We start from the raw sequence: 57671 nt of genomic DNA on the forward strand, positions 1-57671 counted from the left end.
GACGGCATACGAGATAGGAGTCCGTCTCGTGGGCTCGGAGATGTGTATAAGAGACAGATGTAGGTCCATTCCGCAGAATCTTCAGCGTAATATTCTACTGAGTCGCTCCTGTATTCTTTAGAGAGGGCTGTCCAGAGGGCATTAAGTTCTGCTCCGCTGACAGTTCCGTTTTCATAGCTTTTTTCAGCGCATAACTTGTGGGCTTTATATTCAAATTCCGTTATCATGGGCTGGCGGGTAAAGTAGTTCTGGTATTCCCCTATATGCTGGGCAAGCACGGCAACTGCGGTTTTCTTATCAGAGTTTTCGACCACATAATCAACAAAGAGTTCTTCGTTGAACGTGGACGGGACCTCCATTTCATAGATCTGGCCTGTGCAGTAGAGATAATCCACGGAATTGCCCATCAGATAAAAATTAATTCCGTGCCCGAGCTCATGAGTAAGAGTCTTCTGGTCACTGATAATGCCGTTGTAGTTCATAAAAATCAGGGCCGGAGCCTTCAGAGCAAAGAGGCCGTAACAGTAACCTCCGGGCTGTTTTCCATTTTCGGGGGCAGGATATACGTCTATGAAATTTTCGGTTACTGTTTTTAAGAAAATTTCGTTGAAACGGGAATCCATTCCGGAATAGGATTTCTGGATCTCCTGTAAAGCAGCTGTATAGGTGTAATTTTTACCAGATTGACCCGTCAACTGCAAAATAAGGTCATACGGCCTGAGCATTTCAAGCCCGAGCTTTTTTCTCCTGAACTCATTATAAGCTTCAAATACGGGTTTTCTCTCCTTAAAAACCGTATTCATATCATCAACCTGATTCTTTGTGAGATAAAGGCCGTACAGGCTGGCTTCGTAAGAGTCCGGGTAGTTTAGCTGTCCTGCAGCAAGGTCATCAAGGCGGGCTTTTTCCGCATAGAGAGAAGCCATTGAATCGGATTCGATTATAAGGTGATAAAACCTCTTATCATAACATCTCATCCTGTTTTCCCGGCTCTGGTCTGTTGAAAGCAGAGTATTATAAGACTGGGAATTTACTGAGAACTCTTCCCCGTTCTCAAGAGTTATGCTTCCTGCCATGGTGACTGTATTGGTGATTTTAGAAAGGGCCTCAGTCTCCAGTTTCATGCGCTGATTTTCAATCTCTGCCAGATATACAGCCTGAGCTTCATCCACCGGCCTGTGCTCTGCAAACCTGATATAGGTCGCTTCAAGATAAGCCCTGTATACCTCAAGCCCGGATTCTTCGGAAAAGAGCCTGACCCATTCCTCCTTATTGAGTGAGGTCAGTTTCACGGTTGCAAAGGCATTAACCTTTTTATATTCTGTAAGCAGGTCCTGAGTATCCGCAAGAAGAGACATGAAGAACTGCTCATTCACGTTTTTGCTGAGTTGAGTGTATGCATAAGTGTAGAGAACATCAATGGATCTTGAAAACTCTTTTTCGGCTTCCAGATACCTGAGTAAAGCAGTCCCGGATAGCTTCTCAAATTCCGGACGATAAGTCTCGTTTATTTCTTCTAGGCTCTTTTTTAATGCCCCAAGCTTTTCTAAGGCAGCTTCCCTGCTGCTGAAAAGATAGGAATTGTTCCATTCCGTGGTAACTTCATCAGGATTAAGCTCTTTATTTGTTTCCATAAATTCTACCCCTGATAACTATCAATCTATAACTTTGAACGTAATACGTAGGAATGAGAATATATATGGACTGATTCATATTAACCTGATGTCCAGAAAGTGTTCAAAGAAAGTGTTCAAAAATGCAATCAAAAACCTCATATTTATAATCCAACCAGGCTGAGTGCAGGTTAAGAAGTCAACTTAAAGCAGAAAGACCCGTCCAGGTCAAATTATTTATATCCGCCCTCCCATTAGTGTTTTAAAAAAGGTAAGTTCTTAAAAAAGGTAAGTTCTTAAAAAAGGTAAGTTCTATGAACTGTTGCAAAAGAACACACGGAATTCCCGCCCTATTTTCTTTTTTCGTACCCGGTCTGGGCCAGCTTGTAAAGGGACATCTTTTCAAAGCACTTGGCATCTGGATAGCCTTCATGGTTACCGGACCAGCACATTTCATAGGATTTGGAATTTCATTATGGCTTATTATATGGGTCTGGCAGATTTATGATGCTTACAATGCCTGAATAAAAAACAGGTGGCAAAAGCAGGAAAGGATAGAAAATAGGTGTATCGTAAAGTAAGTTACTTAACTATATATTCAATTATTGCTGAAATTTAGGGAGTTCAGTTATTTTTTCGTTATTTTCTCTGAATCATTCTTATTGGTTGATGTCGAGCCGGCTATCCTCAATTTTACTATCAATATCTATCACAATCTATCAAATTGATTAAAGGAAAAATTAAACTTTCCATGACCACAAGATATATAATTAGGGAAAACCTAACTAACTGCACTGATCGAGATATGACTGAGAAAAAAGAGCATTTGTTCATAGTCTTTGAAAACCTGGTCAAAATCAAAAGCGAGTGCTCTTGTGAGATCTTCTCTGAATGCGGGTTATCGGATATCACTGTAAAACAGATCGGATATCTGAGGGTCATAGATGAACATGGGGAAGTGACATTTAGCAGGCTTGCTAAGATTACCAGAAACTCAAAGCCAACCATCACAGAGATGGTCAACAAATTCTTAAAAATGGAGTGCGTGTACAAAGAAAAGTCCTCGGATGACGGGAGAATCTTTTACATTCGCCTGACTGAGAAGGGACGGAGAATAGCTCGTGCCGAAGAAAACGCTTTGTTGAAGGTTATTGAAAAAATGGCAGATTCTCTGGACGAGAAAGAGATCGACACGCTTATCAACATCCTGGAAAAGGTATGGTAATTTTTTTGTAGAGTATATAGTTAGGTTAATCCAAACTAAATAATTTGAATTACTGAGACAGCTGCGATAACAACTTCATAATTCTTGAGACGATTGTGATAACAGCTTCATAATTCTTGAGACGACTGAAAATAACTGAGACGACTGAGATAACAACTTCATAATAATTGAGACGATTGACAATGAATTCAGAAAAAACCGATGATAACAGAGAGAGCATCGTAATGCCGCTCTTTGAAGTAGTTGTTTACCCGAAAAGCCGGGCAAAATTCCTGGCTGACAAAGTTACCGGGGAAATACTATCAACTGATATAAAAAATGCCGAGCCTGTGTATGCTGTCGGGCTGACAGTAAAGAGCGGCACAAAACCTTCAGACCTGTCAGAAGACGATCTGTATAAAACAGGAAATCTGCTTAAGATTGTATTTGTGCAGCCTGCTGATGAAGGATATCTTGTTGTTGCAAAGGCCGTCAAGAGGGTAGAGGCCGTCTCTCTCTGCCGGAAGGACGGACTGTTCTATGCAACATATGAACCTATTTCTGATCTTCCGGATCTTGATGAAGATATTCATGCGGAAATGATAGAGAATGTAAAAACGATGATTAATGAGATAAGCAGTCGTTTTCAGGGTTCTGAGAAATTTACCAGGCCAATCGAGAAGATGGGTTCCATTGACCAGATAATGGGACATGTCATGCCATTCATACCGATAAAACTTGAAGAAAAGCAGGCCCTTCTGGAGATTGTTTCTGTCAGGGAACGATATCTTACGTTTTTTAATATTCTAATGAAGCACAAAGAGAATATCAATTTCCAGATTGAAATTGCAAAAAAAGTTACCGATAATATAAACAAGTCGCATAGAGAGGCGATGCTTAGAGAGCAGCTGAAGGTAATCCAGGAAGAACTCAATGAAGGCGCAGATTCCGTTTCAGGTGAAGGGGGATACCGGGAAAGAATTGAGAATTCCAGGATGCCTGATGAGGCAAGAAAGAAAGCACTCTCAGAGCTAAAGAAACTTGAAACCGGAGGCATCCACAATCCTGAAAGCCCTGTTCTCCGAAACTATCTTGACCTCATGCTCGACCTTCCCTGGGTAACGGAAGAGAAAAAGAGCATCGATATTGCCGAAGCCCGCCGTGTGCTTGAGAGCAACCATAACGGGCTTGAAAAAGTCAAGGAAAGAATAATCCAGCACCTGGCGGTAATGAAATTAAAAAAGGAAAAACAGGGTTCGATTCTGGTCTTTACGGGACCTCCGGGCACTGGCAAAACAAGTCTGGGTAAAAGTATTGCAGATGCCCTTGACCGGAAATATGTCAGGATCAGCCTTGGAGGCGTCAAGGATGAAGCCGAGATCAGGGGACACCGCCGGACATACGTTGGGGCTCTGCCCGGAAGAATTATTCAGGGCATGAAAAAAGCAGGCACGAAAAATCCTGTATTCGTTCTCGATGAAATCGATAAGCTTTCATCTTCCTACTCAGGAGATCCGGCAAGTGCCCTTCTGGAAGTCCTTGACCCCGAACAGAACAGCACCTTCTCAGACCACTACCTGGAAGTTCCGTATGACCTATCCGAGGTATTGTTCATTGCCACTGCCAACTCCCTGGCAAATATCCCGTCTCCTCTTCTTGACAGGATGGAGCTGATCGAGATCTCGGGCTACACGAAGAACGAGAAGTTTGCAATTGCAAGAGACCACCTGCTCCCCAGTACCCTGGAAGAACACGGTCTTGATGCGGATAAACTCAAAATTGAAGATGAGGCCTTAAAGGTAATCATCGAAAAATACACCCGTGAAGCAGGAGTCAGGCAGCTTCAAAAACAGCTTGCAAAGGCTTCGAGATTTGTTTCCGAAAAGATCGTCTCAGGCAAGGCTGACCTGCCTTATGTGATAAAGGTGGATATGCTCAAAGAGACCCTCGGAAAAGAGATGATCCGGCAGGAAGAAGCCCGAAAAGAGAATGTTCCCGGCGTGGTCACCGGACTTGCCTGGACTCCTGTCGGAGGAGAAATTCTCTTCATAGAAGGCACATTCATGCCCGGAAAAGGAAAGCTTACGCTTACCGGCCAGCTCGGGGATGTTATGAAAGAGTCTGCGCAGATATCTATGAGCCTTGTCAGGTCCAGGCTTGCAAACACTGCAAACAGCTTTAACTTTACTGCAAGCGACGTTCATATCCACGTGCCCTCGGGTGCAACCCCAAAGGACGGCCCGTCAGCAGGTGTGACTCTATTTACTGCCCTCACATCCCTGATTACCGGCAAAGCAGTTGACCCAAAAATTGCCATGACAGGGGAAATCACGTTGAGCGGGGCAGTAATGCCTGTGGGCGGCATAAAAGAGAAAATCCTGGCAGCCCACAGGGCAGGCATAAAGAAGGTAATCCTGCCAAAAGAGAATGAAAGGGATCTTGAAGATGTGCCCGAAGATGTCAGAAACGAACTTAAATTCGTACCGGTGGAGACCATTGAAGAGGTCTTGAAAGAGGCACTTGATATGGACCTTCCCGGACAGATGCTGTCGTCTTCTTTTGCAGGAAACAGCTTCGCAACTACCCAGAACGTTTGAATTTGAAGTGCAGGATGGGGTTACGGTTTGTCGGAACCGTGATACACCCTTCCTGAGAATTTTTCTTAAATATTTTTGAAATCTGGGTCTAAGTTTAGTTCAGTTTTTCAGTACTTTTCTTTTATGATCCTTTTTTTCCGATGTCATAAATCATTATTCAAATCCTCATTCGGTTTTTACAGGATACGTACTTTAAAAAACTGTCATTATTGATTAGTTGGTACAAATTGATCGGCTAATCAAGTTTAAACATTCCTGCAAATAATATAATGGAGAAAATTGTAGTAAATGGAGAAAATTGTAATATTACGTTATTTGAAGGTCCTGAGAATCCGAAAGTCCTGAGAAATCGAAACTAAGAGGCAAGATCATGAAAGTAATAGCCATAAACGGAAGCCCCAGAAAGAAATGGAATACAGCAACCCTGCTTGAAAAAGCTCTTGAAGGAGCAGCTTCAGAGGGTGTGGAAACAGAAATAGTCCATCTCTATGACCTCAACTTTAAAGGCTGCACAAGTTGTTTTGCCTGCAAATTGAAGGATGGAAAAAGCTATGGAAAATGTGCAATGCAGGACGAGCTGACCCCTGTGCTGGAGAGGCTGAAAGAGGCGGATGCGGTGATCCTGGGATCACCCATTTACCTTGGGAACTCTACAGGCGAGATGAGATCGTTCATGGAACGTTATGTATTTCCATATCTCGTTTACTCCAATGATATACCCTCGCTCTATCCGAAAAATATCCCTGTCGGTTTCATCTACACTATGGGGGTAAAGGAAGAATACATGGATATGTTTGGGCTCAGGAAAACTATTGAATTGAATGAATATATTGCTAAGAGAATCTTCGGAGATTCCGAATCACTGTACAGCACCGATACCTACCAGTTCGAAGATCATTCAAAGTATGTGGCAGACAGTTTTGATCCCGAGGAAAAGGCAAAAAGGCGAAAAGAAGTGTTTCCAAAAGACTGTGAGAAAGCCTTTGAGATGGGAGCCAGGTTCGTAAAGCGACAAAAAGCTATGGAAGTAAAGAAGTAAAAGCAATAAAAATTGAGTCACTTTACTCCCTGAAACCGATTTTTAACTCCTATAATATCGAAAACCTCCGCCAGCTTGTCTGGCGGCTCTGCCCAAAAAAAGAAGTAGAGAAAAAAGAGAATTAAAAGAGAAAAAGCTCGAAAAAGTAGTAAAAACAAAATAGATGGGAAAAAACATTTTTCAGGCCAGAACTCATTCTATTTTTATTGCGTGCCCGCAGACTTATCAAATCTCTTTTACTTATCAGCTTTTATTTACTGGTTTTTTGCTTATTTTTTGTCTTTTTTGAGAAGGCCGCTCTCCTTCGTCGAGCGTGACAAGAAAGGTTCGGTATAGTGAATACGGTTGTACGGGTCAGAAATATTTTTAGTAGATTTTTTGAGCTTTCCGATCGAAGTCCAGTTCCTCAGTTTAGGAGAAGAACCTTCTGAAGAACTATTCTTCTTTCAGGGCTTTTCACCACACCCGTGAAGAGCTGTGGAAAAATTCAAAGCTGCCCACCGCTGCAGGAGAAAGCCCCATTTCTTCAAACATTCCCCTGAAAACCACCCGGTATTCCTCTTCAGGTATCGTTTCCCCACTGCTTCCAGGAGGCATTATGATTTCGAGCCTTACCTTTCCGGAGGCATCGAGTTCAACTATGTACCTGTTCCCCTTATCATAAGTCACTACCTTTGCCTCCGGGACAAAATAACTTACAGAACCCAGCCGCCTGCCGTCCTTTAAAAAGACTTCATCCGGACCCAGGCCTGCCATGGGATACGTATAAACACTCACAGTGGACCCGTAAGTGGAATCATCACTGTTTTCCTTGAGATAGGCATATACAGCCGGGAAATCCGGAGATTCGTTCACCGATATTTCAGCGTCCCAGGTCCGGTTTTGTGAGGCTTTTTTCAGGGCTTCAAGATACTTTTCCGAGGCTTTTTCATCTATTCCGAAGAGGAGCCTTATTTTTTCAAGCATCCAGAAGTCATCCGGAAATTCCGATAGCTGTAAGGGGGACTCGGGGTCGGAGTGGCTGAAGTTCGAGAGGGCTACACAGGTTCCGGTCCTGGCTTCAGTTTCGGATTTTTGTCCTTTTTCCGCCTTTTCTTCACAGATGAAGACCATAAGCTCGGAGTCCTCATTATAGTTAAGCCTGATATTCTCCACAAGAGCAGCACTTCCTAACCTTTCCCTTACCTCCGGAACATCCCCGGGCTCAAAACCCGAAAAGTTTCCAGGCCAGGGCCAGGAACCTTCCACTTCATAGCCTGCTTTCTCCGCTTTCGTAAGTGCTGAATTGTAATCAAGAGGCCCGATATCAACGTCCTCGGAATAGTACCAGGAACTGTCAACAAAACCCATTAATAAGAAAGGGCCGAAGAAAAACAGCACAAGAAGGAGGGGAATGAGCAATAATAATATCAGTATGGCTTTTTGCTTATTCATGAAACTTTCAACTCCGGGGAAACATCAGTAAACTGGAGAGGTTGTTAGTATTACGAATTATATGCCGAATCTTAATACTGTCGGAGTTGATAACTCGGAGCTTTTCATAACATTAAATTAGAAATGCTAAAATAATAAATAAGTTTGGCTTATTTTGTAAACTTTTAGATCAAAAAATCGAAAATCAATAAATTTGTCATAGATCCGGAACCTTCCAAAAGTCCCTACCCTTATTCCTTTAGAGTGGTAATGGGCTGAGCTTTACAGGTAGCCATTTTTCTGTTGCTTGATCGAACTTTCCAGAAGCAACCGGAATGGTATCTTCCGTCGTTTTTTAGGGCCAATGTTAGAATAAAGATATTTTTGTACATGCAAGGATATGTTAACGCTGAGTAACAACCTGAGCGGCATGTACTAATATAATATTAAATTTTATGTGAAGTGGTACGGATGGAAAAGCTTGCAATTAAACCTGGTATATTGGGAAGTGGACTCGGAATCTTAGCCGGACTCATCGAAATGTCTATTGGAGCACAAATCCTGCCATGGATTGGAAATAAGGAAAGCCCAGTTGTATTGGGATTAATCACATTTTTCTTGAGCGGTATTGCCCTCCTATCTGTCCTTTCAGCTCGTAACCATGTTAAACTAACGAATGATCGTAAGTTGGCGATTTTTTTTGGTGTACTATTTACCAGCGGCAATTTGCTTTACCACCGTAGGGCGGCTCTGGTATCTGCCAGGATCACTCCTCATTATGACATGTTTACTTCTCGCTTATGAATTTTGGTTTGGTCAATCGAAGCTTAGCTCTCCAAAAATAATTTGTAGGAAATTTTGGGTAAACCAGATACTTGGAGGGATTGGTAGCCTAATTATCCTTGTCTCCGTAGCCCTGGCATTTTTAAATCGTAATTTTGCATTATTCCAATCCGAAATTCTTATAAAGGCAGATCGTTTCCGTTTCGAGATTTTGCCAATGGATATTGTCCGCTTTACAAATTTATCAGGCGGGGTAACGACGGTCGAGGATATCGAGGTTAGTCTTGTGATGGTTGTATATATCTTTTTGATATTAGGCGCTGTCATCGCTTTGATATCGAGCCTGGCCAAATCCCGCATTTTTAAAGGAATCGGTGGCATCCTTGTGTTCACAGGTTTGGCTCTCTCCCTCTTTTGGCTGCCCGGAATTCTAGCACAAACAGAATTTCTCTCTGGGGGGTTTCAGAATATTGTCGGATTATTAGGAATGGGTTGGTATATCTCAACTGTTGGAATGGGTCTGATTATGATAACCAGTTTGTTTCAACTTCAACCAGGTAATACTAAGAGCTGAACTACCGGGACGCGCTGAATATCAAAACATTTACTTGCCTTGTCAAGATTGTATAAACGAAAATGCACTCACAATGCTACCTGTTATCTGGTGGTTTGTGTCAAAATGAATTTATGAGATGAATCCTCTCTATTAAAAAATTCGTATCCTCTTCAAATTTGAAAGCCCATTTGCTTTTAAATCAAAAAAGCTTAAACCTGATACATACATGAAAAACCTGAGAAAATACGGTAAATCTCCTTTCAGTGTAGCAGTCATTCATGGTGGCCCCGGAGCCCCCGGAGAAATGGCTCCCGTTGCCAGAGAACTCTCTGCCATTCGGGGAATCCTTGAACCCCTCCAGACAAAAGCAACCCTTGAAGGTCAGGTCCGGGAACTGAAAGCCGTGCTGGAAGATCATGGAGACTTACCGATCACGTTAATCGGGTTTTCCTGGGGTGCAATGCTCAGCTTCATCTTCACAGCCCGTTATCCTCAGTTCATAAAAAAACTAATTCTAATCGGAAGCGGCCCCTACGAAGAAAAGTATGCCGCAAACATAATGAATACACGGATAAGCCGGCTCGGAAAAGAAGATTGGGAAAACTTCCTCTTCCTTACAGAAACCCTTAATGATCCCTCAGCTAAAAACAGGGATGAAGCCCTGTGCAGCTTTGGAACGTTGATGTCAAAAACGGACGCTTATGACCCGCTTCCTCATGAAAAAGAACTGCTCGAATGCAGCTACGAGGCCTTCAAAGGCGTATGGGGAGAAGCCAGCGAATTGAGGATCAGTGGTAAACTCCTGCAAATGGGAAATAAAATAAAGTGTTCTGTAGTTGCAATTCATGGCGACTACGATCCTCACCCTTTTGAAGGAGTAAAAGAACCCCTTTCCAGAGTTTTAAAGGATTTCAGGTTTATTTTGCTGGAAAAATGCGGACATAAACCCTGGGTGGAAAGGCAGGCAAAAGCGAGGTTTTATGACCTGCTTAAAGATGAAATTTGAAAGTAAACTAAGAAATAAACTAAAAAATAAACTTTTTTGTTAAGTATAGCTGATCACAAGAGATAAAATTCTCCATTCGAACACAGTTAAAAGGGCAAGCAATGGCAGAGTCCCTTTCAAATTTCTTTTTAATTTTTCATTGGATTTATTTGTTTTTTGATGAGAATGATAGCAGGGTCCTTTTTAGCTTTTAATTGTTAAACGGTCGTAATAAATTGACTATCAATCGCAGGATTGTTACATATATAACTAATCAAGATGGTTATCGAAAGAGTTAAGTTGTATATAATGTTGCGAAGCACAGGTAAGAACCAATAAAATTCCAAAACCAATTGCTTTTTAAGCTAAACAGGTCTAACCTGAGAGACGTATGACGTATCTGCGAAAATACGGAAATCCTCCCTTTACCGTAGTCGTTATTCACGGCGGACCCGGTGCTCCTGGAGAAATGGCCTCTGTCGCTAGAGAACTTTCCTCCTTTACCGGAATCCTTGAACCACTCCAGACTAAAGCAACTATTGAGGGCCAGGTAAAGGAACTAAGAAATATTTTGAAAGAGCATGGGGCTCTGCCGGTAACCCTTATAGGGTTTTCCTGGGGTGCAATTCTCAGTTATATCTTTACAGCTCTTCACCCTCGTTTCGTGAAAAAATTGATTCTGGTCGGAAGTGGACCATATGAACAGAGATATGCTATAAACATAACGAGCACCCGGATAAGCAGGTTAGGAAGGGAAGATTGGGAAGACTTCCGTTCTCTGGACGCAGTTCTTAACAATTCTACGGCTATAAACAAGAATGAAGCTTTTTGCAGCCTGGGAAAGCTGCTATCGAAAGCTGATACCTATGACCCTCTGCCCCATGAAGTAGAACTGATCAAATGTAGCTATGATGTATTCAAAGGTGTATGGAGAGAAGCACACGAGTTAAGGAGCAGCGGTGAGCTTCTGAAATTGGGAACAAAAGTCAGATGCCCGGTAGTTGCAATTCACGGAGACTATGATCCCCACCCATTTGATGGAGTTAAAGAACCCTTATCCGGGGTTTTGAAGGATTTCAGATTTATCTTGCTGGAAAAATGCGGGCACAGACCCTGGATTGAGCGAGAGGCTAAGGAAAGATTTTACAACTTATTAAATAATGAAATTTGATAATGTTTGAAGCAAACAAAGCAAGAGTCTCTTCGCGTTTCACAAATGAAAAAAGAAATAATTTTATACCCAATTTTTCCTCGAAAAGAGGAAAAATTGGGTAGCCTTCATAGGGCTACCTGAATAGCTACAATGTTTTATTCAATTTACATTCGGACTTATTGTTTAGGAGGCCAGTTCTTCTCTATCCAGCCAGGGATACGGCCGGAGTCCATTGGACCAACCTTTACATTTGCACCGAGTGTATCTTCGAGGTCACCCTGCAGACGAGCTGAGAGACCTGGAATGATAAGGGTGTTGTGGTTTGTGTCCGTCTTGAGGTCGAATCCTGCCTTTTCGAATGCGTCCTTTACCTTTGCGGAAGTCAGCTGACCACCGGCAACTGCAGCTTCCACACCAATCCCATCGGTGTCAACTGCAAGCAGCCAGCATACTATGCCATTTGCTGAGATATCGCTTTCTACCGTGTAGTAGGTAAGGGCGAAGTTTGTGGTGAAGAATACCGGAGAGTCTTTGTCCGGGGCTCCAACCTTATACATACCTCCATCCACGGAGACCGGAGTCCTCGGGTCGGTGTAGATGGTTTCGGCCAGGTGCACTTCAGGCAGTGTGGAATAAGGCTCCATGCTGTGGAGGATCATTATGTCTCCGTACCTGATAGTGAATACTGAAGCCATAACGGTTTCCCAGTAGGAGGCACTTACAGGGTCTGCAATTCCTGCCATCCAGGCTGTGATGGGGAGAGCCATGATCGGATATGCGATCTCGGTGTCGCCCATAATGCCCGCTCTCCTGATTTTCAGGAAGTTGGTGAAGGTGTCCTTCAGGCCTTTGCCGCTTGGGTAGGTTCCCGGGTCGAGCACAATGTCCTTGATACCTGCTTCTGCGAAAGTCTTTGCAAGGCTCTTGAGGGCGTCAAGGTCATTAAATGCCGAAACAACAACAGGGACCTTGTACTCAAGGGCGAGTTCTCCTACTTCTTTCCAGTTGTCCTTGTTTGCAGCGTAGAGCAGCGGGTTCTTGTCCTTTGCAACCTCAAGTCCTGCCTTCAGGACTGCGGGGTTAAAGGAACAGAAGATCATAGGCAGGCCTATTTCTGCTACCTTCTTGACAGCAGCAGCGAACTTTGCCGGGTCGTTTGAAGCGGCTTTTATTGCCACACCGTCGAGAAGCAGGTTGCGACCTACATAGAACTTCTTGAAGTCCGCGATCTTATTTACCCTCTCAATAAGGGCAGCTTCTTCCATGTTGTCTGAAACATCGAAGAACATCTTTGTCTTATTGAAGAATGTGAGCTTGTGGCGGTACAGGACATCGTCCCCACCAATGTTTGCTGCCTTTTCGCCTACTCCTATGGTAACCTGACGGATCTCAGGTGCAAGGAGCCTGTCGAGTTCTGCCAGCTTCTTTGCGTACTTCTTTTCCTTTACCAGCGGGGGACAATTTTCAGTCTTTCCGGACCTGTCGATCAGCTTGGAAGCAAATGCCATACATGTAGGCTCACCACATTCTCCACAGTTGGTCTGGGGCAGGTACTTGTAGGCTTCTAATGGGCTGTTTATTTTCATTTTTTACACCTCCGCTCCGATCCAGTTGGCAATGTCCACAGGCTCTGCCTCAATTGAGCCAAAGAGGGTCTGGGTTATCTGCTTCAGAACAGCTACCGAGGTTGGGTGCATCATCATGAACAGGTCGTTTCCTGCAAGTGCAAGGGACAGCCCTGTGACGATTTCCCATATAGGTCCTCTGTACTCTCTTGGGCCCCAGTCCGAGTCCTGTCCCAATGGCGAGCTAACCATCCAGGACTCACGGGCACCCCATGCGTTGGTGGTACCTGAGGACATCGGGAAGGTCAGTTCGTCATCACCCATAAGTGCTGCAAGTCTGATACGCTCCATGTTGGTGTAAGCATAGTCGAGACCATACCCCAGGGCTGCAGTGGTTGGGTCCATTATGATCCTGTCTCTGGGCACATTGCACTGCTTCATGAGTTTCCTGTTCAGTTCCTTCTGGGCATTCATGTCCAGCTGTGTCCAGGAAAGCACATCGTGGTCGTATTTTAATGCGGCTTCTGCAATTGCAGCGTAGTCCAGGTTCAGGCTTGCAGATGCAAGGAGACAGCGCTCGCCTTCTGCAACTTCTGCTGCTTTTGCCAGGACTTCTGGGTCTTTCTGTGGGTTCCCTGATCCACCAATGGCTATTGGCACATCAACGGCCTGCAGGACTTCTTCAACGGTCTTGGCTGCATCCTTGGGGGAAGTGTCTTTAATGAGCGGGTCAGTTGAAATCAGGTGGATGGTGATCATGTCGGCGTTGAACTTTTCAACGTTCTTCTTTGCCCATTCTCCAGGGCTGTCCATGACCTCATCGTAGTTCTCCTTGACAGCTTTTGCAAGCCCTATCCTCATGTCGAACACATCGATTGTGACCTGGTTCCTGTTCGGCATTGGAGCATCAAAGAAGAACGGAAGAGCTTTTTCGCCACCCAGCATTACCTGCTTTCCACGGCTTCCGCCGTCTGCAGATGTGTTGCCTATGGGTACTTCCTGAATCTGAGTTGTCCATTCTGCGATATTAGCAACATCAAACTTTGCAGAGATGATATCCTTGAGTTTCGGAGCTGCCAGAGCAGGGGAAACTGCGGGAGCTGCTGCCTGTGCACCAAAGCCTACTGGATATCCAAACATACCGGCGATTCTTGCGAAGTGCTGGGCAAGTACTGCACTCTCCTGCCCGAGAGCTGCTGCAAGCATCGGGTCAAAGCCGCCTCCGAGTCCACCGAGATCAATCTCAATGTCCCCTTCGATAGTCACACCTTCGAGGGCTTCTACATCCATTCCCGCGAACATGTTTGTTATATCTGATAACTTCATTTTCTTTGCCATGTAAACCTCACCGTTTCCGTAATTTTTTCCGTTTTTGTGAGTGACTTTATAATAAAGAATATAATACAGGACGTGTTTCCAGATGTTTTTCCCTTTTATAGGAACAGGGACCGGAACAGGAATGAATCCTGTTCCGTTATTCTGATTATTCTAAATGCCGTTTCAAGCTCTTAAACCGGACATTGTTTCCTGTTCTCTTTTTCCGGTACGGTTATCTGCATAATCCACAGGTTCAAAAGGAAGCTGGGGTCAGAACCCCAGTCTTTGTACTATTTTTTCTACTTCTACTGCAGCAACCGAATCATCCGGGATTTCAAAGAGAGGTATACCTTTTATGTCCATTTCCTCTATTTTCGGGTCGAGAGGTATCACACCTATCAGGTTAAGTTTCAGGTCCCCTGCCAGTTTCACGAGCTCTTCGCGGTTTGCATCTGTAACTTTGTTTGCAATAACGTGAATTTTGCCAACATTTGAATCCAGTTCACTCACAAGTTCACGAATCCTTTCTGCAGTCCTGAATCCCCTGCGTGAGGCGTCAGTTACAACAATAAGATCATCAATGTCCCGGATAATTTTCCTGCTGAAATGCTCAAGCCCGGCTTCCGCATCAATTACAACTACATCATAATTCACGATCAGTTTGTCCATGATGCCACGGAGGAGGTTGTTTACATAGCAGTAGCAGCCTGAACCTTCGGGCCTGCCCATTACCAGCAGGTCGTATCCCGGCATTTCTTCAATGATCTCATATACTTTACTTTTGAGTACCGATTCCTTGTTCATATCGGGGTTATCAGGCCTCGGTTTTGTGATTTCAGCCTGCAGGAACTCCTTTGCATCCCCGATTGTTTTTACGTTTTCACAGCCAAGGGTCTCAGGCAGGTTAGTATCTGCGTCTGCATCAACTGCCAGTGTAAACTTCCCGTTTTTGGAAAGGTAGCGGATCAGAAGAGCCGCTACCGCTGTTTTACCTGTTCCACCTTTTCCCGTTATTGCAATTACTTTAGTCACAGCATACCCCTTTTGGATTGTTTTTCTGTTTTAGGCAATAGCCTGTCGTCACTCAGTTATTTCTTTTCCTTCTTCTCGCTGATGATCATCCTGTCAATGGTGATCTTTGCGTTCTTGAAGGTCAGCTTTATTCCGCTACCTGAACCGCCGGACATCATTGGCATTGCAGGCATCTGGAAGCCGGCTGCAGGCATCATCATTGGAGCGGCTGCAACTGCTACTTCCTCTTCTTCTTCCTCTTCTTCTTCCTCTTCTTCAGCTGCTGCCCAGTTGGCAACGACCGGGTGGCTCTTATCCTGGAGGAAGGCTTTCAGGGACTGAATGTCACTTGCATCGTTCTCGGTTGCGATCTTTTCCTTTATGTCAGCAGGGATTGCATCGGTGATTTTGTCTTTGAATTTGGCAGGTAGCCACACTACTCTGTTCCAGCCACCATCGGCCTGGATGAACTTGGGGGAGTAGAAGTAGTTGATGCCTACACCGAGGAAACCTACAATCTGCTTTCCGCCGCCGGTCTGACCGGCCATTGTGGAGAATCCGATACCGTTCGGGGCCATTCCCTGGTATTCTCTGTCTACCCAGCCAATACCGTCTACTTCAGGGATATAGAACCCGACTACTTCGAAGCAGCCACAGGATGTGTGCGGGGAGTCAAAGAAGGAGTGGAGTTTTATCTTGTCGAATTCGCCGCTGGACAGTTTCTTGGCAATTTCGTTTACACCGGAGTATTCTCCTGTCTTGGAGTCAAGGACCTCGCCCTTGTCAATTGAGAACTGTGGGCCTTCGGGGTCTACCTTTGCTGCTGCACGGCCGTCGAACCAGTTGATTGCACCGCAGAGGGAAACTCTGTCCGGGGAAACCACACAGACGTTGGTCGGAGCAAAGGACTGGCAGAGTGTGCATCCGTAGAAGACATCCACATCTTCATCGTGCAGGTCTTTTGTCCTTGCGTCTCTTGCCTTGAAGATATCCTTTGCTTCTGCGAGTTTCTTCTCGACTTCGGCCTGGTCGGTGTAGAAGGTCACCTGCATCTTCTCAATAAAGGGCAGTTCGCTCTTGAAGAGCATCATTACAGCTTTTCCGAAGGGCTCAAAGGAGTCCATCTTCCCGGCTGTGTCCTTGGAAATCCTCATCCAGACATCATATCTCTGGTTCAGGTGCATAATGCCCTGGCAGTAGTTGATGAAGTCGTGGACACGCCTTTCTACGACAGATTCGAGGTCAGGCTCGACAAGTTCTCCGCCAATGTTAAAGATCATTGCCCAGGGATAGGTCTTGCCTTCTTCCAGCTGCTTGAGGTCGGGACCGATAATTGTTACTTTGTCGTCCTCAATTTCATCCATGGGCGCTGCTCGGACAAGTTCCAGACCGACGGACTTCGGGCCTCCGAGTTCAACAAACATGCCTTCTTTTCTTACTCTTTCTCCTTCGAACATTGGGGAGATCTCAAATGGGAATTCTTCTGCCATTATATGTTGCCTCCTAATTCAAATTTATAAAAGGTCAATTACCTCGTCCAGTGCGGCAATGTGGTCTTCCCTGCTCAGGTTCCCAAAGGACATTGTTGCGTTCTGGATGTAGTTTTTGTCGATTGAAATTGATTTTACGTTGGTAAAATTCTTGGTTGCAGTCAGTACCTGGTTGATGTAGTACTTGTAGTGGCCCAGAGTAATGATTGTGTCATAGTTCCCTTTGCCGTCGAGTCCGGGCCAGTTGGGGTCCGTTAAGTAGAAACCAAGCTGGTGCACGTTGATGTACTTGGCATCCACGTCCTTGCCCACAAATCCAAGCATTGAGCTGCCGGTTGCGGCTATGGGCAGGTTGGCTGCCTTTGCGATCTTAACTGCGCGGTCCAGGACTTCGGGGGTGAGGCCTGCGGTCCCGATTACGAATAGTGGCCTCTTTGCCTTTGAAATCAACTTGGCTGCAATTTCAGTGGTGATAGCTTTTGAGGTCTTTACACCGTAGGTGGTAAACAGCTTTGTGTTCTTTGTAGTGTCTACCATTTTCAGGCCTCCTTGCAAAGTCTCTTGAGGTTAGTTGGCTGTGCGGAGACATCGAACTTGATTGCCGGGCCGGAAATGATTTTCTTCTTCTTCCAGTCGATCTCCCATCCGTGCTCGGCTTCGAGCTTCTTGAGGAGCTCTTCACGCTTGGAGAGCGGGAGGTCGGCTTCGTGCCTGACATACTTCCACCAGTCTTCGGGCATGATACCGAGGTACTTCTCGCTGAGTTCCATCCAGTGGGTCAACTTGATGGACCTGCCCATGTTGTTGTCGGACGGGCGGATGCAGTTCTTTGCCAGTATTACGCAGGTTTCCTGCCAGGTCTCTGCGGTGGTTATAAGGAATTCGGGTGCTGGCGGGATTGCCATTTCCTGTCCGTTCCTACCGTCGTAGACTTTCCACCTGGACTCGTCGTAGTTCTTGGCAATCAGGGCTCTCCTGTACTTGGAGCTGTGCGGGCCGAGCACTGCCGGGATACCGTACATGTTGCACCCGGTACCGATAGCGGCTGCTTTCTGGGAGTATGCACCCCATGCAAGCCCGACTGCACCTACACGGGTCAGGGAGTAGTCAGCAATTTCTGCCAGGTTGCCTGAAAGGTTCCTGCCTGCGAATATTGCAGCGACCTTGTGGACTGTACCTGAGATGTGAGAGTTCGAAACACAGGATCCGGTGTTAAGGATGTTTCCTTTTTCGAACCTGCCGGGGTACCTCTCATAGAGAGTCTTTCCGTCCTCATCCTTGTACATACCAATATCCATTGCTGAACATCCGGACACTACAAGGAGGTAGTTCCTCTTGAGGAATTCTTCTGCGATGTTGTAGACGTCTTTGGAACCTGCCGGATAGTTGGCACAGCCGATGATTGCGATGACACCAGGGGTGGTACCCATAACCAGGTTCAGACCTTCTGCCCTGATTTCTGCGTCACTTACCTGACCTCTTCCGGCTCTTACCAGACCTTTCTCTTCGGAGATGGCCTTCATGGCGGCTTTCTCGATCACATCAAGTATCGGGATGTCCTTATTGCAGACCTGTTCACACCTGCGGCATCCGACACAGATGTCGTGCAGGGCTTCAAGTGCATTGAGGTCCCCTTCCTTGGCTGCTGCCATTGCTTCCGGAATGTCCAGTTCCTCAGGACATGCGATCTTACATTCGCCACACTCCGCACACTTGCCGACAAGTGCTTTCATTTCTTCGTCGGAGGGGATAGCGGTTAAGCCTGCGGCATCGCGGATCGGAGCCATTTCCATGGCAATCCTGGGTACGAGCTCTCCGAGCTTCTCATAGTCCAGCATCACACAACCCGGGATTGCTCCTGACTTGATGTCCTCGATGATCGCATCAACATCATCATTAGTCCTGTCAGGCAGGCCGTACATGATCTTGTCGTTGGATGCAATGACGGGGATCTTGAGTTTCTGGCCTTCCTGGACGAGGTCAGCTCTTACACACTGTTCGTCAAGGACGATTACATCAGGAATTCCGGAACGGACGATCTTGAGTTCCTTTGCAAGGGAACCGACAATCTTTGCATAGGGGGCCTGGCGGTCTTCTCTCTTGTACCTGGTCATGTCGAATGCGGTACAGCAGAGACCTCCGATTTCCATCTTGTCGGTCAGGTCGTTGTCTTCCATGTAGTCCATGATGTAGGTAACCCCGGCAACGTTGTGCCCGATTGCAATGATAACGGGCTTCTTGGGGTCAATTGTTCCCATACCGACTTCCACAAGGGGTACATCAGGGTCGGACTTCGGGAATCCAAGGGCTGTGACCTGAGCGATATCGGAAACTTCCATTCCCACGTGGTCCAGAATACCTGCAAGCATTGACTTGTTGTCGTAGTCGATTGCTGCTCCTTCCTGGCCTGCGTGGATGGTTGCAAGCAGCTGGCCCAGTTCTTCTTCAACATATTCCATTATGGGTTTGAGGTCTCCAAGGGTCTTGGGCTGCCTTCCTGTAACAAGCTGGATGTTGGGGGCAATGACGTTTGATGCACCCATGTTGATGGGCATTTCTTCCCCAAAGAGTTCGATGATGTGGTTGAGTAGGTGACGGCCGTGGGCGCTGTGACAGGCACACCCGGTGATGCAGCGGAGGAAAAATTCCCTTGCAGCCTGTCCTTTCATGTCGATACCACAGGCACCTCTCTTGTTCCCTTCCAGGTTGCACGGTCCGAAGGTACAGTAGCAACACTGGTCACACATAGGGGTGTACACTGGTTCGTAACGGTCGAATAGCGTAAAACTCCAGTCCCTTAAAGTTGCGATCCCAGGAAACGGAGTCGGACCCATCGGACCGAGTTCTTTTGCTTCTTCAGCAGCCTCCTTTGCTGCCCCTACAATGTTGTTAATAGTGATCTGAACGGATTCCAGATCTTCTATAGAAAAACTCCCGGTAGTTAGTTTGCTCATCTGAGCTTTACCTCCTAAATTTGTTTAAAGTCGACTTCGCCAAGACGATTGTAATTCTTATATACGGCACATTCTTAATGATTATACATTATATATCTTGCCGTATGCTTTAAAGTTACAACCATTTAAATGACGTTCTCTGGTAAAACGTTCTTAGCTCTATATTCGAACATTTATTGCTTTACCAACGTTTTTTCAAATAAAAACGTTTTTATAGGGAATATTTTCTTGTAAAAGTCGTTTTTAGGGCCTAATCTCTCTTCCAAATCCCTTTTTACGCCCTATGTCTCAAAAAAACCGTTTTTACCAACGATTTAGACCTAAATCTTGAGCAGAGGTCGCTACCGATGGATAATGAACACTAATTAAAAGTCTAAATGTACCAAATCTATATAACATTTTCTAATTTGTAACACCCTATTTCGAGTAGGGTAAAATGGAATGAAGAGACGCACACTTTCAAATAAAACGCCAGAAGATCTGTAATGTAGGAAATGTATTCAATGCCTTCTGATATTGGTTTTTTGATTTAATATTCTTGAGCCTCAATATTTTTTTCCATTGATTTTAATATTTGTTATTATTTATTTCTTTTATTCATACTAGCAACAAATAATTTTAAAGATTCTTCTTACTTGAATATCTAATTTCGCAAAAATAAAATTCAAATTATTCCATACCATCTTTAATCTAATATTCATAATAATAATTATATTTATTATACTTTTTTTTCTTATGAAAATATCAAAACTTATTTATATCGGTACGTTCCCTAAACCAATTTACACAGTAAACGCTGTAAACCGTTTTCATGATTTTTTTCAGGAAAGGAATAAATATGATTCTCACATTTGAATATTTCTCAATAAATTTTTTGATTTAAATAATATTCATCCTTATTTAAAAATAGTTCTGGACTTGCTTCTGGAAGCCTGATACTATTAATATCATGGAATCATACCATTACATTATTACATTAAAAAAGTTCGAGATTCAAGATTGCTTGTTTCCAAAGTTGGGGGTCAAAACCAATCAATTTGATTTTCTGAAATTTGCAGTTAATCACTTTGCTTATCGGGTTTTTCAATATTTGAGATTTAAAGTACAGGATTCAAAATGTAAGAACTTCTAAATTTATAACATGAATTTTTGGAATCGGCTTAAAGTATGAGATTCTCTTACGGCAGCTTTTTCAGGCTATGAACCTTGCTATGGATCAATTTACGTACCTGTTATTTGTTCCTGAGCTTATGTTTGGATAATATTCTTGTGTTTGGACAACATCTTGTATCTGAATAACATTTCCTGATCCACTTTGAGACATTCTAAGTTGCCTTTTAAAACTTGCCTTATTATTCAGATGATTTTATTCAATAATTTTATACTGGATTAAAATAAAGAGTAACTGGAACATGTTTAACCGTGATACACCATATGAGTCTAGAGGCGGAACAACCGACAGAATCAAAAGTTCTGTTTCTACAAGCCCATCGATGGCAATTATTTTCCTGTGCGTAATTTCTTTCTTTCTGGAAGTAGTTCTTCTGAAAATGGTTCCGAGCATAGGGGAGCTCTATCTACGTGCTTTTCAGTTTGACCCCGGTTCTATACTGACAAGGCCATGGACACTTGTCACATACATTTTCCTGCACAACGGATTATGGCATCTTTTTTTTAATATGCTCGTCCTGTATTTCTTCGGGACTGCACTCGAGAGAAGAGTAGGGAATAAACAACTCCTGGGGATCTTTTTCACTGCAGGGGTTCTATCTGCAATAGGGTACACTTTCTTAAGCCAGCCTATTTTCAACATTTCCCCCGGTTCTATGATTGGGGCTAGCGGAGCGATTTATGGGGTTTTTGCAGCCCTTACCGTACTTGAGCCAAATATAAGGGTGTATGTGTATTTTGTCCCTATGCGTTTAAAGCATGCCTTATTGCTGTTTGCTGCTTTTGATTTTCTAATGGTCAATTCGTCGGACATGATAGCCCACACAGCTCACCTGAGCGGACTCTTCGTAGGGCTTTACATGGGTTTTCGTATGAAGAAAATCCATGAAAAATATCTGAAATCGAGGTATACCGGCAGGTGGTGAGTCTGGAAGGAGAGATTTTTTCTCAGGACAGGTATTATTATACTAGGCCCGACCCCGGGGAAAAAGTTCCAATACAGGTTTTAAATTTCAGGCGGGTTTTTGCAGCCTGGTCTCCGAAGCTGAAAAACACTCTCTACTTTGAAAAAGCACCTGAAGAGCCTGAAGAAGAAGGTCTAAAAAGAGTAAGAGAAATTGTCCTTCTGCAGGTCTATGACTGGTTAGCGGGGAGAGAAGGGTTAATAGAGCTTACGGAGTCGGAGTTCGAGCAGTTTATGAGGATCTATGAAGTTTTCCTCCAGCAGTCAGGAGAAATCCGGTATAGCAGGCAGAAGAAGGGAAGAAAAACTGAAAATCTCTTTGAACTTCTGGAGTCCCCTTACATCATTCGGGAAGTTAAAAAAGGCCCCTTTTCCGATAAATTATAATTATATAAAATATATATCGTGTTTTATAGTTAGATCGTTTAATTTTGAGAGGTTTAATTATATCTCATACAATTATATCTCATACCTTACCTTTTCCAGGGCAGATCAGGTTTTTAGTCCAATCTCTCAGATCAGGCAAAATTAAGACCTTTAATTGTCAAAGTATGCAAATGTTTTACTACAGAAAAGCAAATATTTAGATATAACAGATTATTACCCGAACTGCCGGGTATCAAGCTTTAAACCTGATAAACCATAGTTGTAAACTCATGGCTATGAACACTAAAACTGCGGTCTTTCGAAGGTTAAAGCAAAATCTCAGTACCGATTGACATGAGAGGGCTGCTGGAATCTCTACTGCCCTCAGATCAATTCTCCCCGATGATCGGGAGCATTAAAAGTAAAAAGATGCAGGTCGAGTAAAACTGTAAGGATCACAGAGGACATTAATAATGAAGCCTGTAAAAAGCGGACTTGATTCCATTTCTAGATACCTCCGTACTAAGAAAGAAGTCGGCAGGAGGAAAATAGGACTTCTGGTGGATGGGCCGAATATCCTCAGAAAAGAGTTTGATGTAAATCTTGAGGAAATAAGGGACGTTCTGAAAGATTACGGGAATATTAAGATTGGACGTGTTTTCCTGAACCAGTACGCCTCTGACAAGCTTGTCGAGGCTATTGAAAACCATGGCCTTGAGCCCATCATCTGTTCCAGTGATGTGGATGTGCGCCTCGCAGTGGAGGGCATGGAACTGGTCTACAACCCCAACATAGATACCCTTGCAATCGTGACCCGAGATGCGGATTTCAAACCGCTCCTGAACAAAGCAAACGAGCATGGGAAAGAGACCATTATCTTTGGGGTTGAGCCCGGATTTTCCACCGCGCTCAAGAACTCTGCGGATTATGTCATTCTCATGGGCAAAAATCGCATGAGTGGTTATGATGATGAAGTCAAAGAGGGAAAACTTGAAGCCTCGGAGTTCGAAGAATATAATGAAGAAGAGTATGAAGAATCTGTGGAAAAGACCTGATTCTTCTCTTTAAGGATAGCCTTTCTCCACTCTTTAAGGATAATCGACATCTACCCCGAGGATCTGTTTTTTTCCGGCAGAAACGTCCCTTGCTATCTCGGCACAGCCGATTGCAGCGTGCCACTTCCCGAGGCTCCGGCACTCCTGGTCCAGGTGTGTGCAGATCTTTTTCTGTACGTACTCTACTTCCCCGACCGAGCCTGCCAGAAAGACTGCTCCAGTAACCCCATAGTCTTTCATGAGAAGCTGCATCGAAGCGATTTCCATGGCTGCAAAAAGGGCTATCGTATCAAGGGCAAGCAGGGCAGGGTTTTCTCCTTTTTCGGCTGCATTGAGCAGTTCTTCCCTGTCTTTATATGGAGTCATCTTCAGGGTCCCTGCTTCTATAAAAGCCTGGTTTGCTGTCTGGCGCCCGTCGTCAACGTTCCTGATTGCCTGCAGGTCCAGAGGTCCGTGGTGAACTCCCGGAGCAAAAATACAGGCGTCAATTGCACCAATTACTTTTCCTGAAGCAACTGCAAGGGTCACAGTGTTAGAACTTATATCGGAAACTACAAAGTCTTCATAGCCAAGACACCGGATATGATATGCAATCCCAAGCTTTTCCGGGCTTGTGAGATGGGAAAAGACCTTCATTCTCGGATCTACTTTACTTCCCACGTGAAGGCCAGGAATTGCTATTGCCGGAATTCCGGAGTTTCTGACGGCATCAAATACTCGTGTGCCTCCTCCTGTCTTTTTTCCTGCACCTTCGGTACTCTGAAGCCCTCTCCCTTCAAGTTTCCTTACGTCCTTGATTGCAGAAAAGCCGTCTCCCATAGAGTAGGTCAGAGCGATCAGGTCGATGTCTCCAATCTTGATTCCAAACTCTTTTTCAATGGATTCCAGAATTTCGTTTTCTGACATTGCAGCCGCTTCAGCCCTTCCGAGTTCAAAGGTCAGAACCTTTTCATCCTCAATAAGTGCAAAACGCATCGCTGTTGTTCCGTGGTCAACCCCTATGAATGCCAAGTAATAACCTCTCCCTCAACGCCTCAGAGGGCATTTTTTAAGATCTCATTTAATTCGTTCATGATTCTGTCCCCTTCATCAGCGGTACCAACTGTTGTCACCAGCCTGACTTCCTGGAAACTTCTCCCTTCTGATAGCAATAGCCTCAGGTTCCCTCTGGCGTCAGTACGCAGGACTTTTCCAGCCAGTTTTCCTCCTGCAACACCTTTTACGGAAATTACTGACGGAATTACTTTTTTTATTTCGGGATGCTGGCTTACAAGCTTTATGAGTTTTTTTCCAGCTCTCCCTCCAATAATTGTAGTATGAGATCCGCCAAGTTTATTCTTTGAAAGGTTTTGAGTATTTTCCTGCAAGCTATTTTTATTCTCTGTCATTTTAGTCAAACCGGCTGACTTTACTTTTTTGTCGGTCAAATCCCTGTTTACTGTTGTATGGATTGCCTTTTTTATTCTCAAAAAAGTCTTTTTCTGTTTGCTCTTTTTATATTTATAATGGTATCCTGCATTCAGCAGGTGTTTTATATTTTTGGAATATTTTTCCGATGCCGTTTTTTGCCATATTTTTAAACCAATCTCCAATATCTGTTATTCCATACACGATCTCTTACTGATTTCTGAACCGAGATCTCGAATATATGTACACATTGTCAAATATTTTAAAGTAGATCTTCTAGTTTCAAAAATAGTATCCGGAAAAATGTTTTACTTTTTATATCGACCTGTCGAATATTGGATGTATATCTATTCTGAGTATTGGATGTATATCTATTGTATGTATATTTATTTACACAGGAGAGGCTCAGAAAATCTCTTATAAATACTTACGGCTACAAGTCTCTCCTGGCTGCAAAATCTTCTATATATATCAATTGCCACTCAGGCAAGAATCTGTAAAAAGAGAACTTCCAGATTGCTCCGGCACATCAATATAATGTGTCGGGCTCTGGATTATTTCCTGGTTTTTTCTTTAAAGTTGTCTTCCCGGAAAATCCGGTGCACGATCAAAATCAGATCTTTTCAAGTTCCTTCTTGCCGATGAGTTTTATATTGTTCTCTTCCAGCGTTTTTACCGCCTTTTCAATCTCGTTTACCCGGACTATAAGAAGGGCTTTCTGTTCCCTGGTGACAAAAGCATAGGCATAATCAAGGTTGATATTAGCTTCTCCGAAAACTTCCGCAATCCGGGACATGCTGCCGGGGACGTCTTCCATTTCGATTCCAAGAACGCTGGTTTCTGAAACTGTGAACCCGGCATCATGGAGTATACTGTGAGCATAGTCTGACCTGTCCACAACCATGCGAATGATCCCGAAGTCGCCGGACTCGGCAATGGTAAACGCCCTTATATTTATGCCGGCGCTTTTCAATTTATTTGCCACACTTGCAAGTCTGCCAGGTTTGTTTTCCGCAAAAAGGGAAATTTGTTTTATAATTTTGTCTTCCATTCCAGCACCCATACCTTTTATCCCGTATTCTGTTACATCTTTTATTCTTTTTTCTATCGAATTAATTAAGATTTTTTAATTTTTTTCCGTCCCTTCTTTTTCAGTTCCTTCTTTTTCAGTTCCTTCTTTTTCAGTTCCTTCTTTTCTCAATATTTTTCTCAGAATATAATATAAGTTTCTGTGTATATTTTAAGTTTACATATGTATTGTTTTAACAGTATAAAGACCCGTTCCGGATTTAAAAGAGGGGCTTAAAAAAGGAACCGAAATTAGGAATCCCCGGAAGGAAGCATTACTCTATAGTTTTTCCCGGGCATTCCTTTTTTCTGGAATTTTAAATTTCTTGACCTTTTAATTTTCAGATTTCAAACTTCAGATCTTTCGTTTATCGATGACTTTCTTTGATTTCCCTTCCGAACGCGGCAGAGAACCATGTTCCACAAGCTCTACCTCTACTGCAAGGTTCAGCACGCTCTTTAAAGCGCCTGCGATTTTCTTTTTGAGTGCCATCATGTCCGACATCCGGTCGCTGAAGGCAGACTCATGCATTTCGATCTGGACCTTCATTGAGTCGAGGGGTCCTATCCTGTCCACTATAATCATGAAATGGTTCCCTACTTCAGGGATATTCATCAAAACCGACTCGACCTGTCCGGGGAATACATTAATGCCGCGCACGATAATCATATCGTCTGAGCGCCCGCTGATACGTGTGATCCTTGGGTGGGTCCTGCCACATTTGCAGGGCTCCGAAAGTTTTCTGGTAAGGTCCCTTATCTTGTAGCGAATAAGGGGATTTGCTTCTTTTGCAAGGGTGGTGATTACGAGTTCCCCTGTTTCTCCATCAGGAACAGGTTCTCCTGTTTCGGGATTCAGTATCTCTACCAGGAACAGGTCTGCCCAGATATGGATGCCGCACTGTTCCTTACATTCTGTAAAGAGGGGGCCGCTGAGTTCTGAAGTTCCATAGATATCGTAGGCTTTAATCCCTGATTCATCTTCTATTCGTTTCTTGAGTTCCTCAGACCAGGGTTCAGCCCCGAAAAATCCCTTCTTTAATTTTGTATCGTTCCTGATACTGATGCCTTCTTTCCTTGCAGTTTCAATCATGTATAAAAAGTAAGAAGGAGTGCAGGCTATAGTTGTCGTACCAAGGTCTTTTATGAGTTCAAGCTGGCGTTCGGTGTTTCCCGAACTTGCAGGGAGGACGGTTGCTCCAACTTTTTCACTTCCATAGTGGGCGCCGAGTCCGCCTGTAAAAAGTCCGTACCCGTAACTTACCTGGAGGATGTCGTCTTTCCCCACCCCGACGGATGTGAACGCCCTGGCCAGGGACTCTGCCCAGTCATCAATATCCTTGCGGGTGTACCCGACTACCGTCGGTTTGCCCGTTGTGCCCGAGGAAGCGTGGAAGCGGGTGAGCTTTGAGTTCGGGACGCAAAACATTCCGGTAGGGTATGTATCTCTGAGATCCTGCTTAAAAGTAAAAGGTAACTTTCTAATATCTTCGAGAGTCCGGATGTCTTCCGGGCGAACGCCGTGTTCGTCAAATCTTTTTCTGTAAAATGGAGAGTTCTCATACACGTAATGTACGAGTTTTTTCAGTTTTTCTTCCTGCAACTTTTTCAAATCATCTACAGGCATTGTCTCGATTTCAGGATCCCAGTATTCTGGCATTTTTTTCACGCTCTGTGTTCTTTATATTGAGACCTTTCATTTTCAGGTCGCGTCTCTTTCGACCTTCTCGTGCGTATATTTTTCATTTCATGCCCCTTTAAGGTCATGCTTTAACGACGATATCTCTCATTTCATAAACCCACAGCAGGAAACCCGTTTAATCTTTAGATTTAGCGGGTAGTTGACGCTGGTTTTTCATTCAGGAAGATCGAGGTACTTTCGGGCGGATACGACCTTCCGGTAGATATGATAATGTGAAGATTAAGTTGGATTCTCATATTAATAATAGTTGTTGTTATCAAATCTAAAAAAATATATTTTTCAGATTAAATTAAAAAAGGTACATGGAAAAATATGCTGAATTGGAAAAATATACTTAATTGGGAAAATATGCTGAATTGGAAAAATATACTGAATTGGAAAAATATACTGAATTGGGAAAATATGCTGAATTGGAAAAATATACTGAATTGGGAAAATATGCTGAATTGGAAAAAATATACTTAATTGGAAACATATGCCGAAAAATAATATTTTTCAGGCATTGGGAACAATTATAGTTATTCTAACCACTTTTTATTATCTATTCATCTTCATTGACTTCAACTTCATCCTCAGAAATCTCTGTTGAGGTTGTTCCAAGGGAATTTTCAAGGATTTTCTTTGTCATTTCCCTGCATTTGTGCAGCACTTCTTCCATATTAGCGATTATATCTATTCCAGCAGCTCCTGAATGTCCGCCTCCTGTGCCATTATATTCATTACTGATATCTTCCATCAGCTGGCCAAGGTTAACCCCGACATTTACAGCATCGCGTTTTGCCCTTGCACTTACCCTGACACTTTCTCCTTTGGTAGTGCCAACAAAAGCCACATCAGCTCCGATGTTAATAAGCATGGAAGATGCCGAGCCTCCGAAAGAACTCACGTGAGAAGTAGCTATAAGCATATTTCCTACCCTCTCGAGTTCAACCCTGCTTGCTGCTTTCAGGATAGCTATGCGCATTGAGATATCCTGTGGGGTGGCAGCCATCAGGTCAAGCACTTCCCCGTATTCAACTCCGCTAGCCTCAATGATTTTCGCCACTGTTCGGAAAGTATCAACTGATGCGTGCTTGAAATGCCCGGTGTCTGTTACGATTCCTGTGAGCATACCGATTCCTACCCTTCGGTTAATCGGGGCTCCCATTGCTTTCAAAATATCATATACTATCTCTACAGTCGAGGTCGTGTTCCGGTGCAGGTAAAATTCTGCATTCTCGGTAAGGGCGGTGGTTGTATGGTGGTCAATTACGCAGTAACTGGTCAGCTCGATATCGTTTAGCTGCGCTTTTGTCGAAGTATCAACCACGACAACAAAACCATAATTTGCAGGGTCTGGCTTATCCACTACCTCTATTCCGAGCCTGTCTATCAGTACGGTAGCTACACGGTTGCAACCGTCTACGAGCCCTACTGTACCTCCCAGTGCCTCAGAAAGGGCAAAAGCACTGCTAACAGCATCCGGATCTGCATTCCGATGACACAAATATAAAATGTTTCGATAGTCAAGGAGCCGGTTGTAAAACTCCGCTTCATCAACTTGCATTGTCCACTCTGGCTACCGTTTTTTATAGGTATCAAAATTCCCGGAGTTCCGGGATTTCGGCACAATCTCCATTTCTATCTATAGCCGTTAGAGCTATAGATCTTATAACTATAGCCATTATGGCTATAGTTATGTCCTGCATTCTATTTACGCAAAAGAAAAATAAAAGGTTATTGTGCTCTGGGTCCAAGAGCCTGCTGGATCTGCTCCTGAAGCTGTTTGAAGCGGGTAGTGAGCCTTTCTTCCTGCCTGGAAATAGATTGAAGCCTGAGTGAGAGGGTTTCTTCTCTGTCTTTAAGTTTTGAAACTGACTCCTCTTTGCTTGTTTTTATTACCAGTTCTCCGACATTACGGTAGACAACCGCATCGTCAGCCAGTCGTTCTAATTCGTCAAGAGCCATTTTGGACTCTTTCTGCATAGCTTCAATCTGAGATTTCTGCATGGTCAGAGCCTGAACTTGCTGCTGGACCTGCTGAAGCTGTGCTATCTGGTTCTGGATTTGAGGAGGTAATTCTGAAGTCATATAATTTTCACCTGAGTCCTCAATAAACCTGAAATGATTTTAATGTTTCTGTCCTTACAGCTTCCGAAAATAATCCCCCCTCCGAAAGTAGCTTAAAAGCTCCTGCCAAAAACTTCAACAACAAGTTTAACTTAAATAAAGACATCCGAACAATTAAATTAATATAGAAAAGATCATGTGGAAAAGTTATGGGCCGAACATGGTCGCGGCCACGAAACATGTGTTAAACCTACGGCGACTAAAAAGCCTCAAAAGTCTTTCAGCAAAGGATAATCATAAATGGGCATTTATAATATATTATATTAAACAGATTATTTAGCAAATCAATTGAGTGCACTTCAAACTGAATAAGCATCCACCAGAATTAAGATGTGCGCACTCAGACTGACACTCCAGATTAAACCAATATTCAGGAGATTTTCTTATATGGAAGCAAATATGGAAAAAGGCGGAAACCTTGACGAAATAAAATCTCTTCTCGAAAAGTTCACAAACGCCCACGGAATTTCCGGTTTTGAAGGTGACGTCCGGAAACTGTTTAAAAAAGAGCTCGAACCCTATGTTGACAGTATGCGGGAAGATGTCATGGGGAACCTCATTGCCGTTAAAGAGGGAAAAGGGCCTTCTGTAATGCTGGCTGCCCATATGGACGAAATAGGGTTAATGGTCAGATATATCGATGATAACGGATTCCTGCGTTTTGTCGGGATAGGGGGATGGTTTGACCAGACTCTTCTGAACCAGAGAGTCGTGGTTCACGGCAAAAAGGGTGCCATCCCTGGAGTTATAGGTTCCAAACCTCCTCATGTAATGAAAGATGAGGACCGGAAAAAACCCGTGAAACTTGAGGATATGTTTATCGACATAGGGGCAAAAGACAGGGAGGATGCCGGAAATCTGGGAATCGAGATCGGCACCGCAGCTTCAATTGACAGGGCATTCGTACCCCTGGCAAACGGGAAGGTTACCTCCAAGGCTTTTGATAATCGCGCAGGAGTTGTAATTCTCCTTGAGGTCATGAAACAGCTCCACAAACGTAAAATTGAAGCAAATGTTTATGCCGTGGGCACGGTTCAGGAAGAAGTAGGGCTCAAAGGAGCAAAAACCTGTGCTTTCGGGCTCTGTCCGAATGTTGCCCTTGCCCTTGATACAACTATCCCGGGAGATCATCCGGGTATCAGCAAGACCGATTCAGCCCTTGAATTGGGAAAAGGACCCGTAATAACTGTGGCAGACGCTTCGGGAAGGGGTCTTATAGCTCATCCCCAGATTCTCAGATGGCTCCGGGAAACCGCTGATACAAATGAGATACCCTATCAGCTGGGCGTAGGTTCTGGCGGCACCACTGATGCTACGTCAATACACCTCACAAAAGAAGGCATTCCTACAGGTACGGTTAGCATAGCCACACGCTATATTCACTCTCCAGTGGAAGTTCTGGATACGGCAGATATAGAAGCTTGCGTTTCCCTCATTGTGAAGGCAATCGAAAATGTCCAAAAATATTTCTAAATCCTCATTCTTAGTTTTTTAAGAATAATTGCCAAGAGCACAGCAGGACCATTTTCCTGCAGTGCAACTTGTACGGACAGTTTTCTTAAGGGTAATCTTCAAAGGTATTTCCGCAGGAGTAACTGCTATTGGCTGGTCCTGCAGATTTGCGAGATACCTTCAGGATCCCATTTTTCTCTCTTTTCAGTTTTTGGACTGCAAAGCTTCTGACCTGTGCTGGCCTTTACTTTTTTAATAAGTAAGGTGTATTGTTAACTGGAAACTAAAAATACTATGGTCTACCTATTGAAGAGAAGTTTCAGAGAGCCCGGGAATAAATTCGGGGAAATTCCCGGATAGAACGGGGATTCTGAGATACATATCTGTAATATATAATAAAATGGGTTTTGCAAAATAGGATAAAATAATCTCAAATAATATAAAACAGTGTTTATATTAAATGGTTATATTATGTCCTGTCGTGCAGAACTAATCTATTGCAATAAACACCAAAACTGAGGGATTGTATTATTCGAAAATATTCGCTTTCTTGATACTACTTTGAGAGATGGGGAACAAACACCTGGCGTAGCCCTGACCAAAGAGAAGAAACTCTTAATTGCCCGGGCCCTTGATGAGATGAAAGTCTCTGTAATCGAGGCAGGCTCTGCAATTACTTCCGAAGGTGAAAGGGAATCCATCAAGGCTGTAGCGAACGCAGGGCTCAATGCCGAAATCTGCAGCTACTGCCGGATTGTAAAAATGGATGTTGACCATGCTCTTGAATGCGACGTCGATTCAATCCACCTTGTAGCTCCGGTTTCGGACCTGCATATCAGGACGAAAATCAAAAAGGACCGGGATGCAGTAAGGCAGATCGCAGCCGAGGTCACTGAGTATGCTAAAGACCACGGCCTGATTGTGGAGTTGAGTGGAGAAGATGCCTCGCGGGCAGACCCTGAGTTCTTAAAAGCCATTTATGCTGACGGGATCGACGCCGGAGCTGACAGGTTATGCTTCTGTGATACTGTAGGGCTTCTGGTGCCTGAAAAGACCACCGAGATTTTCCGGGACCTGTCTTCCTCCCTGAAAGCTCCTATAAGCATTCACTGCCACAACGACTTCGGTTTAGCAACTGCAAATACAATTGCTGCGCTGGCTGCAGGAGCAAAGCAGGCACATGTGACAATTAATGGTTTAGGGGAAAGAGCTGGAAATGCTGCTCTTGAAGAAGTTGTAATGAACCTGGAGTGGCTCTATAAATATGACACCGGCATCAAGCATGAGCAGATATACCGGACTTCGAGGCTTGTAAGCCGGCTGACCGGAATTCCCGTGTCCCCTAACAAAGCCCTTGTAGGGGGAAATGCGTTCACTCACGAAGCAGGAATTCATGTGCACGGGCTTCTGGCTGACAAAGCAACCTATGAGCCGATGAGTCCCGAATATATCGGACGGCAGCGCCAGATCGTACTTGGTAAACATGCTGGACGGAGCTCTATTACTCTTGCCTTAAAGGAAACGGGGCTTGAGGCTGATGAGGCTCAGACTGAAGAAATCTTCAACAGAGTCAAGCAGATGGGTGATCAGGGTAAACATATAACCGATGCTGACCTGCAGACCATCGCAGAAACCGTGCTTGATATTTACAAGGAACCTCTGGTAAAATTAGAAGAGTTCACCATTGTATCCGGAAACCGGGTAACTCCAACCGCTTCCATAAAGCTCAATGTAAAAGACAAAGTTATCGTACAGGCTGGAATCGGAAACGGACCTGTGGATGCTGTGATCAATGCTATCCGAGTAGCTGTAAGTTCCTGTGCTGAAGACATTATCCTTGAAGAGTACCATGTAGACTCAATTACCGGCGGAACTGACGCCCTTGTAGAGGTAAGGGTAAAACTCTCCAAGAACGGAAAGGTAATTACCGCAAGCGGAGCAAGAACGGACATTATCATGGCCTCTGTAGAAGCCGTAATGAACGGGATGAACCGCCTTATCCGGGTAGAGTAAATCATAAAAGGATGCGGAACTTCAAAGGGTTCTCAGGAGGACTTTTCTGTCCTCTCTTCTTTTTCCTGTTTGAAGAAATTTTTGAAATTGGGGATCTCTGACACTCTTAATACCCGGAGAAACCCTCAACCATATATAACATGATTGATTATGATGTATTTGCAGAATTCGCAATAAAAAAAGTGTGAGTGTGAGAGATAAGGTAGATAAAAAAGTATTTCTTATAAACACACCCTAACTGGAAAGGTGCTCACCTGAAATGTGAGTGTCCAGTTAGACCAAATCTCAAGAAATAAATAAGGAGATAAATAATGACAACCGGGTCAACAGAAAAAGTCAACGGCGCAAAGGCTCTTATAAAGTGCCTCGAAAAGGAAGGAGTTGACACTCTCTTCGGATACCCCGGAGGGCAGATCATTCCTTTCTACAACGAACTCTATGATTCAGATCTGCGCCACATACTCGTACGCCACGAACAGGCAGCGGCTCATGCTGCGGACGGGTATGCTCGTGCTACTGGAAAGACCGGGGTCTGTGTTTCTACTTCAGGCCCTGGAGCAACCAACCTGGTAACAGGTATTGCTACTGCATATATGGACTCAGTGCCAATTGTAGCCTTAACCGGCCAGGTACCAAGATCCCTTATCGGAAACGATGCTTTCCAGGAAGCAGATATTACGGGCATTACTCAGCCAATTACCAAGCACAATTATCTCGTACAGGATCCACAGGAAATCCCGAGGATTGTGAAAGAAGCCTTCCACATAGCATCCACCGGAAGGCCTGGCCCGGTATTAATTGACCTTCCAAAGGATGTACAGAATATAGAGATTGACTTACAATATCCTGACAAGGTAGAGCTTAGAGGCTATAAGCCCACTTACAAGGGTAATACTCAGCAGATAAAACGAGCCGCCGAAGAAATTGCAAACTCCTGCAGGCCTATAATCTACGCAGGAGGGGGAGTAATAAGTTCGAACGCGAGTGCAGAACTCATTGAGCTTGCCGAGACTATCATGGCTCCGGTTACTACCACTCTTATGGGTATAAGCTCTATCCCGACTGAACATCCTCTCTATGTCGGAATGCTGGGGATGCACGGGTGCAAATATGCAAACTATGCAATTCAGGAGTCCGATCTTATCATTGCCGTGGGAGCAAGGTTTGACGACCGCGTGACCGGTAAACTCGAGTCTTTTGCCCCCAACGCCAGGATTATCCATATTGATGTTGATCCTGCTGAGATTTCCAAGAATGTAAAGGTGCATGTCCCTATTGTCGGGGATGCAAAACAGGTACTTAAATCCCTGATTAAATATATCCAGCGCTGCAATTCCGCGGAATGGATTGAAAAGATAAATCAGTGGAAAAAGGAATATCCTCTTGGCTACAGTCAGGTGTCTACGGATGTAATAATGCCTCAGTTTGTTATCGAGCAGATATCCGAAGCCTGCAAGGACGCAATCATAGTTACGGAAGTTGGACAGCACCAGATGTGGGCGGCTCAGTTCTTCAAATACAGTACGCCTCGTACCTTCCTTACGTCAGGCGGGCTTGGCACAATGGGATACGGGTTCCCTGCAGCCATGGGCGCCAAGGTCGGCAGGCCGGATAAAACCGTTATCAATATTTCAGGTGACGGTTCTTTCCAGATGAACTCTCAGGAGCTCGCAACTGTGGTCCAGAACGATATCCCGGTTGTTACCGTGATCCTGAACAACGGTTATCTGGGTATGGTCAGGCAGTGGCAGGAACTCTTCTACGACAAGAGGTATTCCTACACCTTTATCAAGGGCAGTGTTGACTTCGTAAAGCTTGCTGAAGCCTACGGAGCTCTCGGGCTGCGCGCAGAAAAGCCGTCCGAAGTCAGGCCTGCAATCGAAGAGGCTATCAGGTCCGGCAGACCTGCTGTTGTCGACGTGATTGTTGAATGCGAAGCAAATGTCTACCCCATGGTGCCGGCAGGAGCTGCAATTAACGAGATCATTGACATGGAGGAACACTGATGAAACACACACTTGCAGTTCTTGTGGAAAATAAGTCCGGTGTGCTCTCCAGAGTGGCTTCGCTGTTCTCAAGGCGTGGATATAATATCGACAGCCTGGCTGTGGGAGTTACTGAAGACCCTGATATTTCGAGAATAACTATTGTGGTTCAGGGGGATGACCATGTGGTCGAACAGGTAACAAAACAGCTCAACAAGCTCATAGACGTTATCAAGGTCACGGATATCGGAGGTGACGATGCGGTTGAGCGGGAACTTGTCCTTATTAAGGTCGCAGCCGATGTGAACACAAGGGCAGAGATTATTCAGATTGCAAATATCTTCAGGGCCAGGATAGTGGATGTTGCTCCGAAGTCCATGACTGTTGAAGTTACAGGGGACGAAGGCAAGATCCAGGCAATTGAAAAACTTCTCCGCCAGTTCGGGATCAAGGAACTGGTCAGGACAGGCAAGATTGCACTGGTGCGCGGGTCAAAGAAGGTTTAAATATTAAGGGCAGGTAAAGAGAGGTAGCTGCTCAATTATTTTTTCACAGATTGGGGCAGCCGGAAGCCTTTTCTAATTCAAAAGGTCTTCTTAGAAACTTTCCGGGTTTCCGGCCTCTCTCTACATCTCAGAAGGCTGCTCAGACCCAGAGACAGTAACTTTTCGAAAATCAGTTTGTTTAATTTCAGGGAAGTATGTGTGTTCGAAATTTGAACACTTCCCCGAATAATGCAGGGAATTCTCATTACATAATTAAAGAATCAATCAGAAAAATCAATCCGTAAAATCAATCAAAAAAATTAATCCGTAAAATCAATCAGAAAAATTTAATCCGAAAAATCAACCAGGAGAATTTAGTAATGGCAACGATAATTTATGATAATGAAACTACCTTTGATGCACTTAAAGATAAAACAATCGCAATAATGGGCTACGGAAGCCAGGGTCACGCACACGCAAGGAACCTCCATGAATCGGGGCTCAATGTCGTTGTGGGGCTCAGGAAAGGCAGTTCCAGCTGGGCAAAAGCTGAGTCTGATGGCCTGAAGGTTATGACTGTTGAAGACGCTGCAAAAGCTGCAGACGTTATCATGATCCTCCTTCCGGACGAAAAGCAGTCCTCTGTTTACTATTCTCAGATTGAGCCCAACCTGAAAGCCGGCAACGCCCTTGTTTTTGCTCACGGCTTCAATATCCACTACAACCAGATAGTGCCTCCAAAAGATGTGGACGTTTTCATGGTCGCCCCCAAAGGTCCCGGGCACATTGTCAGGAGAACTTACACAGAAGGCATCGGAGTACCGGGCCTGATTGCAGTCTACCAGGACGCAACCGGAAAGGCAAGGGAACTTGCTATCTCCTACGCCAAGGGTATCGGTGCAACCAGGGCAGGAGTTTACGAGACCACCTTCCGTGAAGAAACCGAAACCGACCTTTTCGGAGAACAGGTTGACCTTTGCGGAGGAATTGCCTCTCTTATAAAGACAGCTTTTGAGGTGCTTGTGGAAGCCGGGTACCAGCCTGAAATGGCATATTTCGAAACCTGCCATGAAGTCAAACTCATTGTGGACCTTATCTACGAAGGCGGGCTTGAGAGAATGTGGCACTCCGTCTCCAACACTGCAGAATACGGCGGCATGACCGTTGGCCCGAGGGTCATCAACGAAGAATCCCGCGAAGCCATGTACGATGCTCTCGAAAGGATCCAGAACGGGGAATTTGCAAAAGAATTCATCCTCGAAGGCATGGTCAACCACCCTGTGCTCAAAGCCATGGAAAACCAGGAAAAGGAACACCCGCTTGAGATTGTCGGCAAGGAAATCAGGGCAAACATCCCCTGGCTCAACAAGAAAATTGATGACGACTGAGCCTTAAGTTTCTTTTTTCAGTTTTAGGCCAGGCCAGTTAGGTGGTCTGGCCGACTTATTTTTTTCTGGATTTTTTCTGAATTTTTTTTCTGGATTTTTTCTGAATTTTTTTTCTGGACTTATTTTATTCTGGCAGCTTCTTTTTTTCCGGACATTTTTTCGATTATTGTGTCTTTCTATCTTTTATCGGTTTCATGAGGGTGATTCCTTACTGTTTGCCGGTAACGTTTAATAACTTGATTTTAATCTTTTAACAGAAAGTTCATAAATTTGAAATTGAAACTTCAATCCGGAGAGATAATATGCCAGTAACAGGAGAAAGCAAAGTCATTGACACTATCCTCAACAGACGGAGTGTCCGGGAGTTTACAGACAGGCCCATCAGCAAGGAAGAAATCAACACAATCCTGAATGCAGGTCGTTGGGCTCCTTCCGGGTTGAATAACCAGCCCTGGCGCTTTTTAGTTGTCAGGAACCCTGAAACCATCCATAAGCTCTCGGAATGCACGCATTATTCCAGCATCGTGGCAGGAGCCCCCCTGCTTATTGCAGCTTTCTTAGACTCCGAAAATTCGTACAACAGGACAAAAGATATCCAGGCAATAGGGGCTTCTATCCAGAACATGCTACTTGCCTGCTGTGAACTTGGCCTGGGCGCGGTCTGGCTTGGGGAAATCCTGAAACAGCATGAAAAGGTTAATTCAATCCTGAACTGCCCATCAAAACTCGAACTCATGGCTGTTCTCGCTATCGGAGAGCCTGCTCCCGGAAAACTAACTTCTACACGGAAAGCCCTTTCTGAACTTGTGTTTGAAGACAGGTACGGGCAGAAATGGGAAGAATAAGATCCTGAATTCAACATAAGACTCGGGCGTTTTTAAGGCAGCATGGAGAAAGTTTATTTTTGATCAACTTTCTCTAAGAATATTTATAGTTTTATTGAGGATTAAATTTATAAGCTATTTAGCACTATAGACAGCAAGTTAACTGGTCACATCTTTATAAGTCAGTTGCCAGTAACTGATCTCAGCTTTATATGTCAGTCAACCGATCATAACTTTTTCACAATGAAGGTCTGTGGTGTAGCGGATATCACTGGAGCCTCCGGAGCTCCGAACCTGGGTTCGATTCCCAGCAGACCTGTTACTTAATTTTCCTGTTGAGCTTTTATAAATTTATAACTTTATATTTGGTTTTTATTGCAAAACATCAGGTTTTAAATTCCTATCTTACTTTTTGTGCTCTCCACGTAAAAATTTCTATTTTCCACTTAATAATTTCAATTTCATTCAGTTTAATATTATGGAAATTTTTCAGGAACTGTTCTCCAGCACGGGCAAAAAATATAAAAAGAGATGTGAAGTAAACGTATAAACAAAAAGAGATATCTGGAAGGTTTATAACATGGCTCACGGATTTAATCGTCGCTTCATGCGTGTAGGAAGAAGGAAACTTTCTCTGGTTCAGTTAATTCTGGTAGCGATAATACTGTATTTCCTGCTTCGCATTCTTCTGCCATTTGTTTGGACTCTGTTTTTGATCGTTGCCCTGGTTGTACTTTTGAAAGTGGTTCTTGAGAAGCTTTGATTTCAATTTCCCTATTTTTCTTTATTAACTATAAACTTTTATTAGTTACCAGATCTTTCCATCTTTTTCTGAATCCTGGACATCTTTTAGTATTATTAAATTAATTTTTTATTAATAGAATAAAAATCAAAATGTTTATTAGGGTCCATGTACAGTTGACATAATAATTAAGTATTTTTTCATATCCGTGTGCATAGGTCCCCTTTTATCAAAAATTTTGCTGAAATGTTTTTACCCTACACACTGGATTCTCTATAGTAAATATAATGGTGAGTAAATATAATTTTAAGGATGTGAGGTAGGATGAATATACGGAGTAAACTTCCTTTGAATAAAGTTTTCCTGGTAATTTTTCTGGGTCTTATACTGGTGACATCTTTTTCTGGATGTACGGAAAACAAGGTTTCAGCTGCTGAAGAAATCAATACTTCTTCTTCACTTATTTATAGTGCTGATCTAAGAGTTGAGAGTGCAATTTCGGATATGGATGAAGGCAGCTATACTTCTGCAAAGAATAATCTCAAGGCAGCAAGAGTAGATTATGAAGAAGCTTTAAAAATTCTCAATAACGCTTCTTCAGATTACGAAGAGGAAACTAAGGATATTGAAAGAGATGTTATTTTTGCAGAGGCTGGACTGGATGCTGTTAGCTATTCTGAGAATCTAATTCTTGCCACAGAACATCTTGATAAGTTTGTAGCACATTTGGATTCAGAGGACATTGACCTGAGTAGAAAAGAGCTTGACAAAGCAAGTGAGGCTTTAAACAACTCTATTGTTTATCTGGGTTCGGCGAAAGAAAAAATTTTCTCTATAGACCTTGATTCAGTACCTGTAGAGCAGAAGAGTTACGTCACTGTACAAAGAGAAGATCTCGAAACCAGCGAGAAAATGAGCCTGGAGCTTAGGCAGATGATAAATGGACTGTACCCGTTCCTGGACGGATCTGAACATTTATTTAAAGCAGGGGAATATCTCGAAACTGAAGAATGGGATAAAGCCGCCGATGAGATTGCCGATTCTTCCGTAAAGTTATCCGAATCAAAGGAAAGTTTGGAGACTCTTAAAGACTCTGATTATTCAGAAATTTCAGTAGGGGTGATTGAAATCTGTGGAATTCTCACACAGCTTGAAAAAGACTTGCCTCATCTTGAAGCTGGCTGCAGGTATATGGAAAAAGGCCGTTATTCTCAGGCAGAGGCAGAATTCAGCAAAGTCTCTGATTACTATTAAACTTTGTTAAAAAACGTGATGAAAGAAGGGTGAGATAAAAGAAAAGAGAAACAATAAAAAGAAGAATATCCAACCTTCCTTTTATCTCACTGATACTTTATTATTACTTTTCTTTATTTCTCTGGTTTCACTTTTCTTTCAAATATTCATCAATTGCCTTTGCAGCTTTCTTCCCCGCACCCATTGCACTGATTACGGTTGCTGCGCCTGTTACTATATCTCCGCCGGCAAAGACTCCGCATTTGGAGGTTGCACCGGTTTCCTCGTCAGCAACGACAGTGCCCCGCCTGTTCTGTTCAAGGCCTTCCGAGCCTTTGAAAATGATCGGGTTGGGGGAGGTGCCTATGGCGATAACCACTACGTCTGCCGGGATTGTGAATTCCGAGCCGTCAACAGGGACAGGGCTTCTTCTACCTGACTTGTCAGGTTCGCCAAGTTCCATTTTGATGCATTCGACTGCAGTAACATTGAACTTCTCGTCGCCGAGGATGCGGACAGGGTTTGTCAGGAGCCTGAAGGTAATGCCCTCTTCTTTGGCGTGCTCGACTTCTTCCCGGCGGGCGGGCATCTCGTCTTCTCCGCGGCGGTAGACTATGCTTACCTCTTCTGCACCCAGGCGGAGAGCAGAGCGGGCTGCGTCCATTGCCACGTTTCCGCCTCCTACTACAACCACATGTTTCCCGCGCCTGACCATTGTGTCGTATTCGGGGTCATAGGCTTTCATGAGGTTTACGCGGGTCAGGAATTCATTTGCGGAATATACGCCGTTGAAGTTTTCACCTTCGATTCCCATGAAGTTAGGGAGCCCGGCACCTGTACCCAGAAATACGGCATCGAAATCGTCGCAGAGTTCGTCAAGGGTCTTGATCCTGCCTATGATATAATTGGGCTTAACCTCTACACCGAGTTTTTCGATGTACTCTACTTCCTGCCGCACAATTTCTTTTGGCAGCCTGAACTCGGGGATGCCGTAACTCAGGACTCCTCCGGCTTTGTGCAGGGATTCAAAGATTGTTACTTTGTGGCCGAGCTTTGCAAGGTCTGCCGCGGCAGTAAGGCCGGCAGGGCCGGAACCCACAACTGCTACCTTCTTGCCGGTTGGAGGCATAGCTTCAGGAGCCTTCACGCCTTTTTCGTGCTCATAGTCCGCGCAGAAGCGCTCAAGCCTTCCGATTGCAACAGGCTGACCCTTCTTTCCGAGTACGCAGCGGGCTTCGCACTGAGTTTCCTGGGGACAGACGCGGCCGCAGATTGCAGGGAGAGCGTTTGTGGCTTTGATTCTCTCGATTGCCCCTTCGAAGTTTTCCTCACAGACCATTTTAATAAAGCCAGGAATGTCCACATTAACAGGGCACCCCTCAACACACTTCGGGTCCTTGCAGGTGAGGCAGCGAGAAGCTTCGGCAAGGGCATCTTCTTTCGTGTAGCCGAGAGTTACTTCATTAAAGTTCTTTCTGCGCTCTTCTGCAGGCTGCTCTGGCATTGGGGTTCTTTCTTTCTTTGCGTTTCCTGTTTTTTCTCCGTGTAGTTCTTGCATTTTTCCTCCCCTCCTTCTCAGTGCAGTCCGCACTTGCATTTCTCTTCGTAGTTTTCCACAGCTTTTGCCTCTTCGCCGCGGTACATTGCAAGCCTGTTCATGAGCTGGACAAAATCGACCTTCCGGGCATCAAATTCAGGTCCGTCAACACACGTAAACTTCGTTTCTCCGTCGACCGTAACCCGGCATCCTCCGCACATTCCTGTTCCGTCTACCATTATGGCATTAAGGCTGACAAGGATTTCCACATCATAGGGGAAAGCAACCCCTGCTCCCACTTTCATCATGATTGGCGGACCTATAATTACAACCCTTGCAACCTTTTCGCCGCTGTCCAGGATCCTTTTCATGATATCGGTCACAAACCCGTGGTGCCCTTTTGACCCGTCATCGGTTGCTATGTACAGTTCGGAACTGGCTTTCTCCAGTTCGTCTTCAAGGATCAGGAGGTCCTTGTTTCGGGCTCCGATAATTGAAATTACCTTGTTGCCTGCATTTGTATAAGCCTTTGCCTGGGGGTAGATAGGGGCAACTCCTACTCCTCCTCCTACAAGAATTACAGTGCCAAGTTTTCTTACGTCGGCAGGGGTTCCGAGGGGGCCGACAAAATCCTCAAGGGAATCGCCTGCAGAAAGCTTTGCAAGCTGTTTTGTTGTCTTGCCCATTTCCTGATAAATTACAGTAACTGTGCCTTTTTCGCTCTCAAAATCCGCAATTGTAAGAGGAACTCTTTCCCCCCTTTCATCAATCCTGAGGATTATGAACTGTCCGGCTTTTGCAGCTTTTGCCACGTCAGGGGCATCAATAACCATTCTGTGCACCGACGGGGCGATTTCTTCCTTTTCCAGTATTCTATATGCCATGAGATCACATTTTCCTGAGTAAAAGCATATTTTCTGAACAAATGAATCGATAAATTTAACTATAGCGGAGCTTCACAAAGGTTTTTCAGCTATGTGGTTTCCCGCTTGGACGTTCTCCTTATAATGATTAATGGGATATATATTCGACTCTGTTCCAAAATCTAGTGATTTTTATATTTCTTGATTGAAATTCTGAATTCGCAAGAAGAATCAGGTCTTTAATCAAAATCAATATTCGAGATCTAAAGACTTCAATCCAATATTCTTCTCACGAGAATTGTAACCAATCATAAAATCCAGTGTTTTTCAATTTTCATTCATCACTGGATTTAGGTACTGAGTCATATATTCTCCCAAATAATTTTAATAATTCTACCTGGTCTGCACTATCTTTTTAGTTAAATTATAAATGCCTGCCTTTTTGACATCTTTTTTGAAAAAGAACGACCACTTTTTCAGGTTCTTTTATCCTTTCCACAAAAATTTAATAAATCTGGCGGGTGTAATGAAATTAAGGGAAAATTCCCAAACTCGGCTGATCCGTGGGTTGGATTGGTAGAAAGGAGGGGTAATCAAAAAGGTACTGCAAACTATGGCCATAGCTGAAGCTGTAGATTCTAACATCCTGAAGAAAGGAAACGTCCATTCTGATGGTGTACTGGCAGAATGGGATCTTTTTCTTTTTTGAAGGCAAAATAAAAAGACAGCATGAAGTTACGAAATTGCTGAAAAGAATCTTTCCATAAATAAATGAATAAATAAATGAATAAATAAATTATAAAAGGAGTTGGGTATATGCCGGAAGAACGAAGAGAAGGGGAAAAGGGAGAAAAACTGGAGAAGAGAGAAGGAGAAGAGGTCGCAGACGTCGATCCTATTCATCCAACCGAAGCGCGGGGCGGCAAGAAAAGGTCGCTTCTTGATACCTGCAAATAACCTTAATACCTTTTCATTTTTTGAGGTGAAATAAGTTAATAGAGGATGTTATGGATATTAAGGAATATTAAGGAATAGTAAGGACTATTAGTGGGTATTAGTGGGTATTTGTGAATATTAGGGGATATACTGGTCCCATTCAGCATCAGTGTGTCCTACTGGTCTCATCCTGCACCTGTTTTTCATGTATCTTTAAATCCTACTACCCATCTTTTCATTAAATATATATGGTCATATGCGCATATACTCATATAATCATGCTTGATAGCAAAGTAAAGTTCTTTAAAGCTCTCGGAGATGAGACACGGCTTACTATTCTTTCTTACTTGCTGGAGCACAGTTACTGTGCCTGTGATTTTTCTTCCCTTACAAAAAAGGACCAGACAACGGTTTCAAAGCACCTGAAGGTTCTTGTTGAAGCTGGAATTTTAAAGTACGAAAGAAAGGGGCGAAACATCATCTACAGCATTAAAAACGAGGAGATCGGGCGTTTGCTTGAATCTCTTGGAATCAGGGATATAAAGCCCTGTTGTAATGGGCAGCAGGTTTCCAGATTTTGTTCTACGGATAAAACTGAAAACCGAATCACCAATATCATTAACGTGAGAACTAATTATCTAGCTGAAAACAAAACTACGGATAAACCAACTGAAAATAAATCTCAAGATAAAAAACCAATCGAAAATAAACCTCAAGATAAAAAACCAATCGAAAATAAATCTCAAGATAAAAAACCAATCGAAAATAAATCTCAAGATAAAAAAGGAATATCTGAAAAATAAGGAATGGGGTAAAAGAATGGATGCCACTGAAAAAAAAGAAGTTATCAAAAAGAAGTATCAGGAAATTGTAACTTTAGGGGGCTCTTGCTGTTCTGGCGGTGGGTGCTGCGGTGATTCGAGCTCAGCAGACCTTTCTAAATCTTTTGGCTATTCGGAAGCTGATGTTCAGGCTGTTCCGGATGCAAACCTGGGTCTTGGCTGTGGCAACCCTACAGCTTTTGCGGAACTGAAACCCGGCGATATTGTCCTTGATCTGGGTTCAGGTGCGGGATTTGATTGTTTCCTTGCTGCACAGAGAGTCGGAAGCTCAGGAAAGGTTATTGGAGTCGATATGACTCCTGAAATGATTGAAAAAGCACAGGCTAATGCCCAAAAATATGGATATTTAAATGTTGAGTTCCGCCATGGGGATATTGAAGCTCTTCCGGTTGATGATAGTTCGGTGGATGTTATTATCAGCAATTGCGTGATTAACCTGGCACCGGATAAAGAAAAGGTTTTCAGGGAGGCCTTCCGGGTGCTGAAGCCAGAAGGCAGGATGTATGTTTCGGATATGGTCCTCCTGGCTAAGCTTCCCGAAGATCTTCAAAATGACAAAGAACTGCTTGCAGGCTGTGTCGCTGGCGCTGTATTAAAAGAGGAGTATCTGAATCTTTTAATAAAGGCAGGGTTTTCGGTTAAAATCCTGGCTGAAGATTCGGATATAAGTAAAAGGCAGTACGGAGGTCTGCCAGTTGAAAGCCTGAAATTAAAAGCCTGGGTATGAGAAGAATTTATATAACGAAGCGTAAAACCCCTATATGTTTAGCAGAGGGAATATCAGCGTCAACTCCCTCCGTTTTCGTTATCTGCAACCATTAATATCTTCTCCGACCAATTATATATTAATTTCTTACTGCGAGAACAAGGTTAAAGGAATTACACCAGTTAATACTGCATTTAGAGGGTCTGAGGTAGTGCCTGAGAAATCGGAAAACCGAAAAGTAGCTCAAGCAAAACGCTGACACCCACGGAACATGGGAATGAGCCTGTATGACTTCTGGCAATTATCCGGAAGAATGACTCAGAAAGCCCGTTAAATCTTTCGTTAAATCTTTAGATTTAACGGGTATTTCACATTACTATTCAATTATTATTTTTTATGATCTGCATACTCCAGGCTTGATTTTCTGAAGGCAGCTCCCTTCTGAATACGGGGAACAGGGTGATAGGGGCGGTCTCTTTGAGGTGATATTACTGAAAACCATAAGATCCGTAAAAATCTGTTTTGCAATAGGTTTTGCACTTTTGTTGCTCAGCTCAGGCTCTGCGGCTGCCAGAAGGATCACTGTGGGTAGTGATGACAATAAGGACTTTGCCTCAATTCAGGAGGCTGTGAATGCAGCAGAGGCTGGTGATACGGTTTATGTGTATAATGGGCTTTACATGGAGAATATATATCTTGACAAAGAAATTTCCGTTCGTTCAATCTCCGGAAGGCCTGATACAAACATTGTAACGGCAAAAAACCCTGATGATCATGTATTTCATGTAATTGCAAATAACGTAACTATAAGTGGTTTTTCCATAAATGGCGCTAATGATACTCAAAAAGCTGGCATTTATCTGGAGAATGCGCAGGGAATTCTGATAAGCAACAATAATCTTTCCAGTAATCGCCTGGGAATCTATCTCGAATCTTCTACTACTAATATGTTGAATCTAAATGATGTTTCTGAGAATGAGGTGGGCATTTTTCTCAATGCTTCACAGGACAACTGGATTATCAATAACAAGGTAAAAATGAACAGTCTGGAAGGAATTTTTCTTGAAGCTTCTGATGAAAACCGCTTAAAGGGAAATCTTTTGCATTTTAACACAGAGTATGGTCTTATGCTCTCAAACAGCAGTAAAAACCTCATTTACGATAACTATTTTCAGAACTCCGAAAATGTTGGCTATAAAGGGGTCAACTTAGAAAATGCCTGGAATATGACTCTTAAGAGGGAGATTAATATTGTAGGGGGTTCATATCTCGGCGGAAATTACTGGACTGGCCCTGAAAGTACGGCCCTGTGCGTTATTGAAGATATGGATGACAATGGCTTCTGCGATGCTTCCTATGACCTGGGGGAAGGAAATGTCGATTATATGCCTCTTATCCGGCGCCCTCAGGCTTTTCAAAGCAGTGGTCGTTCCCTTACGTTTTCTCTTTTGGGATTTGTTTTATTTGTATTTGCACTTGCAATATTTATCGTAAAAAGGGTAATGGGTTGGGGCAGGGACGAGCTTACAAGAGATGATGACGTAAAATGAGCTAGAGGAAGCCCATCATTTGACTTTTCATCAATTGATTTGAGTTTTATCATATCTATATTTTTTATAATCAATGGACGATATGTTCACCGTTTTCCGGTTTGATAGTCTAATATACTTATTTTGTTTCAGTGATCTCAAAGCCAAAGGTTATATATTGACTTCTTATCATATACTGCTAAAAAATAATCTAACTTCAAAAATAATCCTATTCTAAAAATCCTATTCTAAAAATCCGATTTCAAAAGGAATTTATTCCAAAAGTAATTTATTCTAAAAGTAATCTATTCTATTAAAAATTATATTCAGAAAATAATTATGTCCTAAAAATAACCTTATTCCACAGTATATCTATAATTCCTTTCTGTCAAGACAATGTTGACAGTTTTTTATACTCTAATTGAATATTTTTCAAATCAATTCCCCAGGGAGATGACAGGCATAAAGTCAATAATTCTTGCAGGCGGCTCAGGGACCCGGCTCTGGCCTCTCAGCCGGGAAATGTATCCCAAACAATTTTTAAAATTTGGTGACACCTCACTTTTTCAGGAGACAGTTCTTCGATGTCTTGAGGTTTCGGATATTTCTGAGATTTTTGTTGTAACGAACGAAGCCCAGAAATTTTTCGTGATTGGGCAGATGAAAGAAATAGGATACTCAATTCCTCCCGAGAATGTCCTGATCGAGCCTGAGGGCAGGAATACCCTTCCAGCAATCTTCTTTGGAATGAAGGAGATTGAACTAAAATTCGGGAATTCAATCGTAGGGGTATTTTCCTCCGACCATGTGCTTGACAGAGCTGCAATGGCAACGATTTCTTCAGCTGAAAAGCTGGCTTCGGATTATCTGGTCACTTTCGGGGTTATTCCTACATTCCCTCATACGGGATACGGCTACATTAAAGCCTCAGAGTCCTGCGAGCCTGGTTACAGGGTTTCGGAATTCAGAGAAAAGCCTGATTTAGAAACCGCACAAAAATACATTGAGGAAGGCTGCCTCTGGAATAGCGGGATGTTCCTCTTTGAGACGCGGCTCTTCTTTGAAGAAGTAAAAAAGCACTCGCCTTCGGTTTTTGCCTGCTTTGAGAAAGGGGGCAATATTAATGATATTTATGCGGGTGTGGATAAGGTTTCCATTGATTATGGCATAATGGAAAAGTCAGATAGAGTCGCTGTTGTAAAGCTGGGCCAGAAATGGAGCGACCTTGGAAACTTTGAGGCAATTTATGATGAACTGGAAAAGGATTCAGTAGGAAACGTGATCCATGAATGCGATCCCATGCTTCTTAACTCCGATGGGAATCTGGTTTATTCGAAATGCGGTAAAATCGTTTCCCTGATCGATATTAAAGACATGGTTATTGTTGACACGAGCGATGCCCTGTTAATATGTCCCAAATCCAGCAGTCAGAAAGTAAAGGAAATAGTCTCCGACCTCAAGGTCAGGAAAGACGAAAGAGCATTTGTCGGGCAAACAGTCTACCGGCCCTGGGGTTCATACACACTGCTCGACGCCTCCCCCGGTCATAAGATCAAGAATATTACTGTGCTCTCTGACCATAAGTTAAGCCTGCAACTGCACTACCATAGGAGTGAACACTGGGTGGTTGTAAAAGGCATGGCCTGCGTGGAAGTGGACGGAAAGCAGTTTTTCCTTAGACCCGGGGAAAGCACATTCATCAGAGCAGGACAAAAGCACAGGCTGTCGAATCCCGGAAAAATCCCTCTTGAGATTATCGAGGTACAGTTAGGAGAGCTTGTGAACGAAGGGGACATTGTCAGGTTTGATGATGTTTATGGGAGGAAGTGAGATAAAGGCTATTGGTTCAACGTTTAAGATGTCAGGGTCGGGGGGACGGCCCCTCAAAGGTGAAGGCATCACAAGATCCGGGAATCATGTGATTCGTCCTTCCAATAAACTTTTAACAAGGATATAATTTTTTGAGATATTTTTGTTCTTTTTGGAAGTTTTACTCCGAGGATAGCGGATGTGTTCAGGATTTTTTATTTTTTCGGGGTTACTGTAATTCCATCTGCTTCCCTATTTTTATAACTTCACTGCGAATATTGGGGTCAAGTTTTAAGAGCAGGAGAACGTACAAAATAGCACCCATTATTATATTGGGATTAGTGTGAGCCATACGCTTGATATGGGTACTAAAATGCGGTAACACCCCACCCCCGGTCCTGTTATCAGAGTGGATCACAGGAAAAGGGTAATAGTGATAGAGCTTTAATCAAAAAAAGATGAATGTGTATAGAGACAATTTTTAAGAAATCAGGCACACTGCTAGCAGATCTTATAATGGTGGCTAAACTGTGAATCAAAAAGAGAAGGATCAAAAAGAGAATAATCTTTTGTTATTATTTACTTCCTCCTATCCATATGGAGATGTGGCGGAATCTTTTTTAGATTCTGAAATCCTCTTTCTGAGTAGATCATTCGATAAAGTCATATTGATTCCACAGTCCCTTCCAAGTTTACTTGAAAGAGTAAATAGGAAGCTTCCAGAGAACATTGAAATTGAGGATTCATTATTAAATGAACAATTGCCTCTGAAGGGCGTGCGAAATAAAATTTCACTGGCATTAAATGCTTTTATTTCAACCGACTTTTACAGAGAAATTCTTAGCAAGCCAGAAATTCTTTTCCAGATCTCTTTGTTCAAAAGTTCTGTTATTTTTTTCGGCAACGCTGTAATTATAAAAAGGTGGCTTCAAAAGTACATTGAAACCCATAACTTCGACTTTTCAACTACAGTCTTTTATACTTATTGGCTGTCTCTGCCAACTTCTGGAGTTTCGATGGTAAAAAAGAAGATTCCATCTCTCAAAATCGTCTCAAGAGCTCATGGTCTTGATCTTTATAGTGAAAGACACGTTCCACCTTACATTCCTCATCGCCCAGAGGTATTTCAGTATTTGAACAGGCTTTATTTAATCTCGGACCACGGGAGAAAATATGTTTTAGATAAATATCCAATGTTTGAAGATATCTGTAAAGTCTACAGGTTAGGGGTGAATGACCTGGGTTTCCTAACAGAGGCATCCTCTGATGGCATTTTTAGAATTGTATCTTGCTCCTACCTTGTTCCTGTAAAGAGGATAGACCTGTTGATTCAGGCTCTTGCAGAGCTTGGTAAAATCAAAAGTTCCCGAACATTTGAATGGACACATATAGGATATGGAATTCTTCAAAAGGATTTACAAAATCTTGCAGATTCTCTTTTGCCCAAAAACGTAATTCCTAAATTTATAGGCCACTTGCCTAATAAAGAAGTAATCGCATATTATCAAAATAATTGTGTGGATGTTTTTGTCAATGTAAGTGCTTCCGAAGGGATTCCCGTTTCAATAATGGAAGCCCAAAGTTGTGGAATTCCAGTTATTGCTACGGCAGTCGGGGGTACACCTGAAATAGTATCCAATGAGGTTGGGGTGTTGTTAAGTGAAAACCCGTCCCCGAGAGAGATTGCTGAAGCGATATGCAGCATGATGGGAAATGAAGATGAGATCCTAGTTAAAAGGATAAATAGTAGAGATAACTGGGAAAATAACTACAATTCCAATAAAAATTTTGAAATTTTTGTCCAGGATTTAAAAAAGCTATGATCTAAGTTTCAAAATTCTAAACGTATACAGATCGTGTCTCATGTTTTAAAAATAAGTGACAATTCTGTCAGGACAAAACCGCATCAATAACCTTCTTTTTAAAATTCCGTGAAACTATTTATGTGAACTAATTTTCTGGTCGGCCCCTGCTACATGGTTGATATTTCGGAATTAGAGCTCCCCGCACGGTTGTTGAGTTAGTTTTTATCTACTGTACGCCGGTGGGTTCAAGCCTTGTGCGGCGAGTGAATGAAATAATGTGAGATTTTTTTATAATGTTTGTTTGCAAAATAAAACTATTTTTTGTTTGTCTTCCGAATGGATATAATATTTGAAAAATATTACTGCTTGCAGTATCATCGAAATAAGCCCCAAAAGAAGATTAGAGGAACTCATCAGATATATTATACTCAATAAGCTTGAGATTCCAAAGATTCCAAAGTACCATTGGGTATCAAAGCTTATTCCCAATAGCATTTTCATATAGTGGATCATCAGTCCCATGCTAATGATCAGAGAAAAACTTGTGGCAAAAGCAGCGCCTGCAATGCCATAAACTGGAATTAAGAGAGCGTTTAAGATAATATTTATGATTGCTGAGACAAGGGGGATTCTGTACACTAACTGAACCTTACCGATACCTGCAAAAATGGAGCCTATGGATTTTGTTGTCCCGTAAAATAAGATTCCAATCAGTAATATAATCAGGGGGAAATACGCTTTTCCAAATTCGTTTCCATAGATTAAGGTCAAAATTTCCTTCCCAAAAAAGACAAGGAATGTACTGGAGAATATCAAAAAAAGATAGCTGTATTTCATGCACTTGTCTACAAGCATTTCAATTTCTTTCTTTTTTCCTTTTGCGTAGTATTCCGAAATCATCGGATAGGTAATTTTCTGGATAGTATCGGGAAGCATCCAGAGGATCTTTCCCAGGATTACAGCCACACTATAAACCCCAACATCTGTTGCTGATAGGAAATAACCTATCATGAGCACGTCAGCCTGATAATTTACAATGTTGATCGCATTTGAAATAAATGTTTTGGACCCAAATGAAAACAGCTCTCGGCTTGTAGCTAGATAGTTAGCTGGACTAAGTTTACCCCATTTATGTACATATAACAGGGTTATTGTTGTAATAAAGGAAGAAATTACTATGGCAGCAACTGTGCCTTTCACTTCATATCTAAAAAAGAGTAGGAATGTACCAAGTAGCAGAAAAACTCCGTTTGCAATAGTTATTGCAGCTTGCTTTTTCATCTCCCTAAAGCCTGTAAGGAGTCCGAACATTACACTGTTCAGGATCGCAAAAGGTAACGAAAAGGCCAGGATTTTTAGTAAATCATCCAATCCTGGCATATTGAAAAAGTCTGCTAGAAAGCCAGCACTCAAATACATTAAGCTAAGAGCCAGAATACCTAGAACCAAACTATTTATAATACTCGAAGAGATGAATTCCTCTTGTTTTCGGCGGTTTCCAGAAAATTCAGCTACGTATTTGATTGCAGCTGCAGGCAGTCCAACCGTACCAAATAAGATTAATATCCCGAAAATGGTGTTTACCATTCTATAAAGTCCAAGATCTCCAGCCCCCAGATACCTGCCAATAAGGATTGATAGTGGAAATCCTAAAAGCATAGATACGGCAGAAGCAAAAAATGTCACTCCTATATCAGAGATGAATTTTTTAAGTTCGGACACTTAACCACACCATTCTTTTTAATAGTCGAAGGATTTCTGTTTACTTGCAGGTTCAATATATATAACTGATTTGGAGCGTTGAAGGTTGATCCCCTTTATATCAATGGCGGGATACAGCCGTCAACTGTATTCATTTTTGTAATTCTTATATACCACAACTTTTTTGATATATGTGTATTATTGTTTTAAACTAGAACCTGAATTATTAAGGAATCATATGGATAATAAAGGCGATATAAATCTCAAAAATTTAAATGTTATTTTCCATATCCCCTGGAAATTAATTACTTCAGCCCCTTCTGGAAGTCAAATTCGTCCCTTGAGGATGTTAGAAGCATTTAAGTCGTTAGGTTGTAAAGTTGACGTGATTATGGGGTCCGGAGCTGAGCGACTCAGACAGATAAATCTGATTAAACAAAATGTTAAAAAAGGTAAAAAATATGATTTTGTTTATTCGGAAAGTTCCAGCTATCCCACATCGCTAGCTTATGGTGTAAAAGACGCTGTGAAATATCCATTTCTGGATTTCAGATTTTTTGTTTTTTGTAAAAAGAACAATATCCCAATAGGTCTGTTTTACAGGGATATCTATTGGAGATTTCCAGAACTTTTAGATAGACCCTTTGCAAAAAAACTGGTTCTTAATATAATGTATCGATTCGATTTAGTTGTTTATCAAAAATACCTTGATGTATTGTATTTACCTTCTGAAAAAATGGCTAAATACCTGGCTTTTCACTTTCCTGTAATTAAGTCTCTGCCCCCAGGTGCCTTTATGTATCCTTCGAGCAGACATGATACTACTACTACTACTAATAATAATAAACACAATTTTATTTTTAATGTTCTGTACGTTGGGGGGATAGGCAACCTTTACGATCTTCGTAAGTTAGTAAAGGTTATTGGAGAAATTCCCAGAATATCTTTAACTATTTGTTGCAGGGAAAATGAATGGCAGAATAGTCTTAACGATTATGAAAATCTATTAAAACCCAACATTAACATCGTACATCTAAGTGGGGATGATTTGTTTTCCCTCTACGAAAAGGCTGATGTAGCAAGCATGTTTTTTGAAAATGTGGAGTATCGGGATTTTGCAATGCCAATAAAACTTTTTGAATATATTTCTCATTGTAAACCTCTAATTGTAACAAAGGGAACTGCAGCAGGAGATTTTGTAGAAATAAATGGAATTGGATGGGCAATTCCCTATGACGAAAAAAGTCTTCTCATATTGCTGAACAAACTTCTAAATGATCGCAATGAGTTAGAAGAAAAAAGGAACAAAATCATTGAAATCTTGCCTTTACATACCTGGGAATCAAGAGCTTTGCAGGTTTGTCAAGATTTAACCTATTAACTGTTATCATCAAATTCTCATCAAATTCTCATCAAATTCTCTTCAAATTCTCTTCAAATTCTCTTCAAATTCTCTTTAAATTCTCTTTAATATGTCCTGCATTCAGCAGAGGGCACAAAAGAGCCATTTATTTTAAGATTGTTCTTTTATATAATGTGAGAAATTTCTGACATAGCACCTTGTTATTATGAACTTTCTCTACGTATTTTCTTCCGCTTCTTCCAAGATTTTCCCTTAAATTTTCATCACGTATTAATTCTTCCAATCTTTGCTTTAGATTGTCTTTTGTAACATTTACTATTCCACTGGGCTCTTCCAGATAAGGCTCTAATCCAGGCTTAATCCATGTACAGCATGGAATTCCCATCTGTTGGGCTTCATTGGTGAGAACACCGTACCATCCGACCTGTCTTTTATCATAAAAACCAACAGAATCAACAACTATATCACAGGTCTGAAGCAATTGCATTACTTCCTGATGGGGTTTATTTTCAATCAATAAGCAGTCAACATTTGGATATTCCTTTTTGAGCTGGTCCATCGCTTCCAGAAAATATTCTGTACCTTTGTAGAATCTGTTTGTTGGAGCATGCCCGATTATGATTTTATCATCATTTCGATTGACTTTACTTAACCCGTGCCAGGGGATACAGTTTGGAATCCATATAGCATCTGGTGAATAGTCAAGTAAATCCGGGGTCGAAACGATTTCAACATCTGCGAATTTTGATCCAAAAGTTCTGCCATTATTTCTTAATTTACTGCCGTGCCAGTGGACAACAACTTTGCCGAAACGTTTAAAAAAAAGCGGTATGTCTATATCCTGGGGAAATATTCCTGCGTCGTGAAGATGAAATATATCAAATTTCTCTTTCAATGTGATTTCTACAAGGTTTTTCGATATGATCTGGAAACGGCGAGGAATATCTTTTTTTGAATATTTTAACGGGAGATTTAGGGAGATATCGGTATTTTCGCTGGTATAATTTTCAGTTATCTCAAATAAACGTACCTCATGGCCCATTTTTTTTTGTTGAAGAGACAGATTATATGCTACATTTGCAATATTCCTTATGTGCAGTATCTTCATGTTTTCCCAGAGTTCATTTTTTGAGAGATTTTACCACTTGCATTCCCGTCCCCAAATACTTCATTTCTTCTCTTGGTGCCCTCAAAATTTTCAATAGCATGTTTGATTTTCTCGTAATCTGCTCCTGTAAGTATATTCCAGCCTTCTTCAACTGTTTCTACCCATTCCGTATTATCCCTTAAGGTTATGCAGGGCACTCCCAGCATATAGGCTTCTTTCTGTACCCCTCCGGAATCGGTGAGTATTTTTCTGGCATTTGATTCGAGTTTTAACATGTCAAGATAGCCAACAGGGGGGATTACTTTTGTGTTCTTAAGGATTTTTTCCCACAAATTGTATTCTTTCAGGTATTTTCTGGTCCTTGGATGCATTGGAAACACTATTGTCGTTTCTACGTCAGAAAAGGCTTCGACAATTGATGAGAGGTTTTTTATATTGTCCGTATTGGAGGCACGGTGTACGGTTGCTAAAAGGAACTCTTTTGGATTGAGATTAAGATCCTGTAAAATCGTTGATTTTTCTTCTGCAATTTTCTGGTTATACTTAAGGGCATCCACCATTACATCCCCAACATTGTATACACCTTCAGTAATGCCTTCATTTTTCAGGTTCATCACTGCAGTATCAGTCGGGCAGAATAGTATATTCGAGATATGATCGGTTATGACTCTGTTAATCTCTTCAGGCATGGCCCGATCAAAAGACCTCAGTCCAGCTTCTACATGTGCTACCTTGATGTGCAGCTTGGTAGCAGCAAGTGCGCCTGCAAGTGTAGAATTTGTATCTCCATAGACAAGCACGATGTCTGGTTTCTCTTTCAAAAGTACTTTTTCTATTTCTAGAATCATTTTGCCGGTTTGTTCCCCCTGGGTACCCGAGCCTATACCAAGGTTGTAGTCCGGCTTTGGGATATCGAGTTCTTCAAAAAAGACCTCGGACATTTCAGGGTCATAATGCTGGCCTGTGTGGACAAGTATTTCTTCATGGTGCTTTCGGATGGTACGGGACACAGGAGCACATTTTATAAATTGAGGGCGAGCACCGACTACTGATACAATCTTCATAAAACCTCAGCAGGAAACCCATTAAATCTTTAGATTTAGTGGGTAGTTGACTTTAATTACCATTGCCAGCGAAGTATATAATCTCTATTTTTTATTTAAATTTCCAATCTTCACTGGATTTTTTCATAAACTTCTTTTATTTTCCTGGTGTTTGACTCCCAGAAACGATAATCTTCAGAGTTCAATTTCTCTGGTTTTTTGTCAAGATACTCTCGGACAGCATTTTCGAGTTCAGAACTTTTTACAATCAGCAGGTTTTTTCTGTCCTCTTCCTTCGTGATTCCCGAGGCTATTACCAGTTTCCCAAGGTTCAGGTATTCGTTTAGTTTCCAGATGCTTTTATCCGTCGAATAAGGGGTCAAATTATTTTCTTTTCTGGGTATCATACATATTCTGGCTTTTTTGACTATCCCTGCCACTTTCTCATGAGGCTGCCATCCCAGAAATTCTACATTGGTGGGTTTTTTTGCCAAATGCCACTTTGAAAATGGGCCGTCTCCCACGATCCTGAATTTTTCATCAGGATACTTTTTTGCCAGATTCAGGAAATTTCCAATCCCTTCCTGCTCGCAAACCCTCCCCAGAAATGTTATGGCCCCATCTTCTGCCAGATCCTCTCCCGTCAAAAAACTATTTTTGGGGTAATTGGGGACCTCATATACCTCTTGTTTTTCGTTTTCGGTATATGTTTTTACTTTTTCTCCCAGAGGCCCGTTTACCGTGGTTATAAGGTCCGCACTTGCTGCCAATTTTTTTTCAAAATATTCAGCCATCACCCTGCCGGGAGCCCCTAAATTCATTTCAAGTTCAATACCCCAGGGAGACCTGTAGTCATAGATCATCTTTTTGTAGTAAGTTCCTTTTAATTTAGACAAATCGTGATATATTATATCCGGCACATTAAAAATGTGAATTACATCTGGCTTTTCTTTTTTTATGAATTGTTTGGCAAGGCCTGAGATCTGTATCCAGTTTCTGGTATTAAATTTGGGGATGAACGTGTCATATCCCAGTTCTTCAAGGGTACTCTGGAACATCTTGAGCCTTGTGGTATGTTCTGGCTGGTTAGCAAGCAATAAAATTCTCATATGGATTTCCTCAAGACCTCTTCATATTTTCTGGCAAGGACTTCCCAGTCAAAAGTCTTTGCAATTTCTCTGTATCTATCCTCATTAGTCGGAGTCTCCAGAATCCTTTTTACCTCACGGATGAATCCATCTTTATCATCGTAGTAATATAAGTCATCTCCGAGCATTCTTACAAGGGAAATTGTCCTGCTGGATAACACGGGTCTTCCGCAAGCCAGGTAGTTAAACACCTTTCCTCCAGCTGCATATTCGTTTTTATCCATTTTTTTCAGTGTATTGAGCCCTATATCCATAGCTGAAATATAAGGGCCTAAATCCTCGTAGGGCACTGCTCCTGTAAATGTGATTTTTTCCGAAACTCCCAGCTTGTTTGCCAGCTCTTTGATCTGATCACCGTAATCTGTAAACAGCCCCGGACCCACAACCAGAAGGCTTACTTCCAGATCAGGGAGTGATTCTACAACCATTTCAAGATCTACCCAGTGCTCAAGTGACCCTACATATCCTATGACAGCACCTTTTAAACCCAATTCCTTTTTTGCTTCCTCTTTTGGGAGAGGTCTTAAAAGGTTACAATTTACTCCATTAGGAATTACTTCTATATTTTTGACCCTTATACCTTCCAGAAAATCTTTGAGTTCCCGGGTTACGGTTATAACAGAAGTTGCATGTCTTAAATTATACCTTGTAATTTGCCTTACCCCATTCTTAACAATTTTTCCAAAAAAAGAGTCTGGGTAATATATTGAAGCAGATTCCTCTAAGTGGTCCAGATAGTCAAAAACAACAGGCACATTTAAAAAATTAATTATAAATGATGGAAGGATGTTTGCAGACAGAACAACATCTATGCCTTCTTTTTTTATTACTTTTCTCATTTCCAATAAATGCTCTGGCCAGTTTAATAAGTAATATAAAGAAGGATCTCCCACATCTATAAATTTTGTATCTACAAGTTTGCAAGCTGTTTTTCTTGGTCTGTTATTTCTGAAATTCTCCAGGTTGAAATGCAGTACATACACTTCATGTTTTTCTGCAAGAATATCAAATATGAAGTTAAGTCGATTCGGAAAAGGGTGCCTGATCCAATCAGTAGTAGGTATCACAAGAATTTTCATGGGATTTCCTTTCAATTTTCCACATTTTTCAATATCATAATTAGGTTTGGAACATGACATATATTATTCTTTCTAATTTATATTAACCGTTTTAAATATTTACACAGAGATCTCATATTGCAGTGAACCGCCTAACGCTAAAGCATTGAAACTTCCAGCTTCATTTCCCTGATTACTTTTTACCAGTCCGGTTCAACCTCAAATCCAGCGGGCGTATTAATGGTGCCTTACCGTAGTTGTAGCATAAAGAAATGAAAGATAATCGATCAAGTATTATATAAACATATTAAATGAAAATAAATAAGCTTGAAATGTTATGGAGAGACATGCCATTTATCCCATTCCAAGGTTTTTGGGCTTTAGATAAACTTTCTTCAAAGCTCAGTCTAAAGAAGAAGCGATCTCATTCCTTGAAGCAATCCACCTCGAAAGAAGCGGCGGCCTGAGATAGTAGTTACCAATGTAGAAATGAACACCGACAAGTTCAATAAGATGACTGTCTGGTCCATGAGACCTAACACCGCACACAGAGAGCCGTTTATAAACAATATATAATTTG

48 protein-coding genes and 1 tRNA gene are annotated in these 57671 nt (G+C 42.6%); 28 read left to right on the top strand and 21 right to left on the bottom strand.

The window, feature by feature from the left end; all coding sequences use genetic code 11:
• Positions 1-1634, bottom strand: a 1634-nt coding sequence (locus EO95_RS10415) for a M3 family oligoendopeptidase (protein ID WP_048134555.1), incomplete at its 3' end; no start/stop codon positions are given.
• A 293-nt stretch (positions 1635-1927) separates the two neighbouring features.
• Between EO95_RS10415 and EO95_RS10420 the strand changes: the two genes are divergently transcribed.
• The 4 genes from EO95_RS10420 to EO95_RS10435 all read left to right on the top strand — a co-directional run bounded on the left by EO95_RS10420 (position 1928) and on the right by EO95_RS10435 (position 6453).
• Entirely contained in the window at positions 1928-2137 is a 210-nt protein-coding gene (locus EO95_RS10420; protein WP_048134557.1) for a hypothetical protein, read from the top strand.
• A gap of 281 nt (positions 2138-2418) precedes the next feature.
• Entirely contained in the window at positions 2419-2838 is a 420-nt protein-coding gene (locus EO95_RS10425) for a MarR family winged helix-turn-helix transcriptional regulator (protein WP_048134558.1), read from the top strand.
• Positions 2839-3020: 182 nt separating this feature from the next.
• Entirely contained in the window at positions 3021-5414 is a 2394-nt protein-coding gene (gene lon / locus EO95_RS10430) for an endopeptidase La (RefSeq protein ID WP_048134560.1), read from the top strand.
• A gap of 370 nt (positions 5415-5784) precedes the next feature.
• Positions 5785-6453 carry a flavodoxin family protein gene (locus EO95_RS10435; RefSeq protein WP_048134563.1) on the top strand — a complete coding sequence of 223 codons (669 nt, stop codon included), beginning with the start codon at positions 5785-5787 and terminating at the stop codon, positions 6451-6453.
• Between the two features lie 456 nt (positions 6454-6909).
• On the opposite strand, the gene EO95_RS10440 is transcribed toward EO95_RS10435, so the two are convergent.
• Positions 6910-7887 carry a hypothetical protein gene (locus EO95_RS10440; protein ID WP_048134565.1) on the bottom strand — a complete coding sequence of 326 codons (978 nt, stop codon included), beginning with the start codon at positions 7885-7887 and terminating at the stop codon, positions 6910-6912.
• Positions 7888-8337: 450 nt separating this feature from the next.
• On the opposite strand from EO95_RS10440, the gene EO95_RS10445 reads away from it, so the two are divergent.
• From EO95_RS10445 to EO95_RS10460, 4 genes are all read left to right on the top strand, one after another.
• Positions 8338-8670: a hypothetical protein gene (locus EO95_RS10445; RefSeq protein ID WP_048134567.1), complete on the top strand. Its 333-nt coding sequence runs from the start codon at positions 8338-8340 to the stop codon at positions 8668-8670.
• On the top strand, positions 8645-9223 hold the full coding sequence (locus EO95_RS10450) for a hypothetical protein (RefSeq protein ID WP_048134569.1): 579 nt from the start codon (positions 8645-8647) through the stop codon (positions 9221-9223). The genes EO95_RS10445 and EO95_RS10450 overlap by 26 nt, the downstream gene beginning before the upstream one ends.
• Before the next feature lie 208 nt (positions 9224-9431).
• Positions 9432-10211: an alpha/beta fold hydrolase gene (locus tag EO95_RS10455; RefSeq protein WP_048134571.1), complete on the top strand. Its 780-nt coding sequence runs from the start codon at positions 9432-9434 to the stop codon at positions 10209-10211.
• Between the two features lie 370 nt (positions 10212-10581).
• Entirely contained in the window at positions 10582-11361 is a 780-nt protein-coding gene (locus tag EO95_RS10460) for an alpha/beta fold hydrolase (RefSeq protein WP_048134573.1), read from the top strand.
• Positions 11362-11519: 158 nt separating this feature from the next.
• Here the strand turns inward: EO95_RS10460 and acsC are convergent, their stop codons facing one another.
• From acsC to cdhA, 6 genes are all read right to left on the bottom strand, one after another.
• A complete protein-coding gene (gene acsC / locus EO95_RS10465; RefSeq protein ID WP_048134576.1) occupies positions 11520-12929 on the bottom strand; it encodes an acetyl-CoA decarbonylase/synthase complex subunit gamma in 1410 nt (469 codons plus the stop codon).
• 3 nt (positions 12930-12932) lie between these two features.
• On the bottom strand, positions 12933-14246 hold the full coding sequence (gene cdhD, locus EO95_RS10470; RefSeq protein WP_048134578.1) for a CO dehydrogenase/acetyl-CoA synthase subunit delta: 1314 nt from the start codon (positions 14244-14246) through the stop codon (positions 12933-12935).
• Between the two features lie 249 nt (positions 14247-14495).
• Complete coding sequence (locus EO95_RS10475; RefSeq protein WP_048134580.1) at positions 14496-15257, bottom strand: carbon monoxide dehydrogenase accessory protein CooC; 762 nt, start codon at positions 15255-15257, stop codon at positions 14496-14498.
• 56 nt (positions 15258-15313) lie between these two features.
• Positions 15314-16726: a CO dehydrogenase/CO-methylating acetyl-CoA synthase complex subunit beta gene (gene cdhC / locus EO95_RS10480; protein ID WP_048134582.1), complete on the bottom strand. Its 1413-nt coding sequence runs from the start codon at positions 16724-16726 to the stop codon at positions 15314-15316.
• Between the two features lie 24 nt (positions 16727-16750).
• Complete coding sequence (gene cdhB / locus EO95_RS10485) at positions 16751-17263, bottom strand: CO dehydrogenase/acetyl-CoA synthase complex subunit epsilon (RefSeq protein WP_048134584.1); 513 nt, start codon at positions 17261-17263, stop codon at positions 16751-16753.
• 2 nt (positions 17264-17265) lie between these two features.
• A complete protein-coding gene (cdhA, locus tag EO95_RS10490; protein WP_048134586.1) occupies positions 17266-19680 on the bottom strand; it encodes a CO dehydrogenase/acetyl-CoA synthase complex subunit alpha in 2415 nt (804 codons plus the stop codon).
• 1412 nt (positions 19681-21092) lie between these two features.
• Between cdhA and EO95_RS10500 the strand changes: the two genes are divergently transcribed.
• The 3 genes from EO95_RS10500 to EO95_RS10510 all read left to right on the top strand — a co-directional run bounded on the left by EO95_RS10500 (position 21093) and on the right by EO95_RS10510 (position 23235).
• Positions 21093-21776, top strand: coding sequence for a rhomboid family intramembrane serine protease (locus tag EO95_RS10500; protein ID WP_048134590.1), 684 nt, complete (start codon positions 21093-21095; stop codon positions 21774-21776).
• Positions 21773-22201, top strand: coding sequence for a hypothetical protein (locus EO95_RS10505; protein WP_235282966.1), 429 nt, complete (start codon positions 21773-21775; stop codon positions 22199-22201). Before EO95_RS10500 ends, EO95_RS10505 begins: the two co-directional genes overlap by 4 nt.
• Before the next feature lie 452 nt (positions 22202-22653).
• Complete coding sequence (locus EO95_RS10510) at positions 22654-23235, top strand: TIGR00288 family NYN domain-containing protein (RefSeq protein WP_048134594.1); 582 nt, start codon at positions 22654-22656, stop codon at positions 23233-23235.
• Between the two features lie 33 nt (positions 23236-23268).
• On the opposite strand, the gene EO95_RS10515 is transcribed toward EO95_RS10510, so the two are convergent.
• From EO95_RS10515 to EO95_RS10530, 4 genes are all read right to left on the bottom strand, one after another.
• The gene (locus tag EO95_RS10515; RefSeq protein WP_048134596.1) at positions 23269-24246 is read right to left on the bottom strand and encodes a methanogenesis marker 12 protein; all 978 of its coding nucleotides are present in this window, start codon (positions 24244-24246) and stop codon (positions 23269-23271) included.
• 23 nt (positions 24247-24269) lie between these two features.
• The gene (locus EO95_RS10520; protein WP_048134673.1) at positions 24270-24623 is read right to left on the bottom strand and encodes a DUF2103 domain-containing protein; all 354 of its coding nucleotides are present in this window, start codon (positions 24621-24623) and stop codon (positions 24270-24272) included.
• Positions 24624-25255: 632 nt separating this feature from the next.
• The gene (locus EO95_RS10525) at positions 25256-25693 is read right to left on the bottom strand and encodes an ACT domain-containing protein (protein ID WP_048134675.1); all 438 of its coding nucleotides are present in this window, start codon (positions 25691-25693) and stop codon (positions 25256-25258) included.
• Between the two features lie 372 nt (positions 25694-26065).
• Complete coding sequence (locus tag EO95_RS10530) at positions 26066-27370, bottom strand: phenylacetate--CoA ligase family protein (RefSeq protein ID WP_048134598.1); 1305 nt, start codon at positions 27368-27370, stop codon at positions 26066-26068.
• Positions 27371-27750: 380 nt separating this feature from the next.
• On the opposite strand from EO95_RS10530, the gene EO95_RS17635 reads away from it, so the two are divergent.
• Positions 27751-27930 carry a hypothetical protein gene (locus EO95_RS17635; protein ID WP_156164039.1) on the top strand — a complete coding sequence of 60 codons (180 nt, stop codon included), beginning with the start codon at positions 27751-27753 and terminating at the stop codon, positions 27928-27930.
• A gap of 23 nt (positions 27931-27953) precedes the next feature.
• On the opposite strand, the gene EO95_RS10535 is transcribed toward EO95_RS17635, so the two are convergent.
• A complete protein-coding gene (locus tag EO95_RS10535) occupies positions 27954-28958 on the bottom strand; it encodes a bifunctional oligoribonuclease/PAP phosphatase NrnA (RefSeq protein WP_048134600.1) in 1005 nt (334 codons plus the stop codon).
• Between the two features lie 170 nt (positions 28959-29128).
• A complete protein-coding gene (locus EO95_RS10540; RefSeq protein ID WP_048134602.1) occupies positions 29129-29482 on the bottom strand; it encodes a prefoldin subunit beta in 354 nt (117 codons plus the stop codon).
• 426 nt (positions 29483-29908) lie between these two features.
• Between EO95_RS10540 and EO95_RS10545 the strand changes: the two genes are divergently transcribed.
• The 9 genes from EO95_RS10545 to EO95_RS10585 all read left to right on the top strand — a co-directional run bounded on the left by EO95_RS10545 (position 29909) and on the right by EO95_RS10585 (position 39664).
• Entirely contained in the window at positions 29909-30994 is a 1086-nt protein-coding gene (locus EO95_RS10545) for a M42 family metallopeptidase (RefSeq protein ID WP_048134604.1), read from the top strand.
• Positions 30995-31495: 501 nt separating this feature from the next.
• Complete coding sequence (locus EO95_RS10550) at positions 31496-32986, top strand: (R)-citramalate synthase (RefSeq protein ID WP_200895036.1); 1491 nt, start codon at positions 31496-31498, stop codon at positions 32984-32986.
• A gap of 311 nt (positions 32987-33297) precedes the next feature.
• Positions 33298-34992, top strand: a complete 1695-nt coding sequence (locus EO95_RS10555) for an acetolactate synthase large subunit (RefSeq protein ID WP_048134608.1) — start codon at positions 33298-33300, stop codon at positions 34990-34992.
• Entirely contained in the window at positions 34992-35477 is a 486-nt protein-coding gene (gene ilvN, locus EO95_RS10560) for an acetolactate synthase small subunit (RefSeq protein ID WP_048134610.1), read from the top strand. The genes EO95_RS10555 and ilvN overlap by 1 nt, the downstream gene beginning before the upstream one ends.
• 338 nt (positions 35478-35815) lie before the next feature.
• A complete protein-coding gene (gene ilvC / locus EO95_RS10565) occupies positions 35816-36844 on the top strand; it encodes a ketol-acid reductoisomerase (protein WP_268767903.1) in 1029 nt (342 codons plus the stop codon).
• 302 nt (positions 36845-37146) lie between these two features.
• A complete protein-coding gene (locus tag EO95_RS10570) occupies positions 37147-37689 on the top strand; it encodes a nitroreductase (RefSeq protein ID WP_048134614.1) in 543 nt (180 codons plus the stop codon).
• Between the two features lie 226 nt (positions 37690-37915).
• A tRNA-Arg gene (locus tag EO95_RS10575) sits at positions 37916-37987 on the top strand.
• A gap of 261 nt (positions 37988-38248) precedes the next feature.
• Positions 38249-38431: a hypothetical protein gene (locus EO95_RS10580; protein WP_048134616.1), complete on the top strand. Its 183-nt coding sequence runs from the start codon at positions 38249-38251 to the stop codon at positions 38429-38431.
• 369 nt (positions 38432-38800) lie between these two features.
• Positions 38801-39664: a hypothetical protein gene (locus EO95_RS10585; protein ID WP_235282967.1), complete on the top strand. Its 864-nt coding sequence runs from the start codon at positions 38801-38803 to the stop codon at positions 39662-39664.
• A 127-nt stretch (positions 39665-39791) separates the two neighbouring features.
• Here the strand turns inward: EO95_RS10585 and gltA are convergent, their stop codons facing one another.
• A complete protein-coding gene (gene gltA / locus EO95_RS10590; RefSeq protein ID WP_048134677.1) occupies positions 39792-41201 on the bottom strand; it encodes an NADPH-dependent glutamate synthase in 1410 nt (469 codons plus the stop codon).
• Between the two features lie 17 nt (positions 41202-41218).
• Positions 41219-42064 carry a sulfide/dihydroorotate dehydrogenase-like FAD/NAD-binding protein gene (locus tag EO95_RS10595; protein WP_048134620.1) on the bottom strand — a complete coding sequence of 282 codons (846 nt, stop codon included), beginning with the start codon at positions 42062-42064 and terminating at the stop codon, positions 41219-41221.
• A 795-nt stretch (positions 42065-42859) separates the two neighbouring features.
• Between EO95_RS10595 and EO95_RS17640 the strand changes: the two genes are divergently transcribed.
• The 6 genes from EO95_RS17640 to EO95_RS10620 all read left to right on the top strand — a co-directional run bounded on the left by EO95_RS17640 (position 42860) and on the right by EO95_RS10620 (position 49688).
• Complete coding sequence (locus EO95_RS17640; RefSeq protein ID WP_156164040.1) at positions 42860-43000, top strand: hypothetical protein; 141 nt, start codon at positions 42860-42862, stop codon at positions 42998-43000.
• Between the two features lie 257 nt (positions 43001-43257).
• Positions 43258-43782 (top strand): helix-turn-helix transcriptional regulator, encoded by a 525-nt coding sequence (locus EO95_RS18275; protein ID WP_235282968.1) that lies wholly within the window; start codon positions 43258-43260, stop codon positions 43780-43782.
• A 16-nt stretch (positions 43783-43798) separates the two neighbouring features.
• Positions 43799-44548 carry an arsenite methyltransferase gene (locus tag EO95_RS10605; protein WP_048134622.1) on the top strand — a complete coding sequence of 250 codons (750 nt, stop codon included), beginning with the start codon at positions 43799-43801 and terminating at the stop codon, positions 44546-44548.
• A gap of 461 nt (positions 44549-45009) precedes the next feature.
• Entirely contained in the window at positions 45010-46077 is a 1068-nt protein-coding gene (locus EO95_RS10610; RefSeq protein ID WP_082106010.1) for a NosD domain-containing protein, read from the top strand.
• Between the two features lie 432 nt (positions 46078-46509).
• Positions 46510-47886: a mannose-1-phosphate guanylyltransferase/mannose-6-phosphate isomerase gene (locus EO95_RS10615; RefSeq protein WP_048134624.1), complete on the top strand. Its 1377-nt coding sequence runs from the start codon at positions 46510-46512 to the stop codon at positions 47884-47886.
• A 509-nt stretch (positions 47887-48395) separates the two neighbouring features.
• Positions 48396-49688, top strand: coding sequence for a glycosyltransferase (locus EO95_RS10620; RefSeq protein WP_048134626.1), 1293 nt, complete (start codon positions 48396-48398; stop codon positions 49686-49688).
• Positions 49689-49958: 270 nt separating this feature from the next.
• On the opposite strand, the gene EO95_RS10625 is transcribed toward EO95_RS10620, so the two are convergent.
• Positions 49959-51392 (bottom strand): flippase, encoded by a 1434-nt coding sequence (locus EO95_RS10625; protein ID WP_048134628.1) that lies wholly within the window; start codon positions 51390-51392, stop codon positions 49959-49961.
• A 217-nt stretch (positions 51393-51609) separates the two neighbouring features.
• On the opposite strand from EO95_RS10625, the gene EO95_RS10630 reads away from it, so the two are divergent.
• On the top strand, positions 51610-52752 hold the full coding sequence (locus tag EO95_RS10630; protein WP_048134631.1) for a hypothetical protein: 1143 nt from the start codon (positions 51610-51612) through the stop codon (positions 52750-52752).
• 127 nt (positions 52753-52879) lie between these two features.
• Here the strand turns inward: EO95_RS10630 and EO95_RS10635 are convergent, their stop codons facing one another.
• The 4 genes from EO95_RS10635 to EO95_RS10650 form a co-directional block, all read right to left on the bottom strand.
• The gene (locus EO95_RS10635) at positions 52880-53842 is read right to left on the bottom strand and encodes a glycosyltransferase family 4 protein (RefSeq protein ID WP_048134633.1); all 963 of its coding nucleotides are present in this window, start codon (positions 53840-53842) and stop codon (positions 52880-52882) included.
• Positions 53839-54906 (bottom strand): non-hydrolyzing UDP-N-acetylglucosamine 2-epimerase, encoded by a 1068-nt coding sequence (gene wecB / locus EO95_RS10640; protein WP_048134635.1) that lies wholly within the window; start codon positions 54904-54906, stop codon positions 53839-53841. Before wecB ends, EO95_RS10635 begins: the two co-directional genes overlap by 4 nt.
• Before the next feature lie 110 nt (positions 54907-55016).
• Positions 55017-55994: a glycosyltransferase gene (locus tag EO95_RS10645; protein WP_048134637.1), complete on the bottom strand. Its 978-nt coding sequence runs from the start codon at positions 55992-55994 to the stop codon at positions 55017-55019.
• Entirely contained in the window at positions 55991-57172 is a 1182-nt protein-coding gene (locus EO95_RS10650; RefSeq protein ID WP_235282969.1) for a glycosyltransferase, read from the bottom strand. The genes EO95_RS10645 and EO95_RS10650 overlap by 4 nt, the downstream gene beginning before the upstream one ends.
• Positions 57173-57671: the final 499 nt, after the last annotated feature.

It is taken from the genome of Methanosarcina sp. 1.H.T.1A.1 (assembly GCF_000979295.1).
Lineage (GTDB): Archaea > Halobacteriota > Methanosarcinia > Methanosarcinales > Methanosarcinaceae > Methanosarcina.

Bases quoted from the DNA above. Each gene is read 5' to 3' on its own strand.
- EO95_RS10420 (WP_048134557.1), top strand. From the start codon at position 1,928: ATGAACTGTTGCAAAAGAACACACGGAATTCCCGCCCTATTTTCTTTT.
- EO95_RS10425 (WP_048134558.1), top strand. From the start codon at position 2,419: ATGACTGAGAAAAAAGAGCATTTGTTCATAGTCTTTGAAAACCTGGTC.
- lon (WP_048134560.1), top strand. From the start codon at position 3,021: ATGAATTCAGAAAAAACCGATGATAACAGAGAGAGCATCGTAATGCCG.
- EO95_RS10435 (WP_048134563.1), top strand. From the start codon at position 5,785: ATGAAAGTAATAGCCATAAACGGAAGCCCCAGAAAGAAATGGAATACA.
- EO95_RS10440 (WP_048134565.1), bottom strand. From the start codon at position 7,887: ATGAATAAGCAAAAAGCCATACTGATATTATTATTGCTCATTCCCCTC.
- EO95_RS10445 (WP_048134567.1), top strand. From the start codon at position 8,338: ATGGAAAAGCTTGCAATTAAACCTGGTATATTGGGAAGTGGACTCGGA.
- EO95_RS10450 (WP_048134569.1), top strand. From the start codon at position 8,645: ATGACATGTTTACTTCTCGCTTATGAATTTTGGTTTGGTCAATCGAAG.
- EO95_RS10455 (WP_048134571.1), top strand. From the start codon at position 9,432: ATGAAAAACCTGAGAAAATACGGTAAATCTCCTTTCAGTGTAGCAGTC.
- EO95_RS10460 (WP_048134573.1), top strand. From the start codon at position 10,582: ATGACGTATCTGCGAAAATACGGAAATCCTCCCTTTACCGTAGTCGTT.
- acsC (WP_048134576.1), bottom strand. From the start codon at position 12,929: ATGAAAATAAACAGCCCATTAGAAGCCTACAAGTACCTGCCCCAGACC.
- cdhD (WP_048134578.1), bottom strand. From the start codon at position 14,246: ATGGCAAAGAAAATGAAGTTATCAGATATAACAAACATGTTCGCGGGA.
- cdhC (WP_048134582.1), bottom strand. From the start codon at position 16,726: ATGGCAGAAGAATTCCCATTTGAGATCTCCCCAATGTTCGAAGGAGAA.
- cdhB (WP_048134584.1), bottom strand. From the start codon at position 17,263: ATGGTAGACACTACAAAGAACACAAAGCTGTTTACCACCTACGGTGTA.
- cdhA (WP_048134586.1), bottom strand. From the start codon at position 19,680: ATGAGCAAACTAACTACCGGGAGTTTTTCTATAGAAGATCTGGAATCC.
- EO95_RS10500 (WP_048134590.1), top strand. From the start codon at position 21,093: ATGTTTAACCGTGATACACCATATGAGTCTAGAGGCGGAACAACCGAC.
- EO95_RS10510 (WP_048134594.1), top strand. From the start codon at position 22,654: ATGAAGCCTGTAAAAAGCGGACTTGATTCCATTTCTAGATACCTCCGT.
- EO95_RS10520 (WP_048134673.1), bottom strand. From the start codon at position 24,623: ATGACAGAGAATAAAAATAGCTTGCAGGAAAATACTCAAAACCTTTCA.
- EO95_RS10525 (WP_048134675.1), bottom strand. From the start codon at position 25,693: ATGGAAGACAAAATTATAAAACAAATTTCCCTTTTTGCGGAAAACAAA.
- EO95_RS10530 (WP_048134598.1), bottom strand. From the start codon at position 27,370: ATGCCAGAATACTGGGATCCTGAAATCGAGACAATGCCTGTAGATGAT.
- EO95_RS10535 (WP_048134600.1), bottom strand. From the start codon at position 28,958: ATGCAAGTTGATGAAGCGGAGTTTTACAACCGGCTCCTTGACTATCGA.
- EO95_RS10540 (WP_048134602.1), bottom strand. From the start codon at position 29,482: ATGACTTCAGAATTACCTCCTCAAATCCAGAACCAGATAGCACAGCTT.
- EO95_RS10545 (WP_048134604.1), top strand. From the start codon at position 29,909: ATGGAAGCAAATATGGAAAAAGGCGGAAACCTTGACGAAATAAAATCT.
- EO95_RS10555 (WP_048134608.1), top strand. From the start codon at position 33,298: ATGACAACCGGGTCAACAGAAAAAGTCAACGGCGCAAAGGCTCTTATA.
- ilvN (WP_048134610.1), top strand. From the start codon at position 34,992: ATGAAACACACACTTGCAGTTCTTGTGGAAAATAAGTCCGGTGTGCTC.
- EO95_RS10570 (WP_048134614.1), top strand. From the start codon at position 37,147: ATGCCAGTAACAGGAGAAAGCAAAGTCATTGACACTATCCTCAACAGA.
- EO95_RS10580 (WP_048134616.1), top strand. From the start codon at position 38,249: ATGGCTCACGGATTTAATCGTCGCTTCATGCGTGTAGGAAGAAGGAAA.
- gltA (WP_048134677.1), bottom strand. From the start codon at position 41,201: ATGCAAGAACTACACGGAGAAAAAACAGGAAACGCAAAGAAAGAAAGA.
- EO95_RS10595 (WP_048134620.1), bottom strand. From the start codon at position 42,064: ATGGCATATAGAATACTGGAAAAGGAAGAAATCGCCCCGTCGGTGCAC.
- EO95_RS17640 (WP_156164040.1), top strand. From the start codon at position 42,860: ATGCCGGAAGAACGAAGAGAAGGGGAAAAGGGAGAAAAACTGGAGAAG.
- EO95_RS18275 (WP_235282968.1), top strand. From the start codon at position 43,258: ATGCTTGATAGCAAAGTAAAGTTCTTTAAAGCTCTCGGAGATGAGACA.
- EO95_RS10605 (WP_048134622.1), top strand. From the start codon at position 43,799: ATGGATGCCACTGAAAAAAAAGAAGTTATCAAAAAGAAGTATCAGGAA.
- EO95_RS10615 (WP_048134624.1), top strand. From the start codon at position 46,510: ATGACAGGCATAAAGTCAATAATTCTTGCAGGCGGCTCAGGGACCCGG.
- EO95_RS10630 (WP_048134631.1), top strand. From the start codon at position 51,610: ATGGATAATAAAGGCGATATAAATCTCAAAAATTTAAATGTTATTTTC.
- EO95_RS10635 (WP_048134633.1), bottom strand. From the start codon at position 53,842: ATGAAGATACTGCACATAAGGAATATTGCAAATGTAGCATATAATCTG.
- wecB (WP_048134635.1), bottom strand. From the start codon at position 54,906: ATGAAGATTGTATCAGTAGTCGGTGCTCGCCCTCAATTTATAAAATGT.
- EO95_RS10645 (WP_048134637.1), bottom strand. From the start codon at position 55,994: ATGAGAATTTTATTGCTTGCTAACCAGCCAGAACATACCACAAGGCTC.
- EO95_RS10650 (WP_235282969.1), bottom strand. From the start codon at position 57,172: ATGTCATGTTCCAAACCTAATTATGATATTGAAAAATGTGGAAAATTG.